The following is a 50,940-nucleotide window of genomic DNA, read 5'->3' as shown; positions in this document are numbered from 1 at the left end:
GGTGCCGAGTGGTGGGGCAAGAGCGTTTTGCTTACTTTTGCGCTGTTCAAAAGTGAGCCGCTGTAAGAGCGGAACCATAAGTGGCCGTTACCTAAATAACGGATATACACCCAACCCCTGCGGGCTACTTCAAATTCCCACTCAAAAACTGCTGCAACCGCTCGCTCTTCGGATTACCCAGCACATCCTCCGGCGACCCCTGTTCCTCCACCAACCCCTTGTGCAAAAACAGCACCTGGCTCGACACCTTGCGCGCAAAGCTCATCTCATGGGTCACCATGATCATCGTCCGGCCTTCCTCAGCCAAACCCTGGATCACCTTCAACACCTCACCCACCAACTCCGGGTCCAGCGCCGAAGTCGGCTCGTCAAACAGCATCACCTCTGGCTCCATCGCCAGCGCCCGGGCAATCGCCACCCGCTGTTGCTGGCCACCCGACAAAAACGCCGGATATTGACCGGCCACCCGCGCCGGCAACCCAACCTTGTCCAGATACCGGCGAGCGCGATCCTCGGCGTCCTTCTTGCTGCAACCCAGCACCCGGCGCGGCGCCATGGTGATGTTCTCCAGCACACTCATGTGGCTCCACAGATTGAAATGCTGAAACACCATCGCCAACCGCGTACGCAGGCGCTGCAACTCAGCATCATCCGCCACGCGCATCCCATGGCGGTCACTGACCATGCGAATCTGCTGCCCATCCAGCGTCATCGCGCCATCATTGGGCTGTTCAAGAAAATTGATACAACGCAAAAAGGTACTCTTGCCCGAGCCACTGGCGCCGATCAAGCTGATCACATCACCGGTCCTGGCCTTGAGCGAGACACCTTTGAGCACCTCATTGTCGCCATAGCTTTTATGCAGGCCTTCAACGGTCAATTTGTACATGGGGCGTGCATCCTCAAGGCGAAAGTAGGTAGCCGCTGCGATAGGCTTCAGTGCCGGCGACATGGGCAATGACCATCCCGGCAGTGGCCATGCGCCGCAGCGAACGAGCGTAAAGCAGCCCGGCATTGCGGCAATGCACTGGCGTTACGCGGTCGGAAATGGGGTCGATGATTTCGGCGATCAGTTGCCCGGCTTCCAGGTATTCGCCGGGCAGCACACTGAATACCAGCAAACCGCCCACGGCTGTGGCCACCGGCTCGACGCCCGCCAGCGGTGTGGCGGGGTAGGGCAATTCCGGCAGCGGTGCCGGCTCGCCGCTGATTGCGCCGAAGTGAATCAGGTAATCGATGATCGCCTGGCAGTCGAGGCTGGCCAGGCCGTGGTTGACGTCGCCCTGGCCGCGCAATTCGACGGTTACCGAAAAGCTGCCCATCGGGATCGGGAAGTGCTCGCCAAACCGTTGTTGCAATTGCCACCACACCAGCGTGAAGCATTCATCGAATGACTGCCCGCCGGAGTCGGTGGCCAACAGGCTGGCTTCCGAACCGATATAGCGCGCCAGCGGCTCCACCCGGGGCCACGCTTCGGGGGTGGTGTACAGGTGCGCCACGGCTTCGAAGTCGCAGTGCAGGTCCAGCACCATGTCGGCATCACACGCCAGGCGTTGCAGCACCAGGCGTTGGGATTCCAGTTGTGTGACGGGCGTTTGCGCCGCCAGGGCCATGGTCAGCGCATCGCGGATCAGTTCGACGTTGTGCGCAGGATCATCTCCCAGCAGGCCTTCGACTTGATTGCCAACCTCGTCGGACAGGTCGACAAACAGGCGGTTGAAGTTCTGCCCGCTTTCCAGCTCGTAGCGGCCCAGGGGGATGTCCATCAACACCTGTTCCAGGCCGGTCGGGTTGGCGATCGGCACCAGCACGATCTCGCTGCGCAGGCGGCCGGCCGCAGCCAGCTCCGCCAGGCGCGCCTTCAAGTGCCAGGCCACCAGCATGCCCGGCAATTCGTCGGCGTGCAGTGACGACTGGATGTAGACCTTGCCTTCGGCCTGCTCCGGCCCGAAGTGGAAACTGTGGATTTGTCGCTCCGTGCCCGGCACCGGCGCCACAAGTGGATGAATCTGATGACGCATGAAGGCTCCTTAGTGGCTGGGGCCGAGAAAGGCCAGCCAGCGACGCTCCGCCAGACGAAACAGACCGACCAGGGCAAAGGTCACGGTCAGGTAGATCAGCGCAGCGATACCGAATGATTGAAAGGTCATGTAGGTGGCCGAGTTGGCGTCCCGGGCGACTTTCAGGATATCCGGGATGGTCGCGGTGAAGGCCACCGTCGTCGAGTGCAGCATCAGGATCACTTCATTACTGTAGTACGGCAGCGAGCGGCGCAGGGCCGACGGCATGATCACGTAGGCATACAGCTTCCAGCCGCTGAGGCCGTAGGCTTTCGCCGCTTCGACTTCGCCGTGGGCCATGCTGCGGATCGCCCCGGCAAAAATCTCCGTGGTGTAGGCGCAGGTGTTGAGGGCGAAGGCGAGAATCGTGCAGTTCATCGCATCACGAAAGAACGCGTCCAGCACCGGCTGCGCGCGAACCGCCGCGATGCTGTAGATCCCGGTGTAGCAAATCAGCAACTGGATATACAGCGGCGTGCCGCGAAACAGGTAGGTGTAGAACTGCACCGGCCAGCGTACCCAGCGATTGCGCGACACCCGCGCAATGGACAGCGGGATCGATACCAGGAAGCCGATGAAGATCGACGCGCTGAGCAGCCACATCGTCATGGCCAGCCCGGTGATGTGCTGGCCGTCGCTATAAAGGAAGGGGCGCCAGTATTGCTGGATAAGTTCGATCATCGCACTGCCTCCCGGGAGCCTGCGGAGTAGCGCCGTTCGAGGCGGCGCAGGACGAAGTTGGACGCGCTGGTGATCAACAGGTAGATAAACGCGGCGATCACCAGGAAATAGAACAGCTGATAAGTACTCTTGCCGGCATCCTGAGCGGCCTTGACCAGGTCGGCCAGGCCGATGATCGACACCAGGGCGGTGGCCTTGAGCATCACGCACCAGTTGTTGTTAATGCCCGGCAGGGCGAAGCGCATCATCTGCGGGAAGGTCACGAAGCGAAACCGCTGGCCACGCGTGAGCCCGTAGGCCGTGGCGGCCTCCAATTGGCCACGGGGCACGGCGAGGATCGCGCCGCGAAAGGTCTCGGTGAAATACGCACCGTAGATAAAGCCCAGGGTGATGACCCCGGCGCTGAATGGGTCGATCTCGATGTAGTCCCATTCCATAAAGTCGGTAAAGCTGGTCAGCCAGATTTGCAGGCTGTAGAAAATCAGCAGCATCAGCACCAGGTCGGGCACGCCGCGAATCAGGGTGGTGTAGATCTGCGCGGGAACCCGCAGGAACGGCAGGCTGGACAGTTTGGCAGTAGCCCCGAGCAGGCCCAGCAACACGCTGACGGCCAGGGAGAACACCGACAACTTGACGGTCATCCAGGTGCCTTGCAGCAACAGCGGGCCGAAACCCTTCAAGCTGAAGGCACTGAGCCCCAGGGTTTGCAAAAGATCTTCGAACATAAATCAGGACCTATGGCGATAAAAAAGCGCCCCTCCAGAGGAAGGGCGCCCCAGGCATTATTTGCCGCTGTACAGGTTCAGATCGCCAAAGTGTTTCTTCTGGATGGTGGCGTAGGTGCCATCATCGTGTAACGCTTTGATACCTTTATCCAACAAGGCCTTGAGGTCTTTGTTACCTTTTTTGATACCGACCGCAGTTTTGGACGGCAGCAGTGGATCGTCGATGGCCTTGCTGACTTCGTAGTCAGCACCGGCTGGCGACTTCAAAAAGCCCAGTTCGGCTTGCAGCATGTCCTGCACGGAAGCGTCCAGGCGGCCGGAAGTCAGGTCGGCGTACACCTGGTCCTGGTTGGCGTAGGCCTTGGTGGTGACACCGGCCTTGTCCAGTACGGCCTTGGCGTAGGCTTCCTGGATGGTGCCTTGCTCGTAGCCAACGCTTTTACCCTTGAGGGACTCAGGCGTGGAGTAGTTCGCGCCCTTTTTGAACACCAGGGAAGTTGGGCCGGAGAACAGCTCGTTGGAGAAGTCGATCGCCTTTTCACGGGCTTCGGTCACGGTCATCGAGGAAATCACGCCGTCAAACTTGTTGGCGTTGAGGCCTGGGATCATGCCGTCGAAATCACTTTCGACCCACTTGCACTTGACCTTCAGCTCGGCACAGATGGCATTGCCCAGGTCGATATCGAAGCCCACCAGGCTGCCGTCAGCGGCTTTAGACTCAAACGGCGCGTAGGACGGATCGACACCAAAACGCAATTCCTTGTATTCCTTGGCCAGCGCGGAACCGGCGGCCATGCACAGAGCCAGTGCAGAAAGGGTCAGCAATGCTTTTTTCATTATGTAATCCCTGGAAACCAAGATAAGCGCTTGTGGCGCGGTTAGGACTGTTACTGAACGGTGTCAGACCGGACTCAAGTAGCAATTTCTGCACCATAGTTCCGAATGGTCGTTTTAAAAGGTGAGATTAAGGAGTTGTGCCAGTAGGAAATGCCCGAAAATGGGCATTGATCAATCTATGCATTATTTTGGGGCGTATGAGGTTTTCAAATGTGGGAGCGGGCTTGCTCGCGAATGCGGTGGATCAGTCTGTACATGTATTGACTGACACACCGCCTTCGCGAGCAAGCCCGCTCCCACATTGATCGGTGGCGTTCGTGAGAGGCGTGTCAGGCCAGTAAATCCTGCAGGGTCGCCAGGTTGTCGGCTTCCTCGACGGCCTTGTCCTGGCGCCAGCGCAACATCCTCGGGAAACGCACCGCAATTCCGCTCTTGTGCCGCTTGGACAGGGCAATCCCTTCAAAACCCAGTTCAAACACCATGCTCGGCGTGACGCTGCTGACCGGGCCGAATTTCTCCACGGTGGTCTTGCGTACGATGGCGTCGACCTTGCGCATTTCTTCATCGGTCAGCCCCGAATACGCCTTGGCGAACGGCACCAACGTACGCTCAGTACCGGGCGGGCCGTCCCACACCGCAAAGGTGTAGTCGCTGTACAGGCTGGCGCGCCGGCCATGGCCGCGCTGGGCATAGATCAGCACGGCATCGACACTGAACGGGTCGACTTTCCACTTCCACCACACGCCCATGTCCTTGGTCCGGCCCACGCCGTAGAGCCCGTCCCGGGCCTTGAGCATCATGCCTTCCACGCCCAGGCTGCGAGACGCCTCACGCTGCTCTGCCAAGTCTTGCCAGCTATCGCCGATCAGCACTGGCGACGTGCGCAATATTGGCTGGTCGCAGTCGCTGACCACCAGCTCCAGTTGCGCCCGGCGTTCGGCCTGGGTGTGGTTGCGCCAGTCTTCGCCGTGGTGTTCCAGCAGGTCATAAGCGAGCACGGCGACCGGCGCGTCTTCGAGGATTTTCTTGCCCAGGGTCTTGCGGCCAATGCGCTGTTGCAGCAGGGCGAAGGGTTGCACCGAGTCCTTCCACACCACGATTTCGCCGTCGATCACCGTGCCATCGGGCAGGCTGTTTTCCAGGTCATGAAGCTCCGGAAAGCGCTCGGTGACCAGTTCTTCGCCCCGAGACCAGATCCACAAGCGGCCTTCGCGCTTGACCAGTTGTGCGCGGATACCGTCCCACTTCCATTCCACTTGCCAGTCAGCAGGGGAGCCGAGCAAGGCATCGAACTGCTCCACCGGCTGGGCCAGGCCATGGGCCAGGAAAAACGGATAAGGCTGCCCGCCACGCTGGGCGTGTTCGTCGGACGATTCGGCGGCAATCAGCTTCAAGTAGCCTTCGGCCGTCGGACGGTTCGACAGGTCTGTGTAGCCCACCAGCCGCTGGGCCACGCGTTTGCTGTCCAGCCCGGCCATGGCGGCCAGGGCGCGGGTGACCAGCAACTTCGACACACCGACCCGGAAGCTGCCGGTGATCAGCTTGATGCAGAGCATCAGGCTCGGCTGATCCAGCTGTGCCCACAACGCGGGCAGGCGTTCTGCCAGTTCTTCTGGCGGCAGGCCACGCAAGGGCAGGAGTTTTTCTTCCAGCCACACGGCCAGACCATCGTCCGAGGTGTGGGGCGATTCAGGTAACAGCAGGGAAATGGTTTCCGCCAGGTCGCCTACCGACTGATAACTTTCTTCGAACAGCCACGGCTCAATGCTCGCGGCTTCGGTGGCCATGTCCCGCAGCAACCGGGTGGGTACCAGTTGTCGGGGCCGGCCGCCGGATAAAAAGTACACCGCCCACGCAGCATCTTCCGCGGGCGCCTGTAGGAAATAAGCCTGCAAGGCGGCGAGCTTGGCGTTGCTGGAGGTGGTGGCGTCGAGGTTGGCGTACAGCTCGGCGAAGGCTTTCATGACGTGGCCTCCTCTTCGTCATCGCCGTATTCGGTGGTGAATCCCTGGGCATCCAGGCCCTTTTCCCGCAGGTGCCTGACCAATACGCCCACAGAACCGTGGGTGACCATTACCCGCTCGGCACCGGTTTGCTCAATGGCCCATAACAGTCCGGGCCAATCGGCGTGGTCCGAGAGCACAAAGCCGCGATCCACGCCGCGCCGACGCCGGGTTCCGCGCAGGCGCATCCAGCCGCTGGCGAAGGCGTCACTGTAGTCGCCGAAGCGGCGCATCCAGGTGCTGCCACCGGCGGAGGGCGGGGCGATGATCAGGGCCTGGCGCAATAAAGGGTCGGTCTTTTTGAAGTCGCCGGCGTAGAGGGTTTCAGGGATATAGATGCCAGCTTCGCGGTACACCCGGTTCAAGGGTTCGACCGCGCCATGGCTGAGGATCGGGCCGATGCTGGCGTCGATGCCGTGGAGAATCCGCTGGGCTTTGCCGAAGGAATAACAGAACAACACGCTGGCCTTGCCGGCGGCGATATTGGCCTGCCACCAGTCGTTGATCCCGGCAAAAATCTGCGCCTGGGGCTGCCAGCGGTAGATCGGCAGGCCGAAGGTCGATTCGGTGATAAACGTATGGCAGCGCACCGGTTCGAACGGCGCGCAGGTGCCGTCGGGCTCGACTTTATAGTCGCCGGAGGCGACCCAGACTTCACCCTGGTATTCCAGGCGCACCTGGGCGGAGCCGAGGACATGGCCGGCGGGGTGGAAACTCAAAGTGACGCCGTGGTGGCGCAGGCTTTCGCCGTAGGCCAGCGTTTGCAGGTTGATGTCCTGGCCGAGGCGCGAGCGCAGGATACCTTCGCCGGGGGCGGCGGCCAGGTAGTGTTGGTTGCCGGTGCGGGCGTGGTCGCCGTGGGCGTGGGTGATGACCGAACGTTCCACCGGGCGCCAGGGGTCGATGTAGAAATCCCCGGCGGGGCAGTAGAGGCCTTCGGGCCGGGCGATAACAAGGTCCATGGGCGTGCCGTGGAGGTGGGCTTGTTAATTATGAGGCGGGGGCGGGTGGAGAAGTTCTATCGGAATGCATGCAATCAAATGTGGGAGCTGGCTTGCTGTGGTGAGGGGGCTTGTCCCCCGTCGGGTTCACCACAGATTGATGGGGCTGCTTCGCAGCCCAACGCGGGGCAAGCCCGCTCACCACAGCAAGCCCGCTCCCACATTTTGATCCGGTTGAGTCTGGGAAACCGGGTTACTTGCCCGGCACCAGCGTCAACCGCGTCTTCCCGTACACCCCGTCAAAGTTCTGTGGCTGCATCGGGAAGCTCAGGTATTGCGCCTTCAGCCACGGGTCGATGCCATTGGCATAGTTCGGGCTGGCCGGGTTGCCGGATTGGCCGATGCCGCTTTGGCCCATCATCGGTTCCGCCAGGCCGAAGTCGACAATCATCCGCAGCGCCGGCACCTGGGTCGTGTCGAAACTCTGGCCCCAGCTATACGGTGCGCTGTTCAGCGTGTTGTGATCGCCGCCCGCGGCCAGTGGGCCGCGAATGGCCTGGCCGCTGGTGTTCTTCCAGGTGTAGCTGTGCAGTTTGCCCCACTGCCAGGCCTTGTGATCGGCGCCCAGCGCGCTGTCGCCTGCGGTGATCGCGGCGGCCAGGCTACGGGCGAGGATCGCCGGCTTGTCGGTTTTCTGCCCGGTGCGGGCGTCATTCCAGAACGGGCTGTCTTCGCGCCCCAGCAGGTGGTCGGCCACCGCCGAGTACGACAGGTTGGCGTTACCGATAAAGGCTTTCCAGGTGGCGCTGTTTTCCGGACCGAGTTCGTCGAGGAAAATCTGCTTGGCGCTTTCCTGCAGGAACAACTCATAAATCGCCGCGTCGGCGGAGGTGGATGCCAGCCGACCGTCGAAGGCCATCAGGCGGCCCAGTGCTTCCCGCGCCTTGGCCTGGTCTGCCACCGGCAATCCATCGATTGCCTGTTTCAGCGGCTGGGCCATGCCCGGCGCCTGGAACATGCTCTTGAGCTTGGCGGCGAACGTGGTGGTCTGGTCGTACTGCATGGCAATCATGCTGCGGCTGTCATGCTTGCCGCTGCCGGCCAGTTGCGCGATACGTTCGGCGCGTTCCGGCGCGGCCCACGAGTTGGACAGTTGCATGCCGTAGCCACGGGGAATGGTGCGCTGGTTGGCCGTGCCGATCCAACCCTGGGCCGGGTCCTGATCGTAGGGGTGCAGCATCGCGTCGGCGTAGCCATCCCAGTCGAAACGCCCGTCCCAGCCCGGCGATGGCACCAGGCCTTCGCCTTCACGGCGGTTGGGGAACCGCCCGGTCACTTGCCAGCCAATGCTGCTGGCGTCGGCGAAGACCATGTTCAAGGCAATTGCGCGAATTTCCCGGGTGGCGTCAGACGCTTTACCGGCGGTTTGCGCACGGGACAGGTCGAAGAACGCGTCCAGGCTCTTGTCGTCCTTGAAATCGGCGGTTTGCAACGCCAGGCCGTAGCCGCTGGTCAGCGACTGGGCACTGTTGAGCAGCGGCCCGTGGCGGGTTTCGTACACCGCTTCGCGAATCGGCCGCTGGCCCTTGGCGAAGTAGGTTTCGTTGCGCACGATGGCGGGCAGCCATTTGCCGTTGTTCTCGTAGTACAGCGCGTTGCCCTGGCGCTTGACCTTCTCCAGGAATACGTCCTGGGTGTCACCCGAGACCTGGCTCATGCTCCAGGCCACCTTGCCGTTGAAGCCGGAAAGCAGGGTTGGCAAACCGGCGATGGACACACCGGCGGCCTGGTATTTCGGCGAGCGGATCTGCACGTAGTTCCACAGCGACGGAGCCTGCATCGAGGTCGACAGGTCATTGGCCAGCAGGCTCTTGTTGCTGCGGCTGCGCTGCGGGCCGATCGCCCAGTTGCTGGAGCTGGACGTGCCCAGGGTGTTGAGGGTGCCGAGGTGTTCGCTGAGGCTGGTCAGCGCAGCGAGGCCCGGGATCTGGCCCAGGTTGATGCCCTTGAGCTTGTCGGACTCGGCCGCTGGCAGCGGTTCATCCGGGTAGCTCGGGGTCAGCCAGGCGAGTTTGTCGGCACCGACTTTTTGCGCGAGCACCAATGACGACAGCTCTTCCTGCAAGTTGGTCGACTCGCTGAAATTCAGCAGGCAGAACAGCAGCGCCGAATCTTCCGGCTTCCAGTATTCAGGCTTGTAGCCAGTCTGGGCCAGGTCTGGCGGCAGCTTGTCGCGGTAGCGGAACAGGTAGGCGTTGACCCCGCGTGCGTACACTTCAAAGAAGCGCTTGAGGCGCGGCGACGAGGCGTTATACAGCTCGCCGGCGCTTTTGCGCAGGTTGACCGCCCGCATGAAACGGTCGACATCCAGCACATCCGGCCCAGACATTTCCGCCAGGCGGCCCTGGGCCAGCAGGCGCAGGGTGACCATCTGGGTGATGCGGTCGCTGGCGTGCACGTAGCCCAGGGTGAACAGCGCATCGTGGAAGGTGCTGCTTTCAATCAGCGGGATGCCCTGGCTGTTGCGGCGCACCGAAACGTTCTGCGCCAGGCCCTTGATCGGCTGTACGCCGGAAACCGGAGGCAGGGTGTCTTGGGTGCTCTGTAACTGGCAACCGGCCAGGCCCAAGGCACTGGCAATTGCCGCGGCAACGCCGAACCGGGGAAGAAAATGTGAGAGGGCTGGCGAGGCCATGGCAAAGCTCCTGCGGGGGGTAGCGTCAGTAAAGGCGCTACGTTAGTGAGCGCGGCGAAACGACGCAAGCGGGAGGCGATGCTTATTTCAGGATTTGCGTAAGGTTTCCAGTCGGGCACAAATCAGTGTGGGAGCGGGCTTGCTCGCGAATGCGGTGTATCAGCTAAAAGAGTTGTGGCTGATCCACCGCATTCGCGAGCAAGCCCGCTCCCACATTTTGATCCCGTTGACCTTCAGGATTTTGGCGGATTGACCTTCTGCACCAGCTCATAGGCACGCACCGTCGCCGGGCGTTGCTTGATGTGGTTGAACCAGCGTTCTACATGTGGGAAGTCTTCCAGCTTCTGGCTCTGCCACTTGTGGGAAACGATCCACGGGTAGATCGCCATGTCGGCAATGCTGTACTCCTCGCCGGCCACGAACGTGCGGTCGGCCAGGCGCCGGTCCAGCACGCCATACAGGCGGGCGGTCTCATCCACATAGCGTTTGATCGCGTAGGGGATTTTTTCCGGGGCGAACTGGCTGAAGTGATGATTCTGGCCGGCCATCGGGCCCAGGCCACCCATTTGCCAGAACAGCCATTGCAGCGCTTCCTGACGACCACGCAGGTCCTGGGGAATGAACTTGCCGGTTTTTTCCGCGAGGTACAGCAGGATTGCGCCGGATTCGAACAGGGAAATCGGCGCGCCGCCGTCGGTCGGGTTCTGATCGACGATGGCCGGGATGCGGTTATTGGGGGCGATCTTCAGGAAGTCGGGCTTGAACTGGTCGCCCTGGCCGATGTTGATCGGGTGCACCTCGTAAGGCAGGCCGGCTTCTTCCAGGAACAACGACACTTTGTGACCGTTGGGGGTGGTCCAGTAATACAGGTCGATCATGAAGCTCTCCAAGGGTGGTGACGCTTGAGCGAATGCCTGTAGGTATAGGTAATGTTAGGGTGACGAAAATTCAATGAAACATTTGGGTCTATCGATATGGATATTCGTGCGGGCGCAGCGTTGATTCTGATTGACCAGCAAAAAGGCATTCACCATCCCAGGCTGGGACGGCGCAATAATCCGCACGCCGAGGCGCGCATGCTGGCGTTGCTGGCGCATTGGCGGCGCGAAGGCTGGCCGGTGATTCATGTGCAGCATCTGTCCCATTCACCGGAATCGGTGTTCTGGCCGCAGCAGTCGGGGGTGGAGTTTCAGGATGCATTTATTCCGCAGGCGGGTGAGCAGTTGATCCAGAAACGGGTGCCGGACGCATTTTGTGGGACGGGGCTGGAAGCGAGGTTGCATGAGGCCGGGCTTCGGCAAGTGGTGCTGGTGGGCGTGGCCACCCATAACTCGGTGGAGGCCACGGCCCGCAGTGCCGGCAACCTGGGGTTTGAGACGTGGGTTATCGAAGATGCCTGCTACACCTTCGACAAGGCGGACTTTTTCGGGCAGATGCATTCGGCGCAGGCGGTACATGCCATGTCGTTGGGTAACCTGCACGGCGAGTACGCCACAGTGATTTCCTCCAAACAGTTGCTGGAGTGACCGTTGTGGCGAGGGAGCTTGCTCCCGCTGGACCAGGCTGGAGCTCCAGTGCGAAGCGCTCCCGAGTGCCTCACCTCAGTCCGCCTGAAGACGCGCGTGCACAGATTTTGGGGCTGCTACGCAGCCCAACGGGAGCAAGCTCCCTCGCCACAGAGGATCTAAGCCACCGCGCCGTCCACCAACACCTGCAACGTTTGTCGTGAGCATCGCTCGATGCGTACCCGCACACCATAGACTTCGGCAAACAGCGCCGTATCCAGCACGTCATCCGCCGCGCCACTGGCGTACAGCCGGCCCTGGCGCAGCACCGCGATATGGTCGGCATAGCGCGCCGCGAGGTTGATGTCGTGCAGCACCACCACGGCGATCAGGTTGTGTTCCCGCACCAGGTCGCGCACGCAATCCATGACCTTCAACTGGTAGTTCAAGTCCAGCGCACTGGTGGGTTCATCCAGCAGCATCACCTGTGGCCGGCGCGCAATCAGTTGCGCCAGGCTGACCAGTTGCCGCTGGCCGCCGGATAACGTGCTCAATAGCTGATCCGCCAGATGAGCGATGCCAATCCTTTGCAACGCATCAAAGGCCTCGCGCATGCACGCGTCGCTTGAAAGCGCAATGCCCTCGACGTTCGCCACCCGCAGCGCCGCGATCACGCTTTCCATCACACTCAGGCTCAAGCCCGGCGGAAGGTTTTGCGGCATATAGGTCACACGCCGGGCGCGTTCACCGACGGACATTTTCGTCAGGTCCAGGTCACCCAGTCTGACAACGCCCTGCATCTTTTCCAGCCCCGCCACCGCCCTCAGCAACGTCGACTTGCCCGCACCGTTCGGCCCGATCAACGCGGTCAGGCTGCCGTGGGCCAGGGTTGGCAAACTCAGGTCATGCACAATCTGGCGCCGGCCATAACTGACCTGGGCGTTCTGAATCGACAGCCCGCTGCTCATAACTGCCTCCCGCGCTTGAACACCAGCAACACGAAAATCGGCACGCCCACCAGCGCGGTGACGATACCCACGGGTACGATCACCCCGGGCATGATCAGCTTGCTGGCGATGGATGACAGCGACAACAGTAACGCGCCGACAAGCGCGCTGGCCGGCAGCAGGAAGCGCTGGTCTTCACCCACCAGAATCCGCGCGATGTGCGGACCCACCAGGCCGATAAATCCGATGGTTCCCACAAACGCCACGGCGGTGGCCGACAGCAGGCTGATGCGCAACAACGAGAAAAACCGCAGGCGCTTCACATCGACACCGAAGCTTTGCGCGCGGTCTTCGCCCATGCGCAACAGGGTCAGGCGTGGCGCGGCCGCGAAGGAAAAGGGCATGACCACGGCGACCACCAACGCGAGGATGCCGAGCTTGTCCCAGTTGGCCCGGGTCACGCTGCCCAGGGTCCAGAACACCAGTTGTTGCAGCACATCTTCGGTGGCGACCAGTTGCAACAGGGCGACCACCGCGTTGCAACTGAACACCAGGGCAATCCCGAACAGCACCAGGCTTTCCACCCCGGCACCGCGCAGGCGCGACATGGCTTGCAGCAAAAAGACCGAGGCGGCGGCAAACACAAAGGCTGAAATGGAAATCGCCGTATTGGCCGACACCCACAGCGTCGTCACTGGAAACACAATCACCAGGGACGCGCCCAACGCCGCCGCCGAGGAAACCCCCAGGGTGAATGGACTGGCGAGCGGGTTGTTAAGGATCGCCTGCATCTCGGCGCCCGCCAGCGACAGCGCACAACCGACCAACACCGCCATCAAGGCGTAGGGCAGGCGCACGTTCCAGATGATCACCTGGTCGGTGGCGCTCAGGTGGGCGGGGTGCAGCAAGCCATCGAGCAGGGCGCCAAGGCCCATGCCCGACGGGCCGCTGGCCAGGTCCACGAGGATCGCGCACATCAGCGCGCCACCCAGCAGGGCCAGCAGCCAGAAGCGGCGGGCCAGCAGGCGGCGATAGCCTTGGCTGGCGGTGGCGAGGTCGAGGGTTTGAGTGGTCATTGGATTCGCAGCCTTGAAAACGACGAAAATCCCTGCCGGTACACGGTCAGTGTGGGAGCTGGCTTGCCTGCGATGGCGATGGTGAATCCAACACCGCTATCGCAGGCAAGCCAGCTCCCACAGGAACCGTGTACAGGCAGGGAATGGGTTGTGAGCCTTAGTTACTTGGCCTTGCCATCAATCCAGTAAGCACCCTGCAGCGGCATGCCGAGGAACTGTTGGTTCATCGCTTCCATGGTCGCCTTGGGATCCAGCTTGGCGAACAATTCCGGATGCACCCACTTGGCCAGCGCTTCAATCGCCAGCAGGTTGTACGGCGAGTTGTAGAAGTCATGCCACAGACCGTGGGAATTGCCCTCACGAATCGCCCGAAGGTTCACAAACTCAGGGCGGGCCAGCACGGCGTCAAACGCGGCACGCGCGTCTTCGTTGCTCACGCCAGCACCCAGAATCAACCCGGGCTTGTGATTGCCGGTGGCCACATACACATCCGGGTCAGCTTTCAGCGCGTACTCGACACTGATATCTCCCAGCGCCCCCGGCACCACGTCGGCGGCGATGTTGCGCCCGCCCACCAGCTTGATCACTTCACCCATGCCGCTCTTGCCAGTGGTGTGCCCCGGTGCCTGCCAGGCGCCGGCCAGCAATTCCAGGAACACGCTCGGGCGCGGCCCGGCCGGCAAGGTGGCGACGGCGTCGGTGATCACCTTGATGTGCTGGTCATAAAAGTCGAGGAACGCCTTGGCCTGGGTTTCCCGGCCCAGGGCCTGGCCCAGGGCGGTCATGCTGGCGTGGGTGCCTTGCACCGGGTTGATGCGGAAGTCGACGAACAACACTGCAATGCCCGCCTTGGCCAACACGTCCGCCACCGGGCTGTGTTCAGTCGGGCCATGGCCGGAAATGCTGAACACCGCCAGGTCCGGTTTCAGCGAAAGAATTTCCTCGGCGCTGACGCTTTGCTCCGACGCCTGGCCAATCAGCGGAATGTCTTTTACCGTCGGAAATTTCGCCACGTAGGCGTTATAGGTGTGGGCGTCCAACAGTTTCAAATCATTCTGCCAGCCGACAATCCGTTGGAATGGCGCGTCCTTGTCCAGCAAGGCAAAGGCCGAAATCAGCCGGCCTTCGCCGAGCACCACGCGCTGCACGTGGTCTGGCACCTCGACCTTGCGGCCCAGCACGTCGGTGACTTCATGGGCGGCGGCGGTTTCGGCGTGGCCGAGGATCAGCACGGCAAATAGCGCGCCCAGCTTGAGGAAGTTGCGGGGTTTCAGCATGGCGAGAACTCCAGGTGAAGGCGGCGCATCAGACATCGCTCCAGCGCCGCAAAAGGTTGTGATAGGCGCCGCTCAGTTGCAGCAATGCGTGGTCGTCGGCGTGTTGCGCGGTGAGGCGTTGAATCGCCACGTCCATGTCCAGCAGCAGTTGGCGCTGACTGTCTTCGCGCACCAGGCTTTCGATCCAGAAGAAACTGGCGATGCGCTCGCCGCGGGTGACCGGGTTGATCTTGTGCAAACTGCTGCCGGGATAAATCAGCAGGTGCCCGGCGGGCAGCTTCACCGCGTGCTCGCCGAAGGTGTCGCGGATCACCAGTTCGCCGCCGTCGTAGCTGGCCGGATCAGCCAGGAACAAGGTGGCGGAGATGTCGGTGCGCACCCGTTCGCGCACGCCCTTGAGGCCGCGAATCGCATTGTCGATATGCCAGTCGAAGGCTTCGCCGCCGCTGTAGCGGTTGAACAGCGGCGGGTAGATTTTCTTCGGCAGGGCGGCGGACATGAACAGCGCGTTGTCCGACAGCCGCGACAGAATCTGCTCACCCAGGCGAATCGCTACCGGCGCGTCTTCCGACAGCTGCCGGTTGTTTTTCGCCATGGCCGAGCGTTGCCCGGCAGTGACCTTGCCGTCGACCCACGGTTGATCGAGCAGGGTGGCGACGGCCACCGCGACTTCTTCGGCACTCAACAGGCCGGGGATTTCGATCAGCACGGCTTAAAACTCATAGTCGACACTGGCGGTGAGCGTGCGCCCGGCGCCCGGAATGCCGTAGAGCTGGAAGCCGTCCAGGGACGCGCCGATCTGGCTGTAGTAGAACTTGTTAAACACGTTGTTCAGGTTGAGGTTGACCGTGGTTTGCCTGGTCACTTTGTATTGCGCAGCCACGTTGTTGAGCCAGTAGCCGGGCGCCTTTTCGTGGTCGCGGGTGTAGATCGCGTACACGCCGGACGGGCCGGTGGCGTAGCTGCTGTTGTTGTTCAGGCCGCCGACGTACTTGTTATCGCTGTAGCGGCGGCGTCCTACGTATTGCGCGCCGTAACTCAGGCTCAGGTCGTCGGTGACGGCGTAGGTGGTCCACAGGTTGGCGGTCAGGTCGGGAACGTTCTTGGCTTCCTCGCCTTTGTTGGCCCCTTTGGTCTGGGTGCTTTTCAGCGCGGAGAACCCGCTGTACACCGTCCAGCGCGGGCTGATATTGCCTTGCAGGCCCAGTTCCACACCGTCTACGCGCTTGGCGGGGAGGGCGCGTACCGGAGCGCTTTCGCCGTCCTGGTATTCCCAGGAGTTGTCCAGTTCTGTGCGGAAGATCGCGGCGGTGACGTTCAGCAGGTCGTGGGCAATGTCCCACTTGGTGCCGATCTCGTAGGTCTTCGACTTGGCCGGGGTGTAGTTGCTGGTGCTCGCGGCGCCGTAGATCTGGTTGTTGGTCGACGCGCCCAGGGCTGACGGTTGTGCCGCTTCGCTGTAGGACACGTAGATGCTGCCGTTAGGCAACGGCTTGTACACCGCGCCGACCCGGCCGCTCACGGCACCGTCGGTGCTGTCGATGGACGCTTGGCCACGCTGGGTGGTTTTGGCCTGCCAGTTGTCGTAGCGCAGGGAGCCGAGCACTTGCCACTGTTCATTCAGGGTGACGGTATCGCCCAGGTAGATGCCGGCGTTGTCGATCACTGAGCGTGGCTGGCCTTCACCCTTGGTCACTTCGTTGCTGGCGAAGCTGTGGTTCGGGTCGTTCATGTCGAAGAACAGATCGCCGGCCGGCACTTCGGCGTTGCGTTTCAGGCCGCCGTAGGTCTCGTGATAGAACTCGAGCCCGCTGACCACCGCGTGTTCCAGCCCGCCGGTATTGAGCTTGAAGGCGAAGTCGGTCTGGTTGTCGAGGATGGTATAGCGCGTCGACTGGCCGAAGTCGCTCCCTCGCAAAATACCGTAGGCGGTGTTACCGCTGTTGGCGTATCCCGGGTAGGCATTTACCGTGCTGCCGGGCACTTGGCTGATCGGTCCTACGCCGGTGTAGCCCAAGGTCGCACAGCGCGTGCCGGTGCAGGTTTTTTGGCCATTGCCGTTGGCGGCGAAGAAGCGCGCGGGCGAGAGCACCGCGAAGTTGTCGGTACGCTCCCACTTGGTCTGGTTCTTCAGGGTCGCTTCGTTCCAGTCGAAATCATGCTCGAAGCGGGTGGTCAGCGAAGTGGTTTTGGTCTGCTGGGTGTACAGGTGCGAGTCGCCATACCAGTTGGAGCGCTTGACTCCCGGCATGCGGTCGCCGTCGGTGCCGCGCTGGATCGGCACACCGCCGTCCGGCGTGTTGTCGTCCTTCTGGTAGAAGGTGTCGATAAACAGGCGGGTGTCGGTGCCCAGGCCGAAGCCGAGGGAGGTCGCGATGCCCCAGCGGTCGTAGTCCACGTCGTCACGCTCGGCCACCTGGTTGTAGTGCTTCATCAGGTTGATGCGCAGGGCGGTGGTGTCATTCAGTTGTTGGTTGAAATCGCCGGTGAGGCGGCGGTAGCTGTCGGTGCCGATGCCGGCCGAGAGTTTGTTGGCATCCCCCAGATGCGCCTCTTTGCTCACCAGGTTGACGCTGCCGCCTACCGCGGAAACGCCGGATTCGATCGAGCCGGTGCCCTTGAACACTTCTGCCTGTTGCAGGTTGAAGGTGTCGGTGCGGGTCGATTGGCCGGCATCGCGCACACCGTCGACGGTCAGGCTCTGCTCCGAGGAAAACCCGCGAATCGAAAACAGGTCGCCCCAGCCCAGGTTGCCTTCGCCGGACATGAAGGTGATGCCCGGCACGTTGCGCAACACTTCCTGCAAGGTCTGCGCGTTTTGCTCCTTGAGCACTTGCTGCGGGACGATGGTTACGCTTTGCGGGGCATCAAGCAGCGGCTGGCTGATTTTTGCCGAGGTCACCCGGTCGACTTTAAAGGCGGAAGTGGCTTCACCGTCGATCTTGATTTCCGGCAGGCTCAGCACTGAATCATTCGACGCCGCCACCGGCGCATCGGCCCAGGCGGTGGGAGAAACGCTGCCGGCGGCAAGCAGGCCGAACATCGGCGCAAGGGTTGATTGCAGCGACAGGGCGCGCGGGGTAGGCAATGGCATTCAGAGTGACCTAGGCTAAATTACAATTAATCTCATTTAGATTCGGTAGTCTAAAGACCGATACCGGCCGCCATGCCGTGGCTTTGTAATGCGGATGCGTGATTACCGCTTCCCACAACATTCCATTACATTTGCGCGTACTCCTGGCTGAAGTTTCGGCTATCTCCTGCCTTTTGAGTTTCGGACGAATTGCCCCATGGCCAAGCAAGACCACCTGCTGATCGTTGATGACGACCCGCAAATCCGCCAATTGCTGTGCGACTACCTGAGTGACGCCGGCTTCCAGGTGTCCACCGCCGGCGACGGCAAGGAAATGCGCCGCCGCCTGGCGCTGAATGTCATCGACCTGATCGTCCTCGACCTGATGTTGCCCGGCGAAGACGGCCTGAGTTTGTGCCGCGAATTGCGCGTCAGCTCCAACACGCCGGTGATCATGCTCACCGCCAAGGGCACGCTGATCGACCGGATCGTCGGCCTGGAAATCGGCGCCGACGATTACCTGCCCAAGCCGTTCGACCCGCGGGAGTTGCTGGTGCGGATCAAGGTGGTGCTGCGCCGGGTGCAGAGTTTTCCGGACCGGGCGCGGCTCGATGAAGCACCGAGCATCAGCTTTGCCGGCTGGCAGCTGGACACCCGGGCCCGCCAATTGCTTTCGCCGGAAGGCGTGGTGGTCAGCCTCGGCAACTCCGATTACCGGGTGTTGCGCCTGTTGTTGCAGCATCCCAACCGGCCGCTGAGCCGCGACTTTTTGCTCAACCACGTGTTCGACAAAGACAGCACGCCGTTCGACCGCTCGATTGATGTGTGCGTCAGCCGACTGCGCTCGCAGTTGCCGGCCGGGTTGATCAAGACCGTGCGCAACGAGGGTTACATGCTCACCGCCGACGACGTGGCGCTGCAATCGTGAAACTGCTGCCGCGTTCGCTGTTCGGCCGGCTGGTGCTGATCCTGGTCAGCGGCATGCTCGCGGCCCAGGCCCTGACCAGCAGCATCTGGTACGACATGCGCCACGGCCAGGTGCTGGAAATCCCCAGCCGGCTGATCGCCACGCGGCTGGCGGACGTGGTGCGGCTGGTACACAGCGATCCGGCGCAGGCGGATGTGCTGATCAAGCTGCTCGATACGCCGCGCTTTCGCCTGACCCTGAGTGACCAGGCCAGTGATGTGACAAGCAGCATCAGCGACAGCGACCAGGCCACCGAGCGCTTGCTGAATAAAGTGCTCTCGGAGAAAACCGGCTACACCCAGAACCTGCATCTGTTGAGCCTCAAGTTGCTGGATGCCGAGGGCCAGCATGCCGGGCTGTCGACTCTGCTCAGCTCCAGGCCTGTGGTGGGGCAATTCCTGATTGACCTGCGTTTGCCGGACGGGCGCTGGCTGCAAGTGCAGGCCACCGAGGAACAAGGCTGGACCAGTACTTCCCCGATGGACTTGCTGTTCGATTACGTGATGCGCATTTATCTGCTGCGGGTATTGGTGCTGGTGATCATTGCCCTGGTGGCGGTGCGCCTGGCCATTCGCCCGCTCAACGCCCTGGCCAAGGCTGCCGAAGCCTTGGGCCGGGACATCCAGCGGCCACCGCTGGCCCTCGATGGGCCCACCGAAGTGCGCCGCGCCGCCCAGGCGTTCAATGCCATGCAGCAGCGGCTGATCGCCAATATCGCCGAGCGCACGCGCTTCCTGGCGGCGATTTCCCACGACCTGCGCTCGCCCATTACGCGCCTGCGGTTACGTACAGAAATGCTCGACGACAACCGCACCAAGGAACGTTTTCGCAGCGACCTGGAAGAAATGGAGCACATGGTTTCCAGCACCCTGGACTTCGTCAGCAGCGGCGAAATCAACGAGAAGCGCCAGAACATCGACATCAACGCCTTGCTGCAAAGCTTGCAGGCGGACCTGCAGGACGTGGGCGAGACGGTGACGATAGAAGGGCGGGCCAAACAGCCATTGCCGGGGTATGCCCGCAGTCTCAAGCGTTGCGTGCAGAACCTGCTGGAGAACGCGGTGCGTTATGGCTCCGAGGTGGTGGTGCGGGTAGAGGACAAGGCGGACAGCTTGAAGATTGTCATCAGCGACCGTGGGCCGGGGATTCCCCAGGAACAACTGGAACAGGTGATGGAGCCGTTTTACCGGGTGGAAGGCTCACGCAATGTGGAAACCGGTGGTTACGGGCTGGGGCTGAGTATCGCGCATACGATCGCCAGTGCCCATGACGGGCGGTTGAGCTTGAGCAATCGGGAGGGTGGGGGGTTGGAGGTGGTGGTGTTGTTTCAACGCAAATCGCAGCCTTGAAATGCAGACTAAATGTGGGAGCGGGCTTGCTCGCGAAAGCGGTGTATCAGTAACAGAGAGGTTGACTGACACTGCGCTTTCGCGAGCAAGCCCGCTCCCACATTTGGATGTGCAGTGTTTCGAGAATCGGGTTTCTTAACTCAAGCCCCGTGGCACTTCTTGAATTTCTTCTCGCTGCCGCACGGGCAAGGATCGTTACGACCCACGTCCTTCAACGTATTGCGCACCGGCTCCTGGTGAGCGTGGCCGCAGTTCGGGCCGTGGACATGGCCGTGGTCGTGATCATGATGATCGTGATCGTGGTTGCAGTCGGGACCATGGACATGGGGTTGCTGAGTCATCGATGTCGCTCCGGAATAAAATCGCCGGGGATTATCTCGCCATTGCGCAACACCTGCACGTCGTTCCCGATAAATAAACCGGTTTTCAACTCGCCTTCAAGACGATAGGGCACGGGATCGCGCGGATTTTTCAGCATGTCGACCACATCGCGGATCTGCGGCCACAGGTTGGTGCGCACCGATACCCGGAAAAAAGCGTGGCTGTGGGGTGGCACGGTCAGCCATTCGTTGGACTCGCCTTCGGTCAGCACCATCGTGCCGAGGCTGACCTTGTAAACCAGGCCGCGTACGGTCAGGTCGTTGTTGTCACGGTTATCCACGCGGAAATACAGCTTGAACTTCTGCTCCAGCAACTTGACCCGCACGGGGTCGACCTTGACCAGACGCACCTCGGGGGCGGGCGTATCGTCGGCGAACCACGACGCGCAGCCGGAGAGCCCCAGCATCAATGCCAGCAGAAGGCTGTAAGTCCTGAATACCCGCGCCTGAGAAACCATGCCGTTACTCCGTGTGAAGAGTCAGCATAGCAAGCGAGAGCCTGTCGGGTATCAATGAATGTCAGAGGTAGCCGGAACAGCACTTCTTGAATTTCTGCCCGCTGCCACACACGCAGGCGTCATTACGCCCGGCCTTCACGTCCACTGTCGGGTCGATAAAGTACCAGTGCTCATTGTTCTGTACGAAAGATGAGCGCTCGCGGTGGCTGTGTTCGCCGGTGCTGTCATGCCAGCGAGCGGTAAAGGTCACGAAGGCGTGTTCCGGCTGGCCGCCGAACACCTCGGAGCTTTCCACTGAAAGGCCCAGCCAGGTGCTTTGGGCGCTCCAGGCGCCGATGGCGGCCGTGTCCAGCCCGGCTTGCTGCGCAGGCAGGGTGGTTGCCACCAGGTAGTCCACCAGTCCCAACACGTAGGCGCTGTAGCGCGAACGCATCAGCGCTTCGGCGCAGGGGGCCGGGTGGCCGGCGTGATAATGACCGCAGCAGGCATCCAGCAGGTTGCCACTGCCGCAGGGGCAAATGGATGTACTCATTGGGTTACCACCAATACTTTCCAAAGTTTTGCGGGTTGGCCCAGAAGCGGGCGTTCAGCCAATCCGGCACCTGTTTATAGTCAAGCAGATCATAGGTAAACAGCGTCAAAACCTGATCGTCGCGCTGGAAACGCTCGCTGGCTTGCAGGGCCAGGGAGAAGAAATCGGTGTCTTTCCAGTGGCAGGCCTCCAGGTCCACCAGCACCGCAATGCGACTGGCATTGAGGTTGCGGATGCCCCCCAGCAGGGTCAGGCCCGCAGGTTTTGACAGGTGTTCCAGGCAACCGACCGCCAGTGCCAGGTCAAAACGCTGGGCCGCGAGGTCGGTGGGCAAGGGGCCGGGCTCGGCGAAGGACACCACGGTATCCGGGTGTGCTTCCTTAAAGGCATCCAGCGCCGGGAACTGGCTGGCGCCCAATAACAGCAGGCGTTTGGGCGCGTGAAGATCAAGCAGCGCAGCGAGCGCTTGCTGGGGTGTACGGGAAGAAATACCGGCAGTCATCGAAGATCCTCACATCAGGACCGTAGAGACTAGCCTGCCTGAGCGTGCGGGCCTAGAGCGGGCGGCGAGAATAAACCGCTCGGCCCAATGAATACTGGGCTGTGACACGCTGGCGCAGATGAAAAGAGCCGTCTTTACTCCACTCGTCGGCCCCCGCCGATCCCCTCAGGAGAAAGTCAGATGAGCATCATGCGGACAGCTCTACCCTTGGTTCTGCTAACCGGAGTATTGACAGGTTGCGCAGGCTTGCAAAAAACCGACTGGCCCACCTGTGCCGCCGTCGGCGGTGTGACCGGTGCTGCCATTGGTGCGACCCAAAGCTCGTCCTATGCAGGCTACGGCGCGCTGCTGATTGGCGGCATGGCTGGCGCCTATTGCTGGGTGCATGGCGACGGTGACGAGGACGGCGATGGCGTACCGGACAGCCGCGACAAGTGCCCTGGCACGCCAAAAGGCGTGCAGGTCGACGCCAATGGCTGCCCTCCGGTGCCGGTAGCGGTGGTTCAAGAGGAAGTGGTGGTGGTCAAGGAAGAAACCATCGTGATTCGTGACGTGCACTTCGAGTTCGACTCCGCGAAGCTCACGGCTGCCGACAAAACCAAGCTCGACGTGATTGCCACCCGCCTGAAAAAAGAGGCCCCGAGTGCGCAACTGCGCGTCAGCGGGCATACCGACAGTGTCGGTAAAGATGCCTACAACCAGAAACTCTCTGAACGACGCGCTCATTCGGTGACCGACTACCTGGTCAGTTCCGGCATCCCGCGCAGCAGTTTTGTCTCCGTGACCGGCGCCGGCGAAAGCCACCCCGTAGCCGATAACAAAACCGCTGATGGCCGCGCGCTGAACCGCCGCGTGGAAATCCAGATCAACCGCTGACCCCGCCTCAAGGCCCCTGCGGAATCCCCAGGGGCCCCTTCATCAATTTTTTAATCCTTCACTGGCACAACGCCTGTAGAAGTCGTTACTGTGCGCCCAAAGAATAATGTGCAAGGGGAGCGTGCGGGATGAAGGTGTTTTGGGGGCTGGGTAAATTCTTGACGTTGCTGTTCTGGGTCGTGGTGGTGGTCAACCTGATCACACCGCTGATCAACCCGTTCCACCTGTTGGTCAACCTGGCCGGCAGCCTGTTGTTGCTGACCCATGTTCTGGAACTGCTGTTGTTCAACGGCAGTGTGAAAACCCGTGCCCATCCCTGGCGTGACCGCTTGCAGATCCTGCTGGTGGGTATGTTCCATGTGCAGAGCTTTTCGACGCCGACACCGGCTAATGATGTAAACAAGGAGGCCAATCATGCGTAAGGTTTTTCTGTTGGCCCTGCTGGTCAGCCCCATTGCCCTGGCCCAGAGCGTCAGCGTCGAGACCAACTCGTTGATGCGCCTGCCCAACAGCAGTGGTGTGTTGCAACTGGAGCGACTGGACGTGGCGGATTACGGCACCTTGCTGATTCCCGCCAATATCACCCAGGTGACCGTGGATGAACTGCACCTGGGCCGCGACGCGCGAATCGCCATCGTGCCCGGTAGCACCACGTTGCAACTGCAGGTGCGTCAGGCGCAGCTGGAGCAGGGCAGCCAGATCACCTCACGCGGCGCTCCCGGTACCCATGAGCGCCCGGCCAAGGCGGGGCGTGACCTGGTGTTGCGGATTAACTCGCTGACGGCCGATGAGCTGTCGGTGGATGCCCGCGGTGGCGCGGGTGCCCAGGGTTATGCCGGGCTGGATGGTGCCAACGGCGAAGACCCGGGCTGCACCTGGGGTTCGGCCGGGCGCGGTGCCAATGGCGACAACGGCGGCGACGGGCTGCCGGGCGCGGCGGGCGCGCAGGTTCGTGTGGAATTGCCGCAGGACTTCCCGGGCGAGAAAATCAAGGTCTGGGTGGACGGCGGAGCCGGTGGCTTGGCGGGCACGGCGGGCAAGCCGGGTAAAGGCGGGCAGTCCAAGGGGTGCCTGGTGTACCGCGCGGATGGCGGCGAAAAGGGCCGGGCCGGGTTGGAAGGGCAGCCGGGGCCAGCGGGGCCTGCGGGTGCTGTGACCATTCAGAGGCTCTGAGGCGACTGGCCTGACGCTTTCGCGAGCAAGCCCGCTCCCACATTTGAAACGCATTCCAAATGTGGGAGCGGGCTTGCTCGCGAAAGCGGTCTACTAGGCGCTTCAGAACATCGGCCGTGCCGAAGCAATCGCCACCAGCACCAACCCCACTATCAAGTTGATCCCCACCAATTTACGAATCTGCCCCAAGGCCGCAGCCCCGGCCGACCAATCCTCAGCCGCCACCGCCACGCGCAGCTCCGGCAACTTCAGCGCCTGAATCCGGATAAACAGCGCCGTCATCACCACATACAACCCCATCATGACCTGTACATAACGCGGCGCGGTCTCAAACCCGCTGAAGCGCAGTTGCAGCAGGCCGACACCGCTGATCGGCAACACCAGCACCGCCACCCAGACCCACACGAAAAAACGTTGAAACACATTTACCCAGAGTTTCAGCCGGGCCGGCCCGTCCAGCGCGGCCACGGCGGCGGGGCGCAGGATCATCCAGGCGAAAAACATACCGCCGACCCAGGTCAGGGCGGCCAGTACATGCAGGGTGTAAGCGAAGCTAAAGACGGTCATTGGGGTACTCCGTTCTGCGCGGGATTAATTAGCGGGGTATGATAGCGGCCGATCCGAACCACTGAAAATTTATCCAGCGTTTTTTGCGCCCGACTATCCATGATCAGCACTGAACTCAAAACCACGATCCAGGGCGCCTACTCGCGTTTTCTCGAAGCCAAGAGCTTGAAACCGCGGTACGGCCAGCGCCTGATGATCGCCGAAGTCGCCAAGGTCCTCGGGGATATCGACACCGACGACGAAGGTCGGCGCAGTGGCGACCCCGCCGTGGTGGCCGTCGAGGCCGGCACCGGTACCGGTAAAACCGTGGCCTACAGCCTGGCGGCGATCCCCACCGCCAAGGCCGCCGGCAAGCGCCTGGTGATTGCCACCGCCACCGTCGCCCTGCAAGAGCAGATTGTCTACAAGGACCTGCCCGACCTGATGCGCAACAGCGGCCTGAATTTCACCTTCGCCCTGGCCAAGGGCCGTGGGCGCTATATGTGCCTGTCCAAGCTCGACGTGCTGTTGCAGGAAGGTCACGCGCAAACCGCCACTGCCTCGCTGTTCGAAGAAGAAGGCTTCAAGATCGAAGTCGATGAGGTCAGTCAGAAGCTGTTTACCAGCATGATCGAGAAACTGGCGGGCAATAAATGGGACGGCGACCGCGACAGCTGGCCCAATGCCCTGGAAGACGCCGACTGGGCGCGCCTGACCACCGATCACAGCCAGTGCACCAACCGTCATTGCCCCAACTTCGGCCAGTGCGCCTTCTACAAGGCCCGGGAGGGCATGGGCAAGGTAGACGTTATTGTCACCAACCATGACATGGTCCTCGCCGACCTGGCCCTGGGGGGCGGCGCCGTGTTGCCCGACCCGCGCGACACACTCTACGTGTTCGACGAAGGCCATCACCTGCCCGACAAGGCCATCGGCCACTTTGCTCACTACACGCGGCTGCGCTCCACCGCCGACTGGCTGGAAACCACCGCCAAGAACCTTACCAAGTTGCTCGCCCAGCACCCGCTGCCGGGCGACCTGGGCAAGTTGATCGAGCAGGTTCCGGAGCTGGCGCGGGAGATCAAGACCCAGCAGCAATTCATGTTCAGCGCCTGCGAGCAGGTGGCAGACTTCAAGCCCGGCGAAGACGTGGAAGGTCGCGAACGGCCGCGCCATCGTTTCGTTGGCGGGCTGATCCCCGAGCACATGCGCGAAATGGGCGTCGAGCTGAAAAAGGGCTTTTCGCGCTTGACCGACTTGTTCACCCGTCTCACCGATTTGCTCAAGGAAGGCATGGATGGCGAGGTCAATATCGGCATCGCCAGCAATCAGGCTGAAGAATGGTACCCGCTGTTTGGCAGCCTGCTGTCCCGTTCCCAGGGCAACTGGGAGTTGTGGACCGCCTTTACCGTCGAAGACCCGGAAGACAACCCGCCCATGGCCCGTTGGCTGACCCTGTCGGAAAGCGGTGCGCTGTTCGATATCGAGGTCAACGCCAGCCCGATCCTGGCGGCGGAAATGCTCCGACGCAATCTGTGGAACGTGGCCTACGGTGCCTTGGTCACCTCGGCTACGCTGACGGCCCTGGGCACCTTCGACCGCTTCCGCATGCGCGCCGGGCTGCCGAAAAAGGCGGTCACCGCCGTGGTGCCAAGCCCGTTCCATCACGCCGACGCCGGTGTGCTGCGGGTACCGGACCTCAAAGCCGACCCACGGGATGCGCCGGCCCACACGGCGGCGATCATTCGTGACCTGCCCTCATTGGTAGAGGGTTCCCGGGGCACGCTGGTGTTGTTCTCGTCCCGCAAACAGATGCAGGACGTGTTCGACGGCCTCGACCGTGACTGGCGCAAGCAGGTGTTTATCCAGGGCAACCTGTCGAAACAGGAAACCCTGAACAAGCATAAGGCGCGGGTAGATGGCGGCGATTCCAGCGTGCTGTTCGGCCTCGCGAGTTTCGCTGAGGGTGTGGATTTGCCCGGCGCTTACTGCGAACACGTGGTGATCGCCAAGATCCCGTTCTCGGTACCGGATGATCCGGTGGAGGCCGCGTTGGCCGAATGGATCGAAGCCCGGGGCGGTAATCCGTTCATGGAGATCTCGGTGCCGGACGCCTCCTTGAAGCTGGTCCAGGCCTGCGGGCGCCTGCTGCGTACCGAAGAAGATCGCGGCACCATCACCTTGCTTGACCGGCGTCTGGTTACCCAGCGCTATGGGAAAGCTATCCTGAATGCTTTACCGCCGTTTCGGCGGGAAATTTCTTAAGGCCCAGTGGGCGAATTCGCCCACTTTGTGGTCTATCTCACCATCGCTTCACGTCATCAGGCCAGTCACCGGCCGTTTGGGAGAACCTTGTTCACATGATTCGCACGCTGCCCGCTGTTTTTGCCCTGTTGTTTGCCGCGCCATTGCTGGCTGCGCCTGCCGGGCAACAAACCTTGTTCAACTTTGTACGGCCCGCCGATGTGGTCAAGGTGGCGACCCAGGACGCCAGCCTGCCACAATACAACGCCGAACAAACCGCTGAAGGCGAAGTGCTGCGCCGTATCACCTTCAACCCGGCGGCCGAACCGAGCCTGGTGCTCAGCCCGCAGACCGGCGCCTGGGACTGGTCGCAATCCGGTGCCATGAGCCTGCGGATTCAAAGTGCGATGGACTGGGCGCTGACCCTGTACGTCAAGGTGCAGAGCAATGACGGCCGAACGCTGTTCAGCCGTATCGACCTGCCAGCCGGTCCCGCGCAAACGCTGTTGATTCCGCTGCAAGCCAACTCGCCCCTGAGCCAGGGGATGAAGGCCGGCCCGCCGATGCCGATCACTGTCGATGGCCAGCGCGTGCTGCTGGCCAGCAGCGAAGGGGAGATCGACCGCAGCCAGATCGTGTCGGTGACCCTGTCGATGATCAAGCCGAACGTTGCCCAAAGCATCTTGCTCGAACGCTTTGGCGTGCAGGACATCGCGCCGGTACTCAAGGCTACCTACAGCGATCTGGTGGACGCCTATGGGCAGTCCACCCGCGCCCGGTGGCCGGAGAAAGTCAGCAGCGACGAGCAGTTGAGGGCCGCAGCGGTCAAGGAACAGCAACAGCTCAAGGGCTGGCTGGCCGAGCGCGACAAGGCCTCCCTGGACAAATTCGGCGGCTGGAACAAGGGCCCGGCCTTTGACGCCAGCGGCTTTTTCCGCACCGAGAAGCGCGACGGGCGCTGGTACCTGGTGACACCGGAAGGCCATCCGTTCTACTCCCTGGGCGTCAACACCGTCGCCCCGGACAACAGCCAGACCTACGTGGCGGGCCGCGAATGGATGTTTGCCGCGCTGCCCAAGGCCGGCGAGCCTTTCGACAAATACTACGGCAGCGGTGACAGCCGCAGCGGCAATGGTGCCGATCAGGGGCGCAGCTTTAATGTCGGCCGCTGGTACGACTTCTATGGCGCCAACCTGCAGCGTACCTATGGCCAGCCGTGCGTGCCGCCGGCACCTTGTGCTCCGGAAGGTTTCGACCAGAAACGCTGGGTCAGCCACACCCTCGACCGCCTGCGGGCCTGGGGTTTCAATACTGTCGGCAACTGGAGTGCGCCGCAGCTGGCGACCGCCGACCGCGTGCCTTACACCTTGCCACTGTCGATCGTCGGTGATTACGCGAGCATCAGCACCGGCACCGATTGGTGGGGCGGCATGCCCGACCCGTTCGACCCGCGCTTCGCCATGGCCACCGAGCGTGCGGTGGCAATTGCCGCCCGTGACCATCGCGACGACCCGTGGCTGATCGGCTTCTTTGCCGACAACGAACTGGCCTGGGCCGGTCCCGGTGATGATGCGAAATCCCGCTATGCCCTGGCCTACGGCACCCTGCGCATGACCACCGACGTGCCGGCCAAGCGCGCGTTTCTCAAGCAATTGCGCGACAAGTACCGCAACCAGGAGGGGCTTTCCAGGGCCTGGGGCATCGAGCTGCCCGCCTGGGAACTGATGGAAGACCCGGGCTTTGTGCCGCCAATGCCAAGCCCGGAGCACCCGGAAATCGAAGCGGACTTCAAGTACTTCCAGAAGACCTTTGCCGACGCCTACTTCAAGACCATCTCCGATGCATTGAAATGGCATGCGCCCAACCAACTGTTGCTGGGTGGCCGATACGCGGTCAGCACGCCGGAAGCGGTGGCGTCCTGCGCGCAATATTGCGATGTGCTGAGCTTCAACATGTACACGCTCAAGCCTCAGGACGGCTACGACTTCGCGGCCCTGCGGACGTTGGACAAGCCGGTGCTGATCACCGAATTCAACTTCGGCTCGGCGGACCGCGGCCCGTTCTGGGGCGGCGTGACGCAGTTGGCTCGGGAAGAGGATCGTGGGGTTGCCTACGCCAACTTCCTGAAGCAGGCCATGGCCGAACCGTCGATTGTCGGCGTGCATTGGTTCCAGTACCTGGACCAGCCGGTTACCGGCCGTTTGCTTGACGGCGAAAACGGCCATTTCGGTCTGGTCGGCATCACCGATGTGCCGTTCCAGGGGTTTGTCGACAGTGTGCGCAAAAGTAACCTGGCTGCCGTCGATCAACTGGGCAAGGAAGCCGAAAAGGCCAAGGCTGCCGCAGCGGTCCACGCCGGTGAGGGCGGCAAGCCCGGGCGTGAAGGCAATGCAGCAGCGCCGGGTGCAGAGCATTCCGGCGGGCATTCCGGCAAAGGTCATTGATGGGGGCTGATCGACGAGAGCGGGTTCACAAATCGCTCAATGGCTGGAACAATGTCGGCCACTTACTGTAGTACTTTTCCAAGGGGGCTTAGGTGCAGATTCAGGGTCATTACGAGCTTCAATTCGAAGCGGTGCGTGAAGCCTTCGCCGCGCTGTTCGACGACCCTCAGGAACGTGGTGCCGCGCTGTGCATCCAGATTGGCGGCGAAACCGTCGTCGACTTGTGGGCCGGTACCGCCGACAAGGACGGTGCCGAGGCCTGGCACAGCGACACCATTGCCAATCTGTTCTCCTGCACCAAGACCTTTACTGCCGTCACGGCGCTGCAACTGGTGGCCGAAGGCAAGTTGCAGCTGGATGCGCCGGTCGCCAAGTACTGGCCGGAGTTTGCTGCCGCGGGCAAGGAAGCCATCACCCTGCGCCATCTGCTCTGTCACCAGGCCGGGTTGCCGGCCCTGCGTGAAACGCTGCCCGCCGAAGCCCTGTACGACTGGCAGATGATGGTCGACGCCCTCGCCGCCGAAGCGCCATGGTGGAAGCTCGGGGAAGGGCACGGTTATGCGGCGATTACCTATGGTTGGCTGGTGGGCGAGTTGCTGCGCCGCGCCGACGGTCGTGGGCCGGGCGAGTCCATCGTGGCCCGGGTTGCACGGCCACTGGGCCTGGATTTTCATGTGGGGTTGGCAGATGAAGAGTTTTATCGAGTTGCCCATATAGCCCGAGGCAAGGGCAATGTTGGCGATGAGGCGGCACAACGTTTACTTCAAGTAACGATGCGCGAGCCGACGGCGATGACTACCCGTGCATTTACCAATCCACCGTCTATTCTGACCAGCACTAATAAACCCGAATGGCGGCGTATGCAGCAGCCAGCGGCAAATGGTCACGGTAATGCGCGAAGTCTGGCGGGTTTTTATAGTGGGCTGCTCGACGGTAGTTTGCTGGAAGCCGATATGCTCGAAGAGTTGACCCGCGAACACAGTATCGGCCCGGATAAAACCTTATTGACACAAACCCGGTTCGGGCTGGGTTGCATGTTGGATCAACCGCACGTGCCAAACGCCACGTTCGGCCTTGGCCCACGGGCCTTTGGGCATCCCGGGGCCGGTGGTTCGGTGGGGTTTGCCGATCCGGAACATGATGTAGCCTTTGGTTTCGTGACCAATACATTGGGCCCTTATGTACTTATGGACCCGCGGGCGCAAAAGTTGGTAAGAATATTGGCCGGTTGTCTGTAAATAGCTTGCTGTCTTGCGTTTTTTTGTTACAAAGGCACATACAAAAAGACGCTAGGCAAAATGTTGTAACTTTAATGTTCCAAAAGCGTCTGTTTAACGGGTCATTCAGGCCCCTGGTTTTTTCTCATTTTGTGGATATCTCATGTTATCGAACAAGTCCTTGGCACTGGCGCTATGCCTCACTATTACTGGCTGTGCACAAACCCCACAAAATGATGCCGAGGGCGGGCATTGGTGGTCATTTGGCTCCGATAAGGCTGCTACCAAGGACGCAGTGAGCCAGGCCGACACCAAACCGGATGCCAAGCCGGCGGTCGCGGCCAAGGCGCCAGCGCCGGTAGCACCGGCTGCTGCACCTGCACCTGCACCGGTTGCGAAGGCGGATACCGGCTCGAGCTGGTGGCCGTTCTCGTCGAAAGCCGACGACGCCAAGGCAGACCTGAAGGCCGACCTCAAGGCGGCAACGCCTGCCTCCGGCGCCCCGGCTGATGCACCAGCCGCTGCACCTGCCGTTGCCAAGACGGATACCGATACCAAATGGTGGTGGCCGTTCGAAAGCAAGCCAAAGCCATTGGCCAAGGTCGACGTCGCCAACATCCCGATGCCTGATCCAAAAATCACCCAGGCCTGGCTGGACGACTACGAGCCACGCCTGCGTCTCGCGATCAAGGACAGCAACCTGCAACTGGAACGCCGCGACAACGTATTGGTGGTGATTGCTCCGGTTGACGGCTCCTACAACCCGAAACGCCCGGCGATGTTGCTGCCCGTGACCCTGGGTCCGTTCACCCGTGTTGCCAAGGCCGTTGAAGGCGATCCGAAAACTGCCGTACTGGTCCTGGGCCATGTAGATACCTCGGGTGCCGAGCCGGTGAGCCAGGCCCTGACCAAGGAACGTGCACAGTCCATCGCTTCGATCTTCAGCCTCAGCGGCCTGAAGCAGGACCGCCTGATGCTGCGTGGCATGGGTGACCTGATGCCGCGTGCCGCCAACGACAGCAACCAGGGCCGCGCCCTGAACCGTCGCATGGAAATCATGTTCACCCAGCGCACCACCATGCTGGCCCTGTTGAGCAAGTACAATTCGGCCAACCCGCCGAAGGCTGAAATGGTCGCTGTGCAGGACGTTCCTGCTCCAGCCGCTGCTCCGGTCAAAAAAGCTGCTGCTCCGGCGAAAAAAACCGTCGCCAAGAAAGCTGCCGCCAAGCCGGCTGCCAAAAAGACCCCGGCCAAGCCTGCTGCTAAAAAGCCAGCACCTGCCAAGGCCGCCGCTCCAGCTGCTACCAACGACCAGGCGAAGAACTGATTATTTGAGCAAGAAGGATAAAGCCGCATGACCCAGGCACTGGCCGATATGCGCCGTGACTACACACGGGACGGTTTGAGCGAGGCCCAGGCCCCGGATGAACCGTTTGCCTTGTTCCACCAGTGGTTCGCCGACGCGGTGAAAACCGAACAGCCACCGGTGGAGGCCAATGCCATGACCCTGGCTACGGTGGACCAGGACGGTCGCCCGCACTGCCGGATCCTGCTGCTCAAAGGCCTGGATACACAGGGCTTTACCTTCTTCACCAATTATCAGAGCGCCAAGGGCGAACAACTCGCGGCGCGACCGTTTGCCGCCATGACCTTCTTCTGGCCGACCCTGGAGCGCCAGGTGCGCATCGAAGGTCGGGTGGTCAAGGTCTCGCCGGAGGAGTCGGATGCTTACTTCCAGGTCCGTCCCCTGGGTAGCCGCCTGGGTGCCTGGGCTTCACCGCAAAGCCGGGTAATCAGGGACCGCGAAGAGTTGCAGGCGCTGCTCAAGGCCACCGAACAACGCTTCAGCGATACCCAGCCTGATTGCCCCGAACACTGGGGTGGTTACCGCCTGCTGCCGGAGCGCATCGAGTTCTGGCAAGGCCGCGCGAGTCGTTTGCACGACCGCTTGAACTTCCGCTTGCAGGGGGCCGACTGGACCCGTGAGCGCCTGGCGCCCTGAGCCCACCTTTCGTCACCTCGCCTGAATGTAGCGCTGCACGCCGAAGTCTCTAGTCAGAGGCCTTGGATGGGTAGCGCTGCGCTGCGTTATGCGGCCGTTAGCTACAATGATGACAGCGTCCATCAAGATCCTGAGGGAGGTGGGAACGCTACCGTTCGTCGAGTTTTTCGGTACAGGTTCTCTGTACTAAGGCTGAATGAAAACAATTTTCTGCCCGGCATGCCGTGACAGGCGGCAAGCCACAGCGGTTTAATGGATACCTGTCCTTTGGAGTTGATGCTATGCGTAAGTCCGTTTTACTAGTTGCCTGCTTTACCACCCTGTCGCTGCTGCTGGGTGGCTGCGCCTCGAGTCTGACCGGCGACTCGTACTCCCGTGACGAAGCTCGTCGTGTACAGACTGTTCGCATGGGCACCATCGAATCCCTGCGTCCGGTGAAAATCGAAGGCACCAAGACCCCAATCGGCGGCGCTGCGGGCGCAGTCATCGGCGGCGTTGGCGGCAGCGCCATCGGCGGCGGCCGTGGCAGCATCGTGACCGCCGTTATCGGCGCAGTCGCCGGCGGCCTGCTGGGCTCGGCCACCGAGGAAGGCCTGACCCGCACCCAGGGTGTTGAAATCACCGTCCGCGAAGATGATGGCAGCATGCGCGCCTACGTCCAGGCGGTTCAAGAGAACGAAATCTTCCGCATCGGCGACCGCGTCCGCATCATGACGGTGGACGGAACCAGCCGCGTTACTCGCTAAGGGTAAGGTTGCAGGAAAAGAAAAACCCCAACCGGGTGGCCGGTTGGGGTTTTTTGTTGGACGTATGTTTTGCGGGATCAGGTGAACATATGAATATCGTCAAGGGTGTCTTGTACGGCACCACTCAGAAACGGTGATTTTGTTTTTGCTTGTTGCAGTGCTGGCGAAATTTTCGCCATGTCAAGCTCACCGAAGCGTCGCGCGATGTGGCCTATCGCAATGATGGCAGCTGACGCGATGTTCTCGTCATCATTGCTCACATACCGGAGGCAGGTTTCTTGTGCCCACGTAGCGTCTGTCTCGTTGAGGCCAATGGATATCAGGGCTTCTGTGATCTTGTTTAGGTCGTTGGTGGCTAGAAGGCTTATAGCTTCATCGTGGCTCAAAGACGGGTCGTGATAACGCATACTCATTTTTCAGCTCCTAGAATTTTTCCTTTTCGATCTGTTTTATTCGCTTTTATTAAAGCGTTTTTCATCTCTTGTCTTAACTCACTCCACCGCCTCACATGACCGTGGTAAAGACCTTCTGAGGTGCGATCAATCACCACAAACTCGTTTGTGTGTGGGTCAATACCTATTCGTCTACGTGAATTTGGCGGATTCAGCTCCACTGAGTTGTTAAGAGCATCTAAGCCGTTAGTCGGCTTTTTGCTTTTGACAGAGCTATCTTTTTTTCCGTGATAGGGGGCGTCCTCATACTTCAGGCTTACAACGATATACAGAGGCCGAATGCCCGAATCCACCGGAAACACCAGAATGAAATCCCTGTATTCCGGCGGGTAAATCGGGTCAACGATGATGCTAGCGGCCTTCTCGGTCGGTGGGTACACCCAGATTTGCGGTGCCTGCGGCGCAGCTTCCAGCGCAGGAATACCGAGGGTGCCAGCGGGATCGATGGCAGGCGTCCAGATCAGCTCAATCCCGTCGCCCAAGTCCGCGACCTGATGTGTGCCTCGCAGCCCAAACTTCACGACATCGATCATTTCCCAGTCGCGATTTTTCCCTGTGTAGAAGGCGTATCCCTTGAGGGTGCCGTTAGCTAATTGCTCGACGTGCAGGCGAACCCGTGTACGCGCTCGTGGCATTGAGCGCAGTTGACGGTCGCTGTAGAGCGCGCTGTCGCCCAAGCTGGAGGGCCAGATAAGTGCTGCAATCCCAAGCATCAGGCCTGCGGCGACTGTTCCAGCACCGGCTGCGACGCTTGATGCCCCGCCGATCGCGGAACCGCCCAGTGCCAATGTTCCGAGCCCGGCCGGGAGGGCGCTGCCGCTGATCTTCTTGAGTGGCAGTAGCCCCTCACTGTCGGTTTCACGGCCACCAAGCAGCACGTGTTCGCCATAGTCCCCTATGCGATCAAGCGGTAAGTAACCGGACGGATTGTTGTAGTCGATGAGGGCGTCCGGCAGATTGCAGGACTTTGCGAATACGCAGCCGACCATGGGCAATGGCGTTGGCGGCGGCTCCACTTTACGCCTGGCCTCGTAGGCTTCCTGGCGGGCAAGCATGGCTTCATATGCTTGCTGCCTGGCCTCACGCTCAGCCAACTCGCGCTCGTTCATGTTCTCGAGCCGTCGGTAACCGCCCGTGCCGGTCCCGTAGCATCGCCAGACTTGGGGTATATCCTTGTTGTTTGCCATCGTGCCCTCCTGGCGTGTTGCCTAACGACATCCAGCGTTGGAGCCGGGAGCATGACGTTATGGCAAGCAGCGGAGGGTGGATGTAGGACGGTTCTGTGAGATGGCGCCGAATGGGCCTAGAGGAGGTTGGAGCCGGCGAGCCGGCTCCAAAAGCGGTTACTCCTGAACGAGCGCCTGCTTGCGACTGGCCATCGCCGTCACTGCATACCCGATCAGCGCCGCCAGTATCGACCCGGTCAGGATGCCCATCCGGTCCATACCCGCGTATTCACTGCTGCCCGGCACAAACGCCAGGGAGCCGACAAACAGGCTCATGGTGAAGCCGATGCCGCACAGGACCGCCACGCCGAGCACCTGGCCCCAGTTGGCGCCGGCGGGCAGTGCGGCAAGGCCGGTTTTTACCATGACCCAGGTGAAACCCAGTACGCCAACGGTCTTGCCCAGCAGCAGGCCGGCGGCGATGCCCATTGGCACGTGGTGGGTGAAGCTTTCGAGGTTGACGCCAGCCAGCGAGACGCCGGCATTCGCAAAGGCAAACAGCGGCAGGATCGCGTAGGCCACCCAGGGATGCAGGGCGTGTTCCAGGGTCAGCAGCGGCGATGGCTCGGCGTTTTTGGTGCGCAGCGGGATGCAGAACGCCAATGTAACGCCCGCGAGGGTGGCGTGTACGCCGCTCTTGAGCACGCAGACCCACAGGATCAGCCCGACAATCATGTAGGGCCCCAGCTTGACGACACCCAGCCGGTTCATCGCAATCAAGGCGATCAGGCACGCTGCTGCACCGGCCAACGAGGCGCCGGACAGGTCGGCGGAGTAGAAGAGTGCAATGACGATGATCGCGCCAAGGTCGTCGATGATGGCCAGGGTCATCAGAAACAACTTCAGCGAAACCGGCACGCGCTTGCCCAGCAGGGCCAATACGCCCAGGGCGAAGGCAATGTCGGTGGCCATGGGGATTGCCCAGCCACCCAGGGCGGCCGGGTTGTCCTTGTTCAGCGCCCAATAGATCAGCGCCGGCACGACCATGCCGCCGATGGCTGCCGCTCCCGGCAGTACCACTTGCGAAGGCTTGGACAGTTGGCCGTCGAGCAACTCGCGTTTGACCTCAAGGCCGATCAGCAGGAAGAACAGGGCCATCAGGCCGTCGTTGATCCACAGCAGCGCCGGCTTGGCGATTTTCAGGGCGCCGATTTGTGCGACCACCGGCACGTCGAGAAAACTCGCGTAGAGGTGCGACAGCGGTGAGTTGTTGATGATCAGCGCCAAAGCGGCAGCAGCGATCAGGAGCAGACCGCTGGCGGCTTCCAGCTGGAAGAAACGGGTGAAAGTGCTACGCAGAGGCAAGGGATGCTCTCCAATCAAAGTTCAATAGGTGGGTACCCTAACCCGTACCGTTAGTTGTTAAAACAAAAGTTATATTCTTATTTGTTATAAGGAATCGGTCTGATCACTTGCGCGCCAGACCCCGAAAATTGTGTGTCCAATTGAGTCATGACTGTATCTGTGTGGAGTGTAGGAAACATCCTAAGATCAGGTCTGAAATCCTTAGAGAAACCGATCATGAGCGACAACCGCCAATGGGCCCGCGAAGCCATTCGCATTATTGAAGCGGACTTCCAGCGCAGCGCCGACACCCACCTGATCCCCTTGCCAATGCAGGGTTTGCCGGGTATCGAGTTGTATTTCAAGGATGAGTCCAGCCATCCCACCGGCAGCCTGAAACATCGGTTGGCGCGTTCGTTGTTCCTCTATGCGTTGTGCAACGGCTGGCTCAAGCCCGGTGCACCGGTGATCGAAGCCTCCAGCGGTTCCACGGCGATTTCCGAGGCGTACTTCGCCAGGCTGTTGGGCTTGCCGTTTATTGCGGTGATGCCGGCCACCACTTCCCAGGAAAAGATTGCGCAGATCGCGTTCTACGGGGGCAAGAGCCATCTGGTGCAGGATCCGACGCAGATCTACGCCGAATCCGAGCGCCTGGCGCAGGAAAGCGGTGGCCATTTCATGGACCAGTTCACCTATGCCGAACGTGCCACTGACTGGCGCGCGAACAACAACATCGCTGAATCGATCTTCCAGCAACTGCGCTTTGAGCGTTATCCGGAGCCGAGTTGGCTGATTTCCAGCCCCGGCACGGGTGGCACCACGGCGACGTTGGGGCGTTATGTGCGTTATCGCCAGCACTGCACCCGAGTGTTGTGCGCTGACGCGGAGCGTTCGGTGTTTTTCGACTACTACCTGAGCGGCGACGCCAGCCTGCGCCTGGACTGTGGTTCGCGCATCGAAGGTATTGGCCGGCCACGGGTTGAGGCGTCGTTCCTGCCGAAAGTGATTGATGCGATGGTCAAGGTGCCGGATGCACTGTCCCTGGCGGCCATGCATTACCTGGCGCAGCGCTTGGGGAGGCGAGTAGGCGGCTCAAGTGGCACCAACCTGATCGGTGCGTTGATCGCGGCGCAGCAGATGAAGGCGGCAGGGGAGTCGGGCTCGATCGTGGCGATCTTGTGCGACGGCGGTGAGCGCTATGCCACGACCTATTACGATCAGGCCTGGCTTGCAGGGCAGGGGTATGAGTTGGAGGGTTTGATTGCGGCCGTTGCGGCGAGTGTCGAGCGGGGGCAACCGTTGCCGGAAAGCATCCTGCGCGCCAATATTTGAAACACCGCATTATCAATGTGGGAGCGGGCTTGCTCGCGAATGCGGAGTGTCAGCCAATACATGATTCGGCTGATCCACCGCATTCGCGAGCAAGCCCGCTCCCACATTTAATCTGCTGCGTTTTCAGCGCAGTGGTTAAGCCTCCAGGCCCAACATATCCCGCGCCAGCGCCTCGGCAATCCGAATCCCGTCGACACCCGCCGACAAAATCCCACCGGCATAACCGGCACCTTCGCCCGCCGGGAACAGGCCTTTCACGTTCAGGCTCTGCATCGACTCGTTACGGGTAATCCGCAGCGGCGAAGAAGTGCGGGTCTCGATCCCGGTCAGGACCGCGTCGTGCAGCGAGTAGCCCTTGATCTGCTTCTCGAACGCCGGCAACGCTTCGCGGATGGCTTCGATGGCAAACTCCGGCAACGCCAGCGCCAGGTCACCCAGGGCTACGCCGGGCTTGTAGGATGGCTCCACGGTACCGATGGCGGTGGACGGCTTGCCGGCGATGAAATCACCCACCAGCTGCGCCGGTGCTTCGTAGTTGCTGCCGCCGAGGATGAACGCGTGGGATTCCAGGCGTTCCTGCAACTCGATCCCGGCCAGCGGGCCGCCCGGGTAATCCACTTCCGGGGTGATGCCCACCACGATCCCGGAGTTGGCGTTGCGTTCGTTACGCGAGTACTGGCTCATGCCGTTGGTTACTACGCGGTTCGGCTCTGATGTCGCCGCGACCACGGTACCGCCCGGGCACATGCAGAAGCTGTACACCGAACGGCCGTTCTTGGCGTGGTGCACCAGTTTGTAATCGGCGGCCCCGAGTTTCGGGTGGCCGGCGTACTTGCCCAGGCGTGCTGCGTCGATCAGCGACTGCGGGTGTTCGATACGGAAACCCACCGAGAACGGCTTGGCTTCCATGTACACGCCACGACCATGCAGCATGCGGAAGGTATCGCGGGCGCTGTGGCCGAGGGCCAGGATTACGTGCTTGGACAGGATCTGCTCGCCGCCATCCACCACCACGCCATTCAACTGGCCGTCTTCGATCAGCACGTCGGTGACCCGCTGCTCGAAGCGCACTTCACCGCCCAGGGCGATGATCTGCTGGCGCATGTTTTCCACGACGCCGGTCAGGCGAAACGTACCGATGTGCGGCTTGCTGACGTAGAGGATTTCATCTGGCGCACCGGCGTTGACGAACTCGTGCAGCACCTTGCGACCGTGGAATTTCGGGTCCTTGATCTGGCTGTAGAGCTTGCCGTCGGAGAAGGTCCCGGCGCCGCCTTCACCGAACTGCACGTTGGATTCCGGGTTCAGCACATTCTTGCGCCAAAGGCCCCAGGTGTCCTTGGTGCGCTGGCGCACTTCGCGGCCGCGCTCGAGGATGATCGGCTTGAAACCCATCTGTGCCAGCAACAGCCCGGCGAAGATCCCGCACGGGCCAAAACCGACGACGATCGGCCGCTCGGTCAGGCCTTCCGGCGCATGGCCCACGACCTTGTAGCTGATGTCCGGCGCCGGATTGACGTTGCGGTCATCGGCGAACTTGAGCAGCAGGGCCGCCTCGCCTTTGACTTCCAGGTCGATGGTGTAGATGAAGCACAGCTCCGACGATTTCTTGCGGGCGTCGTAGCTGCGTTTGAACAGGGTGAAATCGAGCAGGTCATCACTGGCGATGCCCAGGCGTTGCACAATGGCAGGCCGCAGGTCTTCTTCGGGATGGTCGATGGGCAGCTTGAGTTCGGTGATTCGTAACATGACAGGAATCCGGTAGGCGGCGGGCAAAGAGGCCGGCTGTTTTGCAAACCGGCGATTATAAGCCCCAACAGCGGTTTCCCGTCATGCTAAAACAGCGCAGGGCGCAATCAGTCGTCTCGCGAACCGCCGAACGACGCGCAACCGCGTTGCACCTGGCCGTTGACCCGAAGCTCGGCGGACATGTGCTGCAGGCTGCCGCTGGCGCTGTCGACACAGCGTTGCGGGGCTACCCACAGTTCGATGTGCTGGTTATTCGCTTCGGTCATCAGGTTGAACCGTCCGTCGCCCGATTGCTCTTCCACATACGGCACGGCCAATGGTGGCTGGCCTTCACGCTCCAGCACCATGCCCTTGGCGGTGACGTTCATCGCCCAGGCCGGTTTGTGGCCGTTGGCCCGCAGGATCATGCGCTTGAAGTCCGGGTCATCACAGGCCGAGGTCGAGCGCTCGACGCGGTACACCTGTTGCAGGTCCACCGTGCCCTGGGTGCCGCTGGCGACGCCGGAGAACTTGCCACGCAGGTCGGCAAACAGTGCGCCTTGCTGGCCGGCCAGGGAGGCGGCCTCCTGCAGGATGCTGGTGCCACCGGTGTCGTTGACCACGTAGTTGCGTTTGTCGTTGCAGGGCTGGAACAGCAGTTTGTCACCCTGGGCCGTCAACTCGCCCTGCATGCGGGTCATCCCGGCGAGAGAGGGCTTGGCCGGCTCGTTATCGAACATCTGGCAGGCGGCGAACAGGGGCAGCAGGGCAAACAAGGCTAGGGTACGGGCGGCACGCATCATCGGGTCTCCTGATAAGTGCCGCCACGTTACGCAGGCTGGCGGTGCATCACAAGCCCGGGACACAGGTTGAATAAGGTGTGCCGGGGGCGATCATCCCTGCTGGGACTTTTCCTATAGAGGGATGTGAACGGTCATGGGAACGTCTTTCTCTTTTATTCGGAAAGCCGCGATGACTATTCGATGGAATCTGTGGGGGCTGTTACTGGTGACGGGTTCTGCACTGGGCAGTGAACCGGCGCGGCTGGAGTACTCCTCTGCCACTGACTTTACCGAGATCTCGATCACCGTGAAGAGGACGCCTGACAGTAGCCCGGACTTTATTTCGGTCAATGTCACGCTGAGCCCGGAGGCCAGGGCCCGCACGGCTGCAATTACGTTACTGGCTTACAACAAGCAGGTTTCGACATACGTAGACGGCTACAACGTGAGTGATGGCGCCACTGTCATGGGTGTGCTGAACACACGAGAAATACAGTTTTCCGTCCCCCAGGACATGCTCCGTAAATGGATGCCCTGGGTTCAACGGTGACGGCTTTTCAGGCTGGTCAGCCTACGATAAACGTCTGCCCGGTCTGCAAGCCTTCCACGCTTTTCGCGTAGGCCAACGCCACTTCTGCACCCGGAGCCGGTTTGTACCCACGGAAGTACGGCGCGTAGCTGCCCATGGCTTCCAGCAGGACGGTAGGGCTGACCGAGTTGATGCGCAGGCCGCGGGGCAGTTCGATCGCAGCGGCTTTCACGAATGCATCCAGCGCGCCGTTGACCAGGGCAGCCGAAGCACCGGTGCGAATCGGATCGCGGTTGAGAATGCCGCTGGTGAAGGTGAACGACGCGCCGTCATTGGCGAACTCGCGGCCAATCAGCAGCAGGTTGACCTGGCCCATCAGCTTGTCTTGCAGGCCCAGGTCAAAATCGGTTTCGCTCATGTCGCCCAGGGGCACGAAGTTGACGCTGCCGGCGGCGCAGATCAGTGCGTCGAATTTGCCGGTCTGTTCGAACAGTTTGCGGATCGAGGCGCTGTCGCTGATATCGACCTGGAAGTCGCCACTTTTGCGACCGATGCTGATCACTTCATGCCGTTGGGACAGTTCTGCCTTCACCGCCGAACCCACGGTACCGCTTGCGCCAATCAACAGGATTTTCATCGTGCCTTCCTCCAGATGTGTAGGTGAGGTTTCAGTCTAGAGTGATTTTTTGCGCGGATAAGTGCACTAATAGGCAACCTTTGGTTTTCAATTGGAAACAATCCATGAGCGAAATGGATGACCTCGCCGCGTTTGCCGTGTTGATCGAAGCCGGCAGCTTTACCTTGGCGGCCCAGCAACTGGGCTGCAGTAAAGGGCAACTGTCCAAGCGCATCAGCCAGTTGGAAGCGCAGTTTTCGGTGGTGTTGTTGCATCGCACCACCCGCCGCCTGAGCCTGACGGCGGCGGGTGCGGCGCTGTTGCCGCAAGCCCAGGCGTTGGTGGTCCAGGTGGAGCGGGCACGTCAGGCGTTGGCCAGGCTCAAGGATGATCTCGTCGGCCCGGTGCGTATGACGGTTCCGGTGTCCCTGGGCGAAACCTTCTTCGACGGTCTGTTGCTGGAGTTTTCCCGGGAGTACCCACAGGTGCAGATCGAGTTGGAACTCAACAACCAGTACCGGGACCTGGCGCGGGATGGCTTCGACCTGGCGGTACGTTCGGAGGTCGCCAACGACGAGCGTCTGGTCGCCAAGCCGTTGCTCGCCTGGCACGAGATGACCTGCGCCAGCCCGGCTTACCTGGAACAGCACGGCGAGCCGCTGACGCCGGCGGAACTGGTGGGCCACAACTGTTTGCTGAACAGCCACTACAGTGGTCGTGAAGAGTGGCTGTATCACCAGCAGCATGAGCTGCTGCGGGTTCGCGTATCCGGGACCTTTGCCTCCAACCATTACAACTTGTTGAAGAAGGCTGCACTGGTGGGGGCGGGCATCGCGCGCTTGCCGTCCTACGTGCTGCACGCGGAATTGGCTGACGGTCGCCTGCGCTGGCTCCTGCGGGATTATCAGACCCGCAGCATGCCGATGTACCTGGTCCATCCGTATCAGGGCGGCCTGCCGCGCCGCACCCAGGTACTCGCAGATTATCTGGTGGGCTGGTTCAAGCGCAGCGGCGAAGCCCTCGATCGCCTTTAGCGGTAGCGCCGGGCGATCAGATGATCAATCGAGAAGCTGCCCGGCCCCTTGGCCATCAACAGCAGCAGCAATGCGATCCAGGTGCCGTGGGTCGGGTAGGCGTCCGGGTAGACGAAAAGCTGGATGGTCAGTGTCATGCCCAGCAGCGCCAGCGCCGAGAATCGCGTGGCAAACCCCACGAGGATCAGCACCGGGAAGAAATGCTCGGCGAACGCAGCCATGTGCGCCGCCACTTCCGCAGACAGCAGCGGCACGTGGTATTCGCTGCGAAACAGCGGCAGGGTGGACGGCGCCAAGTGCGGCCAGCCCAGTTGGAAGGTCCCGCCGATCAGGTCCACGGCAAGGCCTTCCACTTTGGTCTGGCCGGATTTCCAGAACACCGCTGCGATAGAGAAGCGTGCGACAAAGGCGATCAGGCTGTAGGGGATTTTCTCGAAGCACTGGATGATCCGTTGGATCAGCCCCGGAGCGGTGGTGTTCATGGCGATACCTTGGGTTCTGTGTGCAAGTGGGTGATGGCGCCGTGACCGATCAGCAGGGCCAGGCATTGGTGCAGGTCAAATTCGGCGGCCGCATCGAGGGCGTAGGCCACGGCCATTTCCAATGGCCAACCGTTGTTCAGGCTGTTGATAAACGTCGCTGAGCCGCTGTCGATGTGAAATACCTGCACGTGCAGGCCATTGCGTAGTACCAGCGCGCTTTGGGCATGGAAGGGGTCGAGGGTGGCGAGGGATTCGCCGGTCTGATGCGCCGCCCATAAAGCCACCACGGCGTAGGCCGAGTTCAGGGTGGCCAGGGATGGATGCAGTTGCAGGCGCAGTTCGCCCAGGTCCGACTGTTGTTGCAGGGTGGCGATGACCTCCTGTTGATCCAGTGGCTGTGCGTCCGCCGCGTGGTAGGCCCTCACCCGCAATCGCTCCAGGCGCGCCACGTCAGCCAGGTAAGGCACGCTGGCGGCGGGGGCGAAGCCCTGGATAAAGTCCGCCAGGTCGCTGCCGTATTCATTGATCAGAGGGCTTGTCGGCGGGAAACCCTGGACATACACACCGGCCATCGCCCGAAAAAACTCATCGCCCACCAGTTGCAGGGTGACCGGGTAGCCGGCGGCCAGCGCGTTGATCAGCGAGCTATGGACATTGTTGCGATACACCGCAAAACGACCGGCCGGATCGGCGCCGTTGCGGCTGAACAAGCCTTGCGGGCAGTTTTCCTCGGGGGACAGCAGGGCGCGGCTAAAGACGTCCTGGCGGCTCATGCACGCACCTCCAGCAGAAACCGGTCGGCCTCGCGTGCTTCAGCGTGCAGCACGCTGAACGCCGGCACCTGGTTGTCGCGCTCGATCAGCGTGGCGACCGGCCCGGTGCGGCTGAGCACGTGCTGGTAGAGCTGCCATACCGCGTTGTCGATGGGGGCGCCGTGATCGTCAATCAGCAAACGGTCGCCGAGGCTGTCGGTGTCTTCGGCAAACCCTGCCAGGTGAATCTCGCCCACGGCGTGCAACGGCAAGGCCTCGATGTACTTCAGCGGGTCTTGCTGATGGTTGATGCACGACACATACACATTGTTCACGTCCAGCAGCAGCCCGCAGCCGGTGCGGCGAATCGCTTCGCTGATGAAGTCGGTCTCTTCCAGGGTGGAGCACTGGAATTGCAGATAGGTCGACGGGTTCTCCAGCAGCATGGTCCGCTGCAGGCGGGTTTGTACCTGGTCGATGTGTTCGCACACCCGCTTCAGGGTTTCATCGTCATACGCCAGCGGCAGCAAATCATTGAGAAACACCGGGCCGTGGCTGGACCAGGCCAGGTGTTCGGAAAAGGAGTGGGGTTGATAGCGTTCGATCAGCGTGGCCAAGCGCGCCAGGTGCTCGTCGTTCAGCGGACCTTCGCCGCCAATGGACAGGCCTACACCGTGCAGCGACAGCGGGTACTGTTCGCGGATCAAGCCCAGGTAGTGATGGAAAGGCCCGCCGGCCACCATATAGTTTTCGGCGTGGACTTCAAAAAAACCGATATCGGGGGACGTCTCGAGCACTTCACTGAAGTGCTCGTTCTTGAGCCCCAGCCCGGCCCGACGGGGGAGGCCGGGCGCCTGAGCCTGGGAGATGGAGTGGGTGAATGAGAGCGTCATCGTCAGTACTCAGGCTGTGCAGGGTTTCAGGACTTGGCGGTGAAGGCAGCTTCCTGGCCGAAGCCGGTTGGCGAGGTGGTGCTTCGGGTTTTCAGGCAGGTACCGGCCGGGACCAGTTTCCAGGCGTTGGCCTGATCCTTGACCTTCGAGGTGCCCGCGCAGGAAGTGCCGGCGCCTGCGGCGCAATCGTTCTTGCCGGCTTCGGCTACACCGAAGCATTTCTGCATGTCATCGGCGGCGTGGGCGGTGGTGGTCAGGGCGGACAGGCTCAGGGCCGAACCCAGGGCCAGGACGAGGGTGGCGGCGGACAGCGAGCGGGTTTTGGTAGTCATGGTGTATCTCCAGCAGTGGGTTGAGTTGGCAAGCATGTTCGCCTGCTTACACCACTAGAGAAAGGGGGAAGGGATTCGTTACAAAGCCGGGGAAAATAATTTCAGGTTTCGCCAAAGTCTTTGGTTCACACCAAACAAATGTGGGAGCGGGCTTGCTCGCGAAGGCAGTGGGTCAGTCACCAAACAAGTTGGCTGATCCACTGCCTTCGCGAGCAAGCCCGCTCCCACAAAAGCCCGCTCATACATTGACCAGATGGGCATCAACCGCCCAAATAAGCCTCACGTACTTTCGGATCGGTCAGCAGTTGTTCGCCGCTGCCCTGCATCACCACACGGCCGTTTTCCAGCACGTAGGCGCGGTCGGCAATCTTCAGCGCCTGGTTGGCGTTCTGCTCTACCAGGAACACCGTCACACCGTCCTTGCGCAGCTGTTCGATGATGTCGAAGATCTGCTGGATGATGATCGGCGCCAACCCCAGGGACGGTTCGTCCAGCAACAACAGCTTGGGCTTGCTCATCAGCGCGCGGCCGATGGCGAGCATTTGCTGTTCGCCGCCGGACATGGTGCCGCCGCGCTGGCTGAAGCGTTCCTTGAGCCGCGGGAACAGGTGCAGCACCTTGTCCATCTGCTCCTGGTAATCGCCCTTGTCGGTGAAGAACCCGCCCATGGCGAGGTTCTCTTCCACGGTCAGGCGGGCAAATACCCGGCGGCCTTCCGGAACCACGGCAATGCTCTTGCGCATGATCTCGGAGGAGGCCTGGCCCACCAGCTCCTCACCCATGTAGCGGATGCTGCCGCTGTGAGCCTGGGGCGAACCGCACAGGGTCATCAGCAGCGTGGATTTACCGGCACCGTTGGCGCCGATCAGGGTAACGATTTCGCCCTGGCGCACTTCCACGTTGACGCTGTGCAGCGCCTGGATCTTGCCGTAGAAAGTGGAAACGTTTTCGAATTGCAGCATTTTACGCTTCCCCCAAATAGGCTTTGATCACTTCCGGGTTGTCGCGGATCTGCTCCGGCGTACCGTCGGCCAGTGGCGTGCCCTGGTTGATCACCACGATATGGTCGGAAATGCTCATGACCAGTTTCATGTCGTGTTCGATCAGCAGCACGGTGGCGTTGTTTTCTTCACGCAGCACACTGATCAGCGCCTTGAGGTCTTCTGTTTCCTTCGGGTTCAAGCCGGCGGCCGGTTCGTCGAGCATGAGGATCCGCGGGCGGGTCATCATGCAGCGGGCGATTTCCAGGCGCCGTTGCTGACCGTAGGCCAGGGTGCCGGCAGGACGGTTGGCAAACTCGGTGAGGTTGACCTTGTCCAGCCAGTACGCGGCATATTCCATGGCCTCGCGCTCGCTCTTGCGGAACGACGGCGTCTTGAACAGGCCGGCAAAGAAGTTGGTGTTCAGGTGGCGATGCTGGGCGATCAACAGGTTCTCGACCGCCGTCATGTCCTTGAACAACCGCACGTTCTGGAAGGTCCGCACCACGCCCTTGCGGGCGATCTCGTGGCCGGCCAGGCCCTGGATCGGCTGGCCGTCCAGCAGGATGGTGCCGCCAGCCGGCTTGTAGAAGCCGGTCAGGCAGTTGAACACCGTGGTCTTGCCGGCGCCGTTGGGGCCGATCAGGGCCACGACTTGTTTCTCTTGCACGGTCAGGGCCACGCCGTTGACCGCCAGCAAACCGCCGAAGCGCATGCTCAAGTTTTCGACTTTCAGGATCTCGCGGCTCATTTGCGCAGCTCCATGTGGGGACGTTGCATGGGCAGCAGGCCTTGAGGTCGCCAGATCATCATCAGCACCATCATGGCGCCGAACATCAACATGCGGTATTCGCTGAATTCACGCATCATTTCCGGCAGCAGGATCATCACGATCGCCGCGAGGATCACGCCGAGCTGCGAGCCCATGCCGCCCAGTACCACGATGGCGAGGATGATTGCCGACTCGATGAAGGTGAACGACTCCGGCGTCACCAAACCTTGGCGCGCGGCAAAGAAGCTGCCGGCAAAACCGGCGAAGGTTGCCCCGAGGGTGAATGCCGAAAGCTTGATGACGGTCGGGTTCATGCCTAGTGCACGGCAGGCGATTTCATCTTCGCGCAGCGCTTCCCACGCACGGCCGATCGGCATGCGCAGCAGGCGGTTGATCACGAACAGCGCCGCCAGTGCCAGCAGCAGGGCCACCAGGTACAGGAACACCACTTTGCTCACCGGGTTGTAGTCGATCCCGAAGTACTCGTGGAACGTCTGCATGCCTTCCGCCGCGGTGCGGTCGAACGTCAGCCCGAAGAACGTTGGCTTGGGAATGCTGCTGATGCCATTGGGACCGCCAGTGATATCGGTGAGGTTACGCAGGAACAGACGGATGATTTCACCGAAGCCCAGGGTCACGATCGCCAGATAGTCACCGCGCAAGCGCAGTACCGGGAAGCCCAGCAGGAAGCCAAATGTGGCCGCCGCCATGCCGGCCAGTGGCAGGCAGATCCAGAAGCCCCAGCCCAGGTAATGCGAGAGCAGCGCGTAGGTGTAGGCACCCACCGCGTAGAAGCCCACATAGCCCAGGTCGAGCAAGCCGGCCAGACCCACCACAATGTTCAGGCCCAGGCCCAACAACACGTAGATCAGGATCAGCGTCGCGATATCCACCGCACCACGGGAACCGAAGAAAGGCCAGATCAACGCGGCCACGATCAGGCCGATGATGATGTAGCGCTGGGTGCGCGGCAGGGTCAGGAACTGGCTGGCCTTGGGCGATACCAACGGGCCACGGTTGGACTTGAGGAGCGCACCGACCTGTTGGGTGAACAGCACGCGCAGGAACATCAGCACCGAGCACAGGGCAATGATGGTCAACGTCACGGGACCGGTGCCATGCACTTCGAGGTTGATCCCGACAATGCTCAGCTTGAGCCCGAGTACCGGGAAGGCCACGGCCCAGACCAGCAAGGCGCTGAAAAACGCCGATTTAAGATATCTGCTCATACTTTCTCAACCTCCGGACGGCCCAGAATGCCGGTCGGCCGGAACAACAGCACCAGAACCAATAGACCGAATGCCACCACGTCCTTGTACTGGTCACCGAATACGTCGGCGCCAAAGGCTTCAGCCACCCCCAGCACCAGCCCGCCGAGCATCGCGCCCGGAATGCTGCCGATGCCGCCCAATACCGCCGCGGTGAAGGCCTTGAGGCCCACCAGGAAACCGGCGTTGGGGTTGATCACGCCGTACTGCATGCTCAGCAACACGGCAGCGATAGCCGCCAGTGCGGCACCGATGACGAAGGTCAGGGCGATGATGTTGTTGGTGTTGATGCCCAACAGGTTGGCCATCTTGATGTCTTCGGCGCAGGCCCGGCAGGCGCGCCCCAGACGGGAGCGGGAGATGAACAGGGTCAGGCCGAGCATCGCCACCAGGGTGACGACGAAGACCAGGATCTGCATATAGGAAATCAGCACTTCCTGTGCGCCGCCTGGGCCGAAGGAGATGCTCCCCGGGATCAGGTTGGGAATGGATTTGTCCTTGGAGTCCTGGGACAGCAATACGGTGTTCTGCAGGAAAATCGACATGCCGATCGCGGAGATCAGCGGGATCAAGCGGTTGCTGCCACGCAAGGGGCGGTACGCAACGCGTTCGATACTGTAGCCATAGGCACTGGTTACGACGATGGACGCCAGGAACGCAGCGGTCATCAACAGCGGCAGGGAGTGGATACCCAGCATGGCCAGCCCGGCAAGGGCGATGAAGGCCACGTAGGAACCAATCATGTACACCTCGCCATGGGCGAAGTTAATCATTCCAATGATGCCGTAAACCATTGTGTAGCCAATGGCTATCAAGGCATAGGTGCTGCCAACGGTCATGCCGTTAACCAGCGTTTGGAAAAAATGATAGATCTCAGGCATTACAGCGCTCCTAAAAACCCGATACGCATTTCACTGGTGGAGTCAATTTCCGGCTCGGTGCCCTGTTCTGTGATCAGGTTGCACAAAGCGTTTCCCAGCGAACCGCTGGTGACGGTTTTAAGATTTTCAGGTGAGCCAGCGCCCGGATCGCGGGTGACAGGCCCATAAACCTCGTAAAACAAAGCCCACTGCTTGCACAGTGGGCTTGTTGACCAGTAACGCCTGGCTTACTGAGGGGAAACTTCGGTTTTTGGTTTGCCGAAGTGCCATTCGTAGACCACGAACTTGAAGTCCTTCAGGTCGCCCTTGGCGTCGAAGCTCAGGTCGCCGGTCGGGGTCTTGAAGGTACCGGCGTGGATGGCAGCAGCCACCTTGGCGGTGTCTTCGCTCTTCGCGGCAGCGATACCGCCGGCGATCACTTCAACTGCCGAGTAGGCCGGGAACACGAACGGACCGGTTGGGTCCTGCTTGTTCTTGGTGAACTCTTCAACGATTGCCTTGTTGGCAGGATCGGTGTCGAAGGATTTCGGCAGGGTAACCAGCAGGCCTTCGGAAGCGCCCTGGGCGATTTGCGAGATGGAGTCGTTGCCGACGCCTTCAGGGCCCATGAACTTGGCGTTCACGCCTTTTTCCTTGGCTTGGCGCAGGATCAGGCCCAGCTCAGGGTGGTAGCCGCCGTAGTAGACGAAGTCGACGTTGGCTTGCTTGAGCTTCTGGATCAGCGAGCCGAAGTCTTTGTCGCCAGCGTTGATGCCTTCGAAGAGGGCAACTTTCACGCCTTTCTTCTCGAGGGTTTGTTTAACGGCGGTGGCGATGCCTTCACCGTATTGCTGTTTGTCGTGGATAACGGCTACGACTTTCGGCTTCACGTGGTCGGCGATGTAGTTACCGGCGGCAGGGCCCTGGGCGCTGTCCAGGCCGATGGTACGGAAGACCAGCTTGTAGCCACGGGACGTGATTTCCGGGCTGGTGGCAGCCGGGGTGATCATGATCACGCCTTCGTCTTCGTAGATGTCGGATGCTGGCTGAGTGGAGCTGGAGCAAAGGTGACCGACCACGAACTTGACGCCGTCGTTGACCACTTTGTTGGCTACGGCCACGGCTTGTTTTGGATCGCAAGCGTCGTCGTATTCCTTGGCTTCGAGCATTTTGCCATCTACGCCGCCCTTGGCGTTGATGTCGGCGATGGCCTGCTTGGCACCCATGAACTGCATGTCGCCGTACTGGGTCACAGGGCCGGTTTTAGGGCCGGCAATACCGATCTTGATGGTGTCAGCTGCGAACGAATGGCTGGCAACCCCGGCCAGGACCATAGCGGCAAACAGTTTGGAAATCTGCTTAGTAGCCTTATTCATAGTGCTCCACTCTTACTGTTGTATTTTTTATAGTTCTAGCGGCCTTGTGAGCTGCAGAACCGGATCAGATATCTCGGATATCCCCCGGCAGCGGCCTGGCAACTGTACCGGTACAGTGTAGAGCGCCGGTTGATCGCTTGAAAAGCTGGCTGCTGGGGGCAAAACCCGGGTATGTCGCTTAAATGAAAGAAAAAGACAGAATTGCGGCGGGGTGATGCCAGAGTTTCGGGCAATCCTTGGCTTTCCTGACACTTTCGTTCGGTGCCTCATTTGCAACTGGGTTTTTCTGCCTGGGGCTCGACGGTATGATTGCGCCGATTTTTTCTTCAGGTGAACTCCCATGACGCAAGAACCTAGCACCCTCTATGCCAAGCTGCTTGGTGAAACTGCCGAAATTTCCTGGAAGGAGCTTGAGCCGTTCTTTGCCAAGGGTGCCCTATTGTGGGTCGACGCCGGGCTGGATTTGATCGAGGCCGCCGAGGGCATGGCTGAGGACAACCGTGAGAAAGTCGCTGCCTGGCTGGCTGCGGGGAGTCTTGGCGAGGTGTCTGCGACGCGGGCATTGGACCTGGTTGAGCGGGACCCGAGTTTGTGGGCGGTGGTGGTTTCGCCGTGGATTCTGATCCAGGAAAGGGCAGTGTAGGAAATGCATGCGCGAAAAAGGTGCGTGATTTTTCCGAGTTTAAGTGTGTAGGCGGGTAACTGCATTTGCGGTGATGGCACCTTGCCGTAGAGAAAGGTCACAGGCGGGGGTTACGTGCGCGTCATGGGAACAGTTTTGGTAGCGGCGGAGTGCGGGGGGAATTGTTTCTGGGTATGTGTACATATCCGTTATTTAGGTAACGGCCACCTATGGTTCCGCTCTTACAGCGGGTCACTTTTGGCAAACGCCCCAAAAGTAACCAAAAAGTCTTTGCCCCACCACTCGGTGCCTCGCCTAGGCTCGGCATGCCCGCACTCCGGCACGGCTCCGCGGGCCGCCGCGA

At 61.2% G+C, this 50,940-nt stretch carries 51 protein-coding genes; 16 read left to right on the top strand and 35 right to left on the bottom strand.

Annotated features, from left to right (window positions below; translation table 11 throughout):
• Positions 1-124: 124 nt before the first annotated feature.
• The 9 genes from AC3WKX_RS25855 to AC3WKX_RS25815 form a co-directional block, all read right to left on the bottom strand.
• The gene (locus tag AC3WKX_RS25855; protein WP_102606227.1) at positions 125-889 is read right to left on the bottom strand and encodes an ABC transporter ATP-binding protein; all 765 of its coding nucleotides are present in this window, start codon (positions 887-889) and stop codon (positions 125-127) included.
• A gap of 13 nt (positions 890-902) precedes the next feature.
• Entirely contained in the window at positions 903-2,021 is a 1,119-nt protein-coding gene (locus AC3WKX_RS25850; protein ID WP_102606226.1) for a succinylglutamate desuccinylase/aspartoacylase family protein, read from the bottom strand.
• A gap of 9 nt (positions 2,022-2,030) precedes the next feature.
• Positions 2,031-2,741 (bottom strand): ABC transporter permease, encoded by a 711-nt coding sequence (locus tag AC3WKX_RS25845; protein WP_003209532.1) that lies wholly within the window; start codon positions 2,739-2,741, stop codon positions 2,031-2,033.
• The gene (locus tag AC3WKX_RS25840; RefSeq protein WP_102606225.1) at positions 2,738-3,466 is read right to left on the bottom strand and encodes an ABC transporter permease; all 729 of its coding nucleotides are present in this window, start codon (positions 3,464-3,466) and stop codon (positions 2,738-2,740) included. The genes AC3WKX_RS25845 and AC3WKX_RS25840 overlap by 4 nt, the downstream gene beginning before the upstream one ends.
• Positions 3,467-3,523: 57 nt before the next feature.
• Positions 3,524-4,303: a transporter substrate-binding domain-containing protein gene (locus AC3WKX_RS25835; protein ID WP_003213667.1), complete on the bottom strand. Its 780-nt coding sequence runs from the start codon at positions 4,301-4,303 to the stop codon at positions 3,524-3,526.
• Positions 4,304-4,632: 329 nt separating this feature from the next.
• Entirely contained in the window at positions 4,633-6,267 is a 1,635-nt protein-coding gene (locus AC3WKX_RS25830) for an ATP-dependent DNA ligase (RefSeq protein WP_102606224.1), read from the bottom strand.
• A complete protein-coding gene (locus AC3WKX_RS25825) occupies positions 6,264-7,268 on the bottom strand; it encodes a ligase-associated DNA damage response exonuclease (protein WP_003213671.1) in 1,005 nt (334 codons plus the stop codon). Before AC3WKX_RS25825 ends, AC3WKX_RS25830 begins: the two co-directional genes overlap by 4 nt.
• A gap of 232 nt (positions 7,269-7,500) precedes the next feature.
• Positions 7,501-9,942 carry a penicillin acylase family protein gene (locus AC3WKX_RS25820; protein ID WP_102606223.1) on the bottom strand — a complete coding sequence of 814 codons (2,442 nt, stop codon included), beginning with the start codon at positions 9,940-9,942 and terminating at the stop codon, positions 7,501-7,503.
• 233 nt (positions 9,943-10,175) lie between these two features.
• The gene (locus tag AC3WKX_RS25815) at positions 10,176-10,820 is read right to left on the bottom strand and encodes a glutathione binding-like protein (protein WP_003213676.1); all 645 of its coding nucleotides are present in this window, start codon (positions 10,818-10,820) and stop codon (positions 10,176-10,178) included.
• A gap of 96 nt (positions 10,821-10,916) precedes the next feature.
• Here AC3WKX_RS25815 and AC3WKX_RS25810 point away from each other — a divergent pair, with 96 nt between their 5' ends.
• Entirely contained in the window at positions 10,917-11,468 is a 552-nt protein-coding gene (locus AC3WKX_RS25810) for a cysteine hydrolase family protein (RefSeq protein ID WP_102606222.1), read from the top strand.
• Positions 11,469-11,626: 158 nt separating this feature from the next.
• On the opposite strand, the gene AC3WKX_RS25805 is transcribed toward AC3WKX_RS25810, so the two are convergent.
• From AC3WKX_RS25805 to AC3WKX_RS25785, 5 genes are all read right to left on the bottom strand, one after another.
• Entirely contained in the window at positions 11,627-12,415 is a 789-nt protein-coding gene (locus AC3WKX_RS25805; RefSeq protein WP_102606221.1) for an ABC transporter ATP-binding protein, read from the bottom strand.
• Complete coding sequence (locus AC3WKX_RS25800; protein WP_008432118.1) at positions 12,412-13,470, bottom strand: FecCD family ABC transporter permease; 1,059 nt, start codon at positions 13,468-13,470, stop codon at positions 12,412-12,414. Before AC3WKX_RS25800 ends, AC3WKX_RS25805 begins: the two co-directional genes overlap by 4 nt.
• 161 nt (positions 13,471-13,631) lie before the next feature.
• Positions 13,632-14,747 (bottom strand): ABC transporter substrate-binding protein, encoded by a 1,116-nt coding sequence (locus AC3WKX_RS25795; RefSeq protein ID WP_102606220.1) that lies wholly within the window; start codon positions 14,745-14,747, stop codon positions 13,632-13,634.
• A gap of 28 nt (positions 14,748-14,775) precedes the next feature.
• On the bottom strand, positions 14,776-15,456 hold the full coding sequence (locus AC3WKX_RS25790) for a Fe2+-dependent dioxygenase (RefSeq protein WP_102606219.1): 681 nt from the start codon (positions 15,454-15,456) through the stop codon (positions 14,776-14,778).
• 3 nt (positions 15,457-15,459) lie between these two features.
• Positions 15,460-17,841 (bottom strand): TonB-dependent receptor, encoded by a 2,382-nt coding sequence (locus AC3WKX_RS25785; protein ID WP_102606218.1) that lies wholly within the window; start codon positions 17,839-17,841, stop codon positions 15,460-15,462.
• 196 nt (positions 17,842-18,037) lie between these two features.
• Between AC3WKX_RS25785 and AC3WKX_RS25780 the strand changes: the two genes are divergently transcribed.
• Together AC3WKX_RS25780 and AC3WKX_RS25775 are read left to right on the top strand one after the other, a co-directional pair.
• Positions 18,038-18,748 carry a response regulator gene (locus AC3WKX_RS25780; RefSeq protein WP_003213692.1) on the top strand — a complete coding sequence of 237 codons (711 nt, stop codon included), beginning with the start codon at positions 18,038-18,040 and terminating at the stop codon, positions 18,746-18,748.
• Positions 18,745-20,136, top strand: coding sequence for an ATP-binding protein (locus AC3WKX_RS25775; RefSeq protein ID WP_102606217.1), 1,392 nt, complete (start codon positions 18,745-18,747; stop codon positions 20,134-20,136). Before AC3WKX_RS25780 ends, AC3WKX_RS25775 begins: the two co-directional genes overlap by 4 nt.
• Before the next feature lie 140 nt (positions 20,137-20,276).
• Here AC3WKX_RS25775 and AC3WKX_RS25770 read toward each other — a convergent pair whose 3' ends face one another.
• The 4 genes from AC3WKX_RS25770 to AC3WKX_RS25755 all read right to left on the bottom strand — a co-directional run bounded on the left by AC3WKX_RS25770 (position 20,277) and on the right by AC3WKX_RS25755 (position 22,008).
• Positions 20,277-20,477, bottom strand: coding sequence for an SEC-C metal-binding domain-containing protein (locus tag AC3WKX_RS25770; RefSeq protein WP_003213695.1), 201 nt, complete (start codon positions 20,475-20,477; stop codon positions 20,277-20,279).
• Positions 20,474-20,974, bottom strand: a complete 501-nt coding sequence (locus AC3WKX_RS25765; RefSeq protein WP_102606297.1) for an LEA/WHy family protein — start codon at positions 20,972-20,974, stop codon at positions 20,474-20,476. Before AC3WKX_RS25765 ends, AC3WKX_RS25770 begins: the two co-directional genes overlap by 4 nt.
• A 61-nt stretch (positions 20,975-21,035) precedes the next feature.
• Positions 21,036-21,506 (bottom strand): YchJ family protein, encoded by a 471-nt coding sequence (locus AC3WKX_RS25760; protein ID WP_003213699.1) that lies wholly within the window; start codon positions 21,504-21,506, stop codon positions 21,036-21,038.
• 4 nt (positions 21,507-21,510) lie between these two features.
• A complete protein-coding gene (locus AC3WKX_RS25755; RefSeq protein WP_008432105.1) occupies positions 21,511-22,008 on the bottom strand; it encodes a DUF6231 family protein in 498 nt (165 codons plus the stop codon).
• A 180-nt stretch (positions 22,009-22,188) separates the two neighbouring features.
• Here AC3WKX_RS25755 and AC3WKX_RS25750 point away from each other — a divergent pair, with 180 nt between their 5' ends.
• The 3 genes from AC3WKX_RS25750 to AC3WKX_RS25740 all read left to right on the top strand — a co-directional run bounded on the left by AC3WKX_RS25750 (position 22,189) and on the right by AC3WKX_RS25740 (position 24,057).
• Positions 22,189-22,884 carry a PA1041 family peptidoglycan-binding anchor lipoprotein gene (locus AC3WKX_RS25750; RefSeq protein WP_008432103.1) on the top strand — a complete coding sequence of 232 codons (696 nt, stop codon included), beginning with the start codon at positions 22,189-22,191 and terminating at the stop codon, positions 22,882-22,884.
• Positions 22,885-23,012: 128 nt separating this feature from the next.
• Positions 23,013-23,306, top strand: a complete 294-nt coding sequence (locus AC3WKX_RS25745) for a DUF1145 domain-containing protein (protein WP_087694264.1) — start codon at positions 23,013-23,015, stop codon at positions 23,304-23,306.
• Positions 23,299-24,057 carry a hypothetical protein gene (locus tag AC3WKX_RS25740; protein WP_003213707.1) on the top strand — a complete coding sequence of 253 codons (759 nt, stop codon included), beginning with the start codon at positions 23,299-23,301 and terminating at the stop codon, positions 24,055-24,057. Before AC3WKX_RS25745 ends, AC3WKX_RS25740 begins: the two co-directional genes overlap by 8 nt.
• A gap of 102 nt (positions 24,058-24,159) precedes the next feature.
• Here the strand turns inward: AC3WKX_RS25740 and AC3WKX_RS25735 are convergent, their stop codons facing one another.
• Positions 24,160-24,624 (bottom strand): CopD family protein, encoded by a 465-nt coding sequence (locus tag AC3WKX_RS25735; protein ID WP_102606296.1) that lies wholly within the window; start codon positions 24,622-24,624, stop codon positions 24,160-24,162.
• Between the two features lie 99 nt (positions 24,625-24,723).
• Between AC3WKX_RS25735 and dinG the strand changes: the two genes are divergently transcribed.
• The 6 genes from dinG (at position 24,724) to AC3WKX_RS25705 (ending at position 33,256) form a co-directional block, all read left to right on the top strand.
• A complete protein-coding gene (dinG, locus tag AC3WKX_RS25730) occupies positions 24,724-26,868 on the top strand; it encodes an ATP-dependent DNA helicase DinG (protein ID WP_008432096.1) in 2,145 nt (714 codons plus the stop codon).
• Positions 26,869-26,963: 95 nt separating this feature from the next.
• Complete coding sequence (locus AC3WKX_RS25725; protein ID WP_008432094.1) at positions 26,964-29,291, top strand: beta-galactosidase; 2,328 nt, start codon at positions 26,964-26,966, stop codon at positions 29,289-29,291.
• 92 nt (positions 29,292-29,383) lie between these two features.
• The gene (locus tag AC3WKX_RS25720) at positions 29,384-30,529 is read left to right on the top strand and encodes an EstA family serine hydrolase (protein WP_003211696.1); all 1,146 of its coding nucleotides are present in this window, start codon (positions 29,384-29,386) and stop codon (positions 30,527-30,529) included.
• Positions 30,530-30,671: 142 nt separating this feature from the next.
• The gene (locus AC3WKX_RS25715; protein WP_102606295.1) at positions 30,672-31,835 is read left to right on the top strand and encodes an OmpA family protein; all 1,164 of its coding nucleotides are present in this window, start codon (positions 30,672-30,674) and stop codon (positions 31,833-31,835) included.
• A gap of 27 nt (positions 31,836-31,862) precedes the next feature.
• The gene (gene pdxH / locus AC3WKX_RS25710; RefSeq protein WP_003211693.1) at positions 31,863-32,510 is read left to right on the top strand and encodes a pyridoxamine 5'-phosphate oxidase; all 648 of its coding nucleotides are present in this window, start codon (positions 31,863-31,865) and stop codon (positions 32,508-32,510) included.
• Between the two features lie 281 nt (positions 32,511-32,791).
• Positions 32,792-33,256, top strand: a complete 465-nt coding sequence (locus AC3WKX_RS25705; protein ID WP_003189251.1) for an outer membrane lipoprotein — start codon at positions 32,792-32,794, stop codon at positions 33,254-33,256.
• Between the two features lie 77 nt (positions 33,257-33,333).
• Here the strand turns inward: AC3WKX_RS25705 and AC3WKX_RS25700 are convergent, their stop codons facing one another.
• From AC3WKX_RS25700 to nhaA, 3 genes are all read right to left on the bottom strand, one after another.
• Complete coding sequence (locus AC3WKX_RS25700) at positions 33,334-33,669, bottom strand: hypothetical protein (RefSeq protein ID WP_102368250.1); 336 nt, start codon at positions 33,667-33,669, stop codon at positions 33,334-33,336.
• On the bottom strand, positions 33,666-34,895 hold the full coding sequence (locus AC3WKX_RS25695; RefSeq protein WP_003211689.1) for an S-type pyocin domain-containing protein: 1,230 nt from the start codon (positions 34,893-34,895) through the stop codon (positions 33,666-33,668). Before AC3WKX_RS25695 ends, AC3WKX_RS25700 begins: the two co-directional genes overlap by 4 nt.
• Before the next feature lie 156 nt (positions 34,896-35,051).
• Positions 35,052-36,239, bottom strand: coding sequence for a Na+/H+ antiporter NhaA (gene nhaA / locus AC3WKX_RS25690; RefSeq protein ID WP_102606294.1), 1,188 nt, complete (start codon positions 36,237-36,239; stop codon positions 35,052-35,054).
• Positions 36,240-36,452: 213 nt separating this feature from the next.
• Between nhaA and AC3WKX_RS25685 the strand changes: the two genes are divergently transcribed.
• A complete protein-coding gene (locus AC3WKX_RS25685) occupies positions 36,453-37,550 on the top strand; it encodes a PLP-dependent cysteine synthase family protein (RefSeq protein ID WP_173406096.1) in 1,098 nt (365 codons plus the stop codon).
• A gap of 135 nt (positions 37,551-37,685) precedes the next feature.
• Here AC3WKX_RS25685 and AC3WKX_RS25680 read toward each other — a convergent pair whose 3' ends face one another.
• Positions 37,686-39,299, bottom strand: coding sequence for an NAD(P)/FAD-dependent oxidoreductase (locus AC3WKX_RS25680; RefSeq protein ID WP_102606394.1), 1,614 nt, complete (start codon positions 39,297-39,299; stop codon positions 37,686-37,688).
• Positions 39,300-39,406: 107 nt separating this feature from the next.
• Positions 39,407-40,078, bottom strand: a complete 672-nt coding sequence (locus AC3WKX_RS25675; protein ID WP_003211681.1) for a COG3650 family protein — start codon at positions 40,076-40,078, stop codon at positions 39,407-39,409.
• A gap of 136 nt (positions 40,079-40,214) precedes the next feature.
• Here AC3WKX_RS25675 and AC3WKX_RS25670 point away from each other — a divergent pair, with 136 nt between their 5' ends.
• A complete protein-coding gene (locus tag AC3WKX_RS25670; protein ID WP_008432073.1) occupies positions 40,215-40,610 on the top strand; it encodes a hypothetical protein in 396 nt (131 codons plus the stop codon).
• A gap of 16 nt (positions 40,611-40,626) precedes the next feature.
• Here AC3WKX_RS25670 and AC3WKX_RS25665 read toward each other — a convergent pair whose 3' ends face one another.
• Positions 40,627-41,226, bottom strand: coding sequence for a short chain dehydrogenase (locus tag AC3WKX_RS25665; protein WP_003211677.1), 600 nt, complete (start codon positions 41,224-41,226; stop codon positions 40,627-40,629).
• A 104-nt stretch (positions 41,227-41,330) separates the two neighbouring features.
• On the opposite strand from AC3WKX_RS25665, the gene AC3WKX_RS25660 reads away from it, so the two are divergent.
• Positions 41,331-42,239, top strand: a complete 909-nt coding sequence (locus AC3WKX_RS25660) for a LysR family transcriptional regulator (protein ID WP_003211675.1) — start codon at positions 41,331-41,333, stop codon at positions 42,237-42,239.
• Here the strand turns inward: AC3WKX_RS25660 and AC3WKX_RS25655 are convergent.
• The 10 genes from AC3WKX_RS25655 to AC3WKX_RS25610 form a co-directional block, all read right to left on the bottom strand.
• On the bottom strand, positions 42,236-42,721 hold the full coding sequence (locus AC3WKX_RS25655) for a DoxX family protein (protein ID WP_003211673.1): 486 nt from the start codon (positions 42,719-42,721) through the stop codon (positions 42,236-42,238). The two genes, AC3WKX_RS25660 and AC3WKX_RS25655, sit on opposite strands and share 4 nt — an antisense overlap.
• The gene (locus tag AC3WKX_RS25650; RefSeq protein WP_003211670.1) at positions 42,718-43,494 is read right to left on the bottom strand and encodes an HvfC/BufC N-terminal domain-containing protein; all 777 of its coding nucleotides are present in this window, start codon (positions 43,492-43,494) and stop codon (positions 42,718-42,720) included. Before AC3WKX_RS25650 ends, AC3WKX_RS25655 begins: the two co-directional genes overlap by 4 nt.
• Positions 43,491-44,366, bottom strand: a complete 876-nt coding sequence (bufB, locus tag AC3WKX_RS25645) for an MNIO family bufferin maturase (protein WP_003211668.1) — start codon at positions 44,364-44,366, stop codon at positions 43,491-43,493. Before bufB ends, AC3WKX_RS25650 begins: the two co-directional genes overlap by 4 nt.
• Positions 44,367-44,392: 26 nt before the next feature.
• Positions 44,393-44,698 (bottom strand): BufA1 family periplasmic bufferin-type metallophore, encoded by a 306-nt coding sequence (locus tag AC3WKX_RS25640; RefSeq protein WP_102606393.1) that lies wholly within the window; start codon positions 44,696-44,698, stop codon positions 44,393-44,395.
• 260 nt (positions 44,699-44,958) lie between these two features.
• The gene (locus AC3WKX_RS25635; protein WP_003211664.1) at positions 44,959-45,660 is read right to left on the bottom strand and encodes an ABC transporter ATP-binding protein; all 702 of its coding nucleotides are present in this window, start codon (positions 45,658-45,660) and stop codon (positions 44,959-44,961) included.
• Position 45,661: 1 nt separating this feature from the next.
• Positions 45,662-46,429 carry a high-affinity branched-chain amino acid ABC transporter ATP-binding protein LivG gene (gene livG / locus AC3WKX_RS25630; RefSeq protein WP_003211663.1) on the bottom strand — a complete coding sequence of 256 codons (768 nt, stop codon included), beginning with the start codon at positions 46,427-46,429 and terminating at the stop codon, positions 45,662-45,664.
• Entirely contained in the window at positions 46,426-47,679 is a 1,254-nt protein-coding gene (locus AC3WKX_RS25625; RefSeq protein ID WP_102606392.1) for a high-affinity branched-chain amino acid ABC transporter permease LivM, read from the bottom strand. The genes livG and AC3WKX_RS25625 overlap by 4 nt, the downstream gene beginning before the upstream one ends.
• The gene (livH, locus tag AC3WKX_RS25620) at positions 47,676-48,599 is read right to left on the bottom strand and encodes a high-affinity branched-chain amino acid ABC transporter permease LivH (protein WP_003211659.1); all 924 of its coding nucleotides are present in this window, start codon (positions 48,597-48,599) and stop codon (positions 47,676-47,678) included. The genes AC3WKX_RS25625 and livH overlap by 4 nt, the downstream gene beginning before the upstream one ends.
• Positions 48,599-48,781, bottom strand: a complete 183-nt coding sequence (locus AC3WKX_RS25615; protein WP_102606391.1) for a hypothetical protein — start codon at positions 48,779-48,781, stop codon at positions 48,599-48,601. Before AC3WKX_RS25615 ends, livH begins: the two co-directional genes overlap by 1 nt.
• Before the next feature lie 45 nt (positions 48,782-48,826).
• Positions 48,827-49,954 (bottom strand): branched-chain amino acid ABC transporter substrate-binding protein, encoded by a 1,128-nt coding sequence (locus AC3WKX_RS25610; RefSeq protein ID WP_003211654.1) that lies wholly within the window; start codon positions 49,952-49,954, stop codon positions 48,827-48,829.
• 340 nt (positions 49,955-50,294) lie between these two features.
• On the opposite strand from AC3WKX_RS25610, the gene AC3WKX_RS25605 reads away from it, so the two are divergent.
• Positions 50,295-50,597, top strand: coding sequence for a DUF2288 domain-containing protein (locus AC3WKX_RS25605; protein ID WP_003211652.1), 303 nt, complete (start codon positions 50,295-50,297; stop codon positions 50,595-50,597).
• Positions 50,598-50,940 lie beyond the last annotated feature (343 nt).

The sequence above is a fragment of the Pseudomonas sp. GP01-A4 genome (genome assembly GCF_058780865.1).
This window is presented reverse-complemented; position numbering and strand designations above follow the sequence as displayed.

Bases quoted from the DNA above. Each gene is read 5' to 3' on its own strand.
- AC3WKX_RS25700 (WP_102368250.1), bottom strand. From the start codon at position 33,669: ATGAGTATGCGTTATCACGACCCGTCTTTGAGCCACGATGAAGCTATA.
- AC3WKX_RS25855 (WP_102606227.1), bottom strand. From the start codon at position 889: ATGTACAAATTGACCGTTGAAGGCCTGCATAAAAGCTATGGCGACAAT.
- AC3WKX_RS25815 (WP_003213676.1), bottom strand. From the start codon at position 10,820: ATGATCGACCTGTATTACTGGACCACCCCCAACGGTCACAAAGTGTCG.
- AC3WKX_RS25665 (WP_003211677.1), bottom strand. From the start codon at position 41,226: ATGAAAATCCTGTTGATTGGCGCAAGCGGTACCGTGGGTTCGGCGGTG.
- bufB (WP_003211668.1), bottom strand. From the start codon at position 44,366: ATGACGCTCTCATTCACCCACTCCATCTCCCAGGCTCAGGCGCCCGGC.
- dinG (WP_008432096.1), top strand. From the start codon at position 24,724: ATGATCAGCACTGAACTCAAAACCACGATCCAGGGCGCCTACTCGCGT.
- AC3WKX_RS25810 (WP_102606222.1), top strand. From the start codon at position 10,917: ATGGATATTCGTGCGGGCGCAGCGTTGATTCTGATTGACCAGCAAAAA.
- AC3WKX_RS25650 (WP_003211670.1), bottom strand. From the start codon at position 43,494: ATGAGCCGCCAGGACGTCTTTAGCCGCGCCCTGCTGTCCCCCGAGGAA.
- AC3WKX_RS25800 (WP_008432118.1), bottom strand. From the start codon at position 13,470: ATGACCACTCAAACCCTCGACCTCGCCACCGCCAGCCAAGGCTATCGC.
- AC3WKX_RS25750 (WP_008432103.1), top strand. From the start codon at position 22,189: ATGAGCATCATGCGGACAGCTCTACCCTTGGTTCTGCTAACCGGAGTA.
- AC3WKX_RS25835 (WP_003213667.1), bottom strand. From the start codon at position 4,303: ATGAAAAAAGCATTGCTGACCCTTTCTGCACTGGCTCTGTGCATGGCC.
- AC3WKX_RS25675 (WP_003211681.1), bottom strand. From the start codon at position 40,078: ATGCGTGCCGCCCGTACCCTAGCCTTGTTTGCCCTGCTGCCCCTGTTC.
- AC3WKX_RS25745 (WP_087694264.1), top strand. From the start codon at position 23,013: ATGAAGGTGTTTTGGGGGCTGGGTAAATTCTTGACGTTGCTGTTCTGG.
- AC3WKX_RS25660 (WP_003211675.1), top strand. From the start codon at position 41,331: ATGAGCGAAATGGATGACCTCGCCGCGTTTGCCGTGTTGATCGAAGCC.
- AC3WKX_RS25740 (WP_003213707.1), top strand. From the start codon at position 23,299: ATGCGTAAGGTTTTTCTGTTGGCCCTGCTGGTCAGCCCCATTGCCCTG.
- livG (WP_003211663.1), bottom strand. From the start codon at position 46,429: ATGAGCCGCGAGATCCTGAAAGTCGAAAACTTGAGCATGCGCTTCGGC.
- AC3WKX_RS25695 (WP_003211689.1), bottom strand. From the start codon at position 34,895: ATGGCAAACAACAAGGATATACCCCAAGTCTGGCGATGCTACGGGACC.
- AC3WKX_RS25635 (WP_003211664.1), bottom strand. From the start codon at position 45,660: ATGCTGCAATTCGAAAACGTTTCCACTTTCTACGGCAAGATCCAGGCG.
- AC3WKX_RS25715 (WP_102606295.1), top strand. From the start codon at position 30,672: ATGTTATCGAACAAGTCCTTGGCACTGGCGCTATGCCTCACTATTACT.
- AC3WKX_RS25610 (WP_003211654.1), bottom strand. From the start codon at position 49,954: ATGAATAAGGCTACTAAGCAGATTTCCAAACTGTTTGCCGCTATGGTC.
- AC3WKX_RS25770 (WP_003213695.1), bottom strand. From the start codon at position 20,477: ATGACTCAGCAACCCCATGTCCATGGTCCCGACTGCAACCACGATCAC.
- AC3WKX_RS25725 (WP_008432094.1), top strand. From the start codon at position 26,964: ATGATTCGCACGCTGCCCGCTGTTTTTGCCCTGTTGTTTGCCGCGCCA.
- AC3WKX_RS25670 (WP_008432073.1), top strand. From the start codon at position 40,215: ATGGGAACGTCTTTCTCTTTTATTCGGAAAGCCGCGATGACTATTCGA.
- AC3WKX_RS25785 (WP_102606218.1), bottom strand. From the start codon at position 17,841: ATGCCATTGCCTACCCCGCGCGCCCTGTCGCTGCAATCAACCCTTGCG.
- AC3WKX_RS25805 (WP_102606221.1), bottom strand. From the start codon at position 12,415: ATGAGCAGCGGGCTGTCGATTCAGAACGCCCAGGTCAGTTATGGCCGG.
- AC3WKX_RS25605 (WP_003211652.1), top strand. From the start codon at position 50,295: ATGACGCAAGAACCTAGCACCCTCTATGCCAAGCTGCTTGGTGAAACT.
- AC3WKX_RS25850 (WP_102606226.1), bottom strand. From the start codon at position 2,021: ATGCGTCATCAGATTCATCCACTTGTGGCGCCGGTGCCGGGCACGGAG.
- AC3WKX_RS25825 (WP_003213671.1), bottom strand. From the start codon at position 7,268: ATGGACCTTGTTATCGCCCGGCCCGAAGGCCTCTACTGCCCCGCCGGG.
- livH (WP_003211659.1), bottom strand. From the start codon at position 48,599: ATGCCTGAGATCTATCATTTTTTCCAAACGCTGGTTAACGGCATGACC.
- AC3WKX_RS25820 (WP_102606223.1), bottom strand. From the start codon at position 9,942: ATGGCCTCGCCAGCCCTCTCACATTTTCTTCCCCGGTTCGGCGTTGCC.
- AC3WKX_RS25780 (WP_003213692.1), top strand. From the start codon at position 18,038: ATGGCCAAGCAAGACCACCTGCTGATCGTTGATGACGACCCGCAAATC.
- AC3WKX_RS25705 (WP_003189251.1), top strand. From the start codon at position 32,792: ATGCGTAAGTCCGTTTTACTAGTTGCCTGCTTTACCACCCTGTCGCTG.
- pdxH (WP_003211693.1), top strand. From the start codon at position 31,863: ATGACCCAGGCACTGGCCGATATGCGCCGTGACTACACACGGGACGGT.
- AC3WKX_RS25795 (WP_102606220.1), bottom strand. From the start codon at position 14,747: ATGCTGAAACCCCGCAACTTCCTCAAGCTGGGCGCGCTATTTGCCGTG.
- AC3WKX_RS25625 (WP_102606392.1), bottom strand. From the start codon at position 47,679: ATGAGCAGATATCTTAAATCGGCGTTTTTCAGCGCCTTGCTGGTCTGG.
- AC3WKX_RS25840 (WP_102606225.1), bottom strand. From the start codon at position 3,466: ATGTTCGAAGATCTTTTGCAAACCCTGGGGCTCAGTGCCTTCAGCTTG.
- AC3WKX_RS25845 (WP_003209532.1), bottom strand. From the start codon at position 2,741: ATGATCGAACTTATCCAGCAATACTGGCGCCCCTTCCTTTATAGCGAC.
- AC3WKX_RS25680 (WP_102606394.1), bottom strand. From the start codon at position 39,299: ATGTTACGAATCACCGAACTCAAGCTGCCCATCGACCATCCCGAAGAA.
- AC3WKX_RS25760 (WP_003213699.1), bottom strand. From the start codon at position 21,506: ATGAGTACATCCATTTGCCCCTGCGGCAGTGGCAACCTGCTGGATGCC.
- AC3WKX_RS25765 (WP_102606297.1), bottom strand. From the start codon at position 20,974: ATGGTTTCTCAGGCGCGGGTATTCAGGACTTACAGCCTTCTGCTGGCA.
- AC3WKX_RS25655 (WP_003211673.1), bottom strand. From the start codon at position 42,721: ATGAACACCACCGCTCCGGGGCTGATCCAACGGATCATCCAGTGCTTC.
- AC3WKX_RS25640 (WP_102606393.1), bottom strand. From the start codon at position 44,698: ATGACTACCAAAACCCGCTCGCTGTCCGCCGCCACCCTCGTCCTGGCC.
- AC3WKX_RS25735 (WP_102606296.1), bottom strand. From the start codon at position 24,624: ATGACCGTCTTTAGCTTCGCTTACACCCTGCATGTACTGGCCGCCCTG.
- AC3WKX_RS25755 (WP_008432105.1), bottom strand. From the start codon at position 22,008: ATGACTGCCGGTATTTCTTCCCGTACACCCCAGCAAGCGCTCGCTGCG.
- AC3WKX_RS25830 (WP_102606224.1), bottom strand. From the start codon at position 6,267: ATGAAAGCCTTCGCCGAGCTGTACGCCAACCTCGACGCCACCACCTCC.